Annotated in this window: 66 protein-coding genes (1 of these 66 running past the window's edge); 21 read left to right on the top strand and 45 right to left on the bottom strand. The window is 34.1% G+C overall.

The genetic code is table 11. The features are described from left to right. Positions 1-800: the 5' portion of an N-acetylglucosaminyldiphosphoundecaprenol N-acetyl-beta-D-mannosaminyltransferase TarA gene (gene tarA, locus HHH54_RS05910; protein ID WP_198617920.1), read on the bottom strand. The gene continues 25 nt to the left of window position 1, outside the view; the window shows 800 of its 825 coding nt (coding positions 1-800); it begins with the start codon at positions 798-800; its stop codon lies beyond the left edge, outside the window. A gap of 220 nt (positions 801-1,020) precedes the next feature. Between tarA and HHH54_RS05905 the strand changes: the two genes are divergently transcribed. Next, a complete protein-coding gene (locus tag HHH54_RS05905) occupies positions 1,021-1,755 on the top strand; it encodes a M50 family metallopeptidase (protein ID WP_232796265.1) in 735 nt (244 codons plus the stop codon). 98 nt (positions 1,756-1,853) lie between these two features. Here the strand turns inward: HHH54_RS05905 and HHH54_RS05900 are convergent, their stop codons facing one another. Continuing rightward, positions 1,854-2,501 (bottom strand): metal-dependent transcriptional regulator, encoded by a 648-nt coding sequence (locus HHH54_RS05900; protein WP_198617919.1) that lies wholly within the window; start codon positions 2,499-2,501, stop codon positions 1,854-1,856. Positions 2,502-2,620: 119 nt separating this feature from the next. On the opposite strand from HHH54_RS05900, the gene HHH54_RS05895 reads away from it, so the two are divergent. Genes HHH54_RS05895 through mntC form a run of 3 tightly spaced genes read left to right on the top strand, consistent with a single transcriptional unit; the run spans position 2,621 to position 5,124 of the window. Next, a complete protein-coding gene (locus tag HHH54_RS05895) occupies positions 2,621-3,394 on the top strand; it encodes a metal ABC transporter ATP-binding protein (protein ID WP_198617918.1) in 774 nt (257 codons plus the stop codon). Next, positions 3,366-4,211, top strand: coding sequence for a metal ABC transporter permease (locus HHH54_RS05890; protein WP_349771834.1), 846 nt, complete (start codon positions 3,366-3,368; stop codon positions 4,209-4,211). Before HHH54_RS05895 ends, HHH54_RS05890 begins: the two co-directional genes overlap by 29 nt. Beyond that, the gene (gene mntC, locus HHH54_RS05885; protein ID WP_198617916.1) at positions 4,204-5,124 is read left to right on the top strand and encodes a manganese ABC transporter substrate-binding lipoprotein MntC; all 921 of its coding nucleotides are present in this window, start codon (positions 4,204-4,206) and stop codon (positions 5,122-5,124) included. The genes HHH54_RS05890 and mntC overlap by 8 nt, the downstream gene beginning before the upstream one ends. Before the next feature lie 122 nt (positions 5,125-5,246). Here mntC and HHH54_RS05880 read toward each other — a convergent pair whose 3' ends face one another. The 8 genes from HHH54_RS05880 to HHH54_RS05845 are packed head-to-tail and all read right to left on the bottom strand — an operon-like array spanning position 5,247 to position 11,639. Further along, positions 5,247-5,687, bottom strand: a complete 441-nt coding sequence (locus HHH54_RS05880) for a Na+/H+ antiporter subunit G (RefSeq protein ID WP_198617915.1) — start codon at positions 5,685-5,687, stop codon at positions 5,247-5,249. Then, on the bottom strand, positions 5,671-5,964 hold the full coding sequence (locus HHH54_RS05875) for a monovalent cation/H+ antiporter complex subunit F (protein ID WP_198617914.1): 294 nt from the start codon (positions 5,962-5,964) through the stop codon (positions 5,671-5,673). The genes HHH54_RS05880 and HHH54_RS05875 overlap by 17 nt, the downstream gene beginning before the upstream one ends. Continuing rightward, complete coding sequence (locus HHH54_RS05870; protein WP_198617913.1) at positions 5,961-6,443, bottom strand: Na+/H+ antiporter subunit E; 483 nt, start codon at positions 6,441-6,443, stop codon at positions 5,961-5,963. The genes HHH54_RS05875 and HHH54_RS05870 overlap by 4 nt, the downstream gene beginning before the upstream one ends. Beyond that, positions 6,440-7,942, bottom strand: a complete 1,503-nt coding sequence (locus HHH54_RS05865) for a Na+/H+ antiporter subunit D (protein WP_198617912.1) — start codon at positions 7,940-7,942, stop codon at positions 6,440-6,442. Before HHH54_RS05865 ends, HHH54_RS05870 begins: the two co-directional genes overlap by 4 nt. After that, entirely contained in the window at positions 7,935-8,279 is a 345-nt protein-coding gene (gene mnhC2 / locus HHH54_RS05860) for a Na+/H+ antiporter Mnh2 subunit C (RefSeq protein WP_198617911.1), read from the bottom strand. The genes HHH54_RS05865 and mnhC2 overlap by 8 nt, the downstream gene beginning before the upstream one ends. Continuing rightward, positions 8,276-8,701: a monovalent cation/H+ antiporter subunit B gene (locus tag HHH54_RS05855; RefSeq protein ID WP_198617910.1), complete on the bottom strand. Its 426-nt coding sequence runs from the start codon at positions 8,699-8,701 to the stop codon at positions 8,276-8,278. The genes mnhC2 and HHH54_RS05855 overlap by 4 nt, the downstream gene beginning before the upstream one ends. Continuing rightward, a complete protein-coding gene (locus tag HHH54_RS05850) occupies positions 8,688-11,072 on the bottom strand; it encodes a DUF4040 family protein (protein ID WP_432813795.1) in 2,385 nt (794 codons plus the stop codon). Before HHH54_RS05850 ends, HHH54_RS05855 begins: the two co-directional genes overlap by 14 nt. Positions 11,073-11,087: 15 nt before the next feature. Further along, positions 11,088-11,639, bottom strand: coding sequence for a tyrosine-type recombinase/integrase (locus tag HHH54_RS05845; RefSeq protein WP_198617908.1), 552 nt, complete (start codon positions 11,637-11,639; stop codon positions 11,088-11,090). 139 nt (positions 11,640-11,778) lie between these two features. Between HHH54_RS05845 and sroA the strand changes: the two genes are divergently transcribed. From sroA to sarA, 5 genes are all read left to right on the top strand, one after another. Beyond that, positions 11,779-11,982, top strand: coding sequence for a sigS mRNA-stabilizing protein SroA (gene sroA / locus HHH54_RS05840; RefSeq protein WP_198617907.1), 204 nt, complete (start codon positions 11,779-11,781; stop codon positions 11,980-11,982). A gap of 16 nt (positions 11,983-11,998) precedes the next feature. Beyond that, positions 11,999-12,223, top strand: coding sequence for a DUF2922 domain-containing protein (locus HHH54_RS05835; RefSeq protein ID WP_198617906.1), 225 nt, complete (start codon positions 11,999-12,001; stop codon positions 12,221-12,223). A 254-nt stretch (positions 12,224-12,477) separates the two neighbouring features. Next, the gene (locus HHH54_RS05830; RefSeq protein WP_198617905.1) at positions 12,478-13,407 is read left to right on the top strand and encodes a DMT family transporter; all 930 of its coding nucleotides are present in this window, start codon (positions 12,478-12,480) and stop codon (positions 13,405-13,407) included. Positions 13,408-13,530: 123 nt separating this feature from the next. Further along, positions 13,531-14,418, top strand: a complete 888-nt coding sequence (locus HHH54_RS05825) for an efflux RND transporter periplasmic adaptor subunit (RefSeq protein ID WP_198617904.1) — start codon at positions 13,531-13,533, stop codon at positions 14,416-14,418. Between the two features lie 372 nt (positions 14,419-14,790). Then, positions 14,791-15,162, top strand: coding sequence for a global transcriptional regulator SarA (gene sarA, locus HHH54_RS05820; RefSeq protein ID WP_198617903.1), 372 nt, complete (start codon positions 14,791-14,793; stop codon positions 15,160-15,162). 81 nt (positions 15,163-15,243) lie between these two features. Here the strand turns inward: sarA and HHH54_RS05815 are convergent, their stop codons facing one another. The 17 genes from HHH54_RS05815 to hemQ all read right to left on the bottom strand — a co-directional run bounded on the left by HHH54_RS05815 (position 15,244) and on the right by hemQ (position 31,138). After that, positions 15,244-15,960, bottom strand: coding sequence for a hypothetical protein (locus HHH54_RS05815; RefSeq protein ID WP_198617902.1), 717 nt, complete (start codon positions 15,958-15,960; stop codon positions 15,244-15,246). Positions 15,961-16,104: 144 nt separating this feature from the next. Then, on the bottom strand, positions 16,105-16,608 hold the full coding sequence (locus tag HHH54_RS05810) for an SA0570 family protein (RefSeq protein WP_198617901.1): 504 nt from the start codon (positions 16,606-16,608) through the stop codon (positions 16,105-16,107). 89 nt (positions 16,609-16,697) lie between these two features. Then, entirely contained in the window at positions 16,698-17,498 is an 801-nt protein-coding gene (locus HHH54_RS05805; protein WP_198617900.1) for an alpha/beta fold hydrolase, read from the bottom strand. Further along, positions 17,498-18,202 carry an HAD family hydrolase gene (locus HHH54_RS05800; protein ID WP_198617899.1) on the bottom strand — a complete coding sequence of 235 codons (705 nt, stop codon included), beginning with the start codon at positions 18,200-18,202 and terminating at the stop codon, positions 17,498-17,500. The genes HHH54_RS05805 and HHH54_RS05800 overlap by 1 nt, the downstream gene beginning before the upstream one ends. 40 nt (positions 18,203-18,242) lie before the next feature. Next, positions 18,243-19,205, bottom strand: coding sequence for a FecCD family ABC transporter permease (locus HHH54_RS05795; protein ID WP_198617898.1), 963 nt, complete (start codon positions 19,203-19,205; stop codon positions 18,243-18,245). After that, positions 19,195-20,076, bottom strand: coding sequence for a helical backbone metal receptor (locus tag HHH54_RS05790; protein ID WP_198617897.1), 882 nt, complete (start codon positions 20,074-20,076; stop codon positions 19,195-19,197). The genes HHH54_RS05795 and HHH54_RS05790 overlap by 11 nt, the downstream gene beginning before the upstream one ends. 168 nt (positions 20,077-20,244) lie before the next feature. Further along, positions 20,245-21,903 carry an arginine--tRNA ligase gene (argS, locus tag HHH54_RS05785; RefSeq protein WP_198617896.1) on the bottom strand — a complete coding sequence of 553 codons (1,659 nt, stop codon included), beginning with the start codon at positions 21,901-21,903 and terminating at the stop codon, positions 20,245-20,247. 13 nt (positions 21,904-21,916) lie between these two features. Next, complete coding sequence (locus tag HHH54_RS05780; RefSeq protein ID WP_198617895.1) at positions 21,917-22,327, bottom strand: YwiB family protein; 411 nt, start codon at positions 22,325-22,327, stop codon at positions 21,917-21,919. Positions 22,328-22,602: 275 nt separating this feature from the next. Then, positions 22,603-23,118, bottom strand: a complete 516-nt coding sequence (locus HHH54_RS05775; RefSeq protein ID WP_198617894.1) for a YwhD family protein — start codon at positions 23,116-23,118, stop codon at positions 22,603-22,605. A gap of 34 nt (positions 23,119-23,152) precedes the next feature. Then, positions 23,153-24,451: an HD domain-containing protein gene (locus tag HHH54_RS05770; protein ID WP_198617893.1), complete on the bottom strand. Its 1,299-nt coding sequence runs from the start codon at positions 24,449-24,451 to the stop codon at positions 23,153-23,155. A gap of 25 nt (positions 24,452-24,476) precedes the next feature. Continuing rightward, positions 24,477-24,953 carry a GNAT family N-acetyltransferase gene (locus HHH54_RS05765; protein WP_198617892.1) on the bottom strand — a complete coding sequence of 159 codons (477 nt, stop codon included), beginning with the start codon at positions 24,951-24,953 and terminating at the stop codon, positions 24,477-24,479. A gap of 390 nt (positions 24,954-25,343) precedes the next feature. Continuing rightward, positions 25,344-25,676: a YuzB family protein gene (locus tag HHH54_RS05760; protein ID WP_198617891.1), complete on the bottom strand. Its 333-nt coding sequence runs from the start codon at positions 25,674-25,676 to the stop codon at positions 25,344-25,346. A gap of 119 nt (positions 25,677-25,795) precedes the next feature. Beyond that, a complete protein-coding gene (locus HHH54_RS05755; RefSeq protein WP_198617890.1) occupies positions 25,796-27,337 on the bottom strand; it encodes an SLC13 family permease in 1,542 nt (513 codons plus the stop codon). A 162-nt stretch (positions 27,338-27,499) separates the two neighbouring features. After that, entirely contained in the window at positions 27,500-27,967 is a 468-nt protein-coding gene (locus HHH54_RS05750; protein WP_198617889.1) for a threonine/serine exporter family protein, read from the bottom strand. 12 nt (positions 27,968-27,979) lie between these two features. Next, positions 27,980-28,735 (bottom strand): threonine/serine exporter family protein, encoded by a 756-nt coding sequence (locus tag HHH54_RS05745; protein ID WP_198617888.1) that lies wholly within the window; start codon positions 28,733-28,735, stop codon positions 27,980-27,982. A 21-nt stretch (positions 28,736-28,756) separates the two neighbouring features. Next, the gene (locus HHH54_RS05740; RefSeq protein ID WP_198617887.1) at positions 28,757-30,100 is read right to left on the bottom strand and encodes an APC family permease; all 1,344 of its coding nucleotides are present in this window, start codon (positions 30,098-30,100) and stop codon (positions 28,757-28,759) included. A 285-nt stretch (positions 30,101-30,385) separates the two neighbouring features. Further along, on the bottom strand, positions 30,386-31,138 hold the full coding sequence (gene hemQ / locus HHH54_RS05735; protein ID WP_198617886.1) for a hydrogen peroxide-dependent heme synthase: 753 nt from the start codon (positions 31,136-31,138) through the stop codon (positions 30,386-30,388). A gap of 191 nt (positions 31,139-31,329) precedes the next feature. On the opposite strand from hemQ, the gene pta reads away from it, so the two are divergent. Beyond that, positions 31,330-32,319: a phosphate acetyltransferase gene (gene pta / locus HHH54_RS05730; protein ID WP_198617885.1), complete on the top strand. Its 990-nt coding sequence runs from the start codon at positions 31,330-31,332 to the stop codon at positions 32,317-32,319. Next, on the top strand, positions 32,319-33,155 hold the full coding sequence (locus tag HHH54_RS05725; protein WP_198617884.1) for a lipoate--protein ligase family protein: 837 nt from the start codon (positions 32,319-32,321) through the stop codon (positions 33,153-33,155). Before pta ends, HHH54_RS05725 begins: the two co-directional genes overlap by 1 nt. 47 nt (positions 33,156-33,202) lie before the next feature. Here the strand turns inward: HHH54_RS05725 and HHH54_RS05720 are convergent, their stop codons facing one another. Then, on the bottom strand, positions 33,203-34,936 hold the full coding sequence (locus HHH54_RS05720) for a DHA2 family efflux MFS transporter permease subunit (RefSeq protein ID WP_198617883.1): 1,734 nt from the start codon (positions 34,934-34,936) through the stop codon (positions 33,203-33,205). 12 nt (positions 34,937-34,948) lie between these two features. Then, positions 34,949-35,596, bottom strand: coding sequence for an HlyD family secretion protein (locus HHH54_RS05715; protein WP_198617882.1), 648 nt, complete (start codon positions 35,594-35,596; stop codon positions 34,949-34,951). Positions 35,597-35,728: 132 nt separating this feature from the next. On the opposite strand from HHH54_RS05715, the gene HHH54_RS05710 reads away from it, so the two are divergent. After that, positions 35,729-36,286 carry a TetR/AcrR family transcriptional regulator gene (locus tag HHH54_RS05710; RefSeq protein WP_198617881.1) on the top strand — a complete coding sequence of 186 codons (558 nt, stop codon included), beginning with the start codon at positions 35,729-35,731 and terminating at the stop codon, positions 36,284-36,286. Between the two features lie 261 nt (positions 36,287-36,547). Here HHH54_RS05710 and HHH54_RS05705 read toward each other — a convergent pair whose 3' ends face one another. The 5 genes from HHH54_RS05705 to HHH54_RS05685 all read right to left on the bottom strand — a co-directional run bounded on the left by HHH54_RS05705 (position 36,548) and on the right by HHH54_RS05685 (position 40,205). Beyond that, positions 36,548-37,105 carry a GNAT family N-acetyltransferase gene (locus tag HHH54_RS05705; protein ID WP_198617880.1) on the bottom strand — a complete coding sequence of 186 codons (558 nt, stop codon included), beginning with the start codon at positions 37,103-37,105 and terminating at the stop codon, positions 36,548-36,550. 125 nt (positions 37,106-37,230) lie between these two features. Further along, positions 37,231-38,682 carry an APC family permease gene (locus tag HHH54_RS05700; protein ID WP_198617879.1) on the bottom strand — a complete coding sequence of 484 codons (1,452 nt, stop codon included), beginning with the start codon at positions 38,680-38,682 and terminating at the stop codon, positions 37,231-37,233. Between the two features lie 182 nt (positions 38,683-38,864). After that, positions 38,865-39,227 carry a DUF423 domain-containing protein gene (locus tag HHH54_RS05695; RefSeq protein ID WP_198617878.1) on the bottom strand — a complete coding sequence of 121 codons (363 nt, stop codon included), beginning with the start codon at positions 39,225-39,227 and terminating at the stop codon, positions 38,865-38,867. Between the two features lie 11 nt (positions 39,228-39,238). Continuing rightward, positions 39,239-39,544 (bottom strand): DUF5327 family protein, encoded by a 306-nt coding sequence (locus HHH54_RS05690; protein WP_198617877.1) that lies wholly within the window; start codon positions 39,542-39,544, stop codon positions 39,239-39,241. Beyond that, positions 39,537-40,205: a uracil-DNA glycosylase gene (locus HHH54_RS05685; RefSeq protein ID WP_198617876.1), complete on the bottom strand. Its 669-nt coding sequence runs from the start codon at positions 40,203-40,205 to the stop codon at positions 39,537-39,539. The genes HHH54_RS05690 and HHH54_RS05685 overlap by 8 nt, the downstream gene beginning before the upstream one ends. A 269-nt stretch (positions 40,206-40,474) precedes the next feature. Between HHH54_RS05685 and thiD the strand changes: the two genes are divergently transcribed. Continuing rightward, the gene (thiD, locus tag HHH54_RS05680) at positions 40,475-41,305 is read left to right on the top strand and encodes a bifunctional hydroxymethylpyrimidine kinase/phosphomethylpyrimidine kinase (RefSeq protein ID WP_198617875.1); all 831 of its coding nucleotides are present in this window, start codon (positions 40,475-40,477) and stop codon (positions 41,303-41,305) included. 158 nt (positions 41,306-41,463) lie between these two features. Then, positions 41,464-42,222 (top strand): TSUP family transporter, encoded by a 759-nt coding sequence (locus HHH54_RS05675; RefSeq protein WP_198617874.1) that lies wholly within the window; start codon positions 41,464-41,466, stop codon positions 42,220-42,222. Between the two features lie 86 nt (positions 42,223-42,308). On the opposite strand, the gene hxlB is transcribed toward HHH54_RS05675, so the two are convergent. From hxlB to HHH54_RS05655, 4 genes are all read right to left on the bottom strand, one after another. Continuing rightward, entirely contained in the window at positions 42,309-42,854 is a 546-nt protein-coding gene (hxlB, locus tag HHH54_RS05670) for a 6-phospho-3-hexuloisomerase (protein ID WP_198617873.1), read from the bottom strand. Position 42,855: 1 nt separating this feature from the next. Beyond that, positions 42,856-43,494, bottom strand: a complete 639-nt coding sequence (gene hxlA / locus HHH54_RS05665) for a 3-hexulose-6-phosphate synthase (RefSeq protein WP_198617872.1) — start codon at positions 43,492-43,494, stop codon at positions 42,856-42,858. A 69-nt stretch (positions 43,495-43,563) separates the two neighbouring features. Further along, entirely contained in the window at positions 43,564-44,313 is a 750-nt protein-coding gene (locus HHH54_RS05660; protein ID WP_198617871.1) for a glucosamine-6-phosphate deaminase, read from the bottom strand. Positions 44,314-44,319: 6 nt separating this feature from the next. Further along, on the bottom strand, positions 44,320-44,994 hold the full coding sequence (locus HHH54_RS05655; protein WP_198617870.1) for an N-acetylmannosamine-6-phosphate 2-epimerase: 675 nt from the start codon (positions 44,992-44,994) through the stop codon (positions 44,320-44,322). A 116-nt stretch (positions 44,995-45,110) separates the two neighbouring features. Here HHH54_RS05655 and HHH54_RS05650 point away from each other — a divergent pair, with 116 nt between their 5' ends. The 4 genes from HHH54_RS05650 to folE2 all read left to right on the top strand — a co-directional run bounded on the left by HHH54_RS05650 (position 45,111) and on the right by folE2 (position 48,019). Then, a complete protein-coding gene (locus tag HHH54_RS05650; protein WP_198617869.1) occupies positions 45,111-45,929 on the top strand; it encodes a MurR/RpiR family transcriptional regulator in 819 nt (272 codons plus the stop codon). Between the two features lie 104 nt (positions 45,930-46,033). Next, the gene (locus HHH54_RS05645) at positions 46,034-46,393 is read left to right on the top strand and encodes a YojF family protein (RefSeq protein ID WP_198617868.1); all 360 of its coding nucleotides are present in this window, start codon (positions 46,034-46,036) and stop codon (positions 46,391-46,393) included. Positions 46,394-46,411: 18 nt separating this feature from the next. Beyond that, positions 46,412-47,086, top strand: a complete 675-nt coding sequence (gene bshB2 / locus HHH54_RS05640; RefSeq protein ID WP_198617867.1) for a bacillithiol biosynthesis deacetylase BshB2 — start codon at positions 46,412-46,414, stop codon at positions 47,084-47,086. Between the two features lie 54 nt (positions 47,087-47,140). Next, positions 47,141-48,019 carry a GTP cyclohydrolase FolE2 gene (folE2, locus tag HHH54_RS05635; RefSeq protein WP_198617866.1) on the top strand — a complete coding sequence of 293 codons (879 nt, stop codon included), beginning with the start codon at positions 47,141-47,143 and terminating at the stop codon, positions 48,017-48,019. An 82-nt stretch (positions 48,020-48,101) separates the two neighbouring features. Here folE2 and HHH54_RS05630 read toward each other — a convergent pair whose 3' ends face one another. From HHH54_RS05630 to tadA, 3 genes are all read right to left on the bottom strand, one after another. Then, positions 48,102-48,668: an NADPH-dependent FMN reductase gene (locus HHH54_RS05630; RefSeq protein WP_198617865.1), complete on the bottom strand. Its 567-nt coding sequence runs from the start codon at positions 48,666-48,668 to the stop codon at positions 48,102-48,104. A gap of 16 nt (positions 48,669-48,684) precedes the next feature. Then, on the bottom strand, positions 48,685-49,554 hold the full coding sequence (locus HHH54_RS05625) for a Cof-type HAD-IIB family hydrolase (protein ID WP_198617864.1): 870 nt from the start codon (positions 49,552-49,554) through the stop codon (positions 48,685-48,687). Between the two features lie 123 nt (positions 49,555-49,677). Further along, positions 49,678-50,172 carry a tRNA adenosine(34) deaminase TadA gene (gene tadA / locus HHH54_RS05620; RefSeq protein WP_198617863.1) on the bottom strand — a complete coding sequence of 165 codons (495 nt, stop codon included), beginning with the start codon at positions 50,170-50,172 and terminating at the stop codon, positions 49,678-49,680. Positions 50,173-50,236: 64 nt separating this feature from the next. On the opposite strand from tadA, the gene HHH54_RS05615 reads away from it, so the two are divergent. Continuing rightward, the gene (locus tag HHH54_RS05615; RefSeq protein ID WP_198617862.1) at positions 50,237-50,854 is read left to right on the top strand and encodes a deoxynucleoside kinase; all 618 of its coding nucleotides are present in this window, start codon (positions 50,237-50,239) and stop codon (positions 50,852-50,854) included. Beyond that, positions 50,847-51,509, top strand: a complete 663-nt coding sequence (locus HHH54_RS05610) for a deoxynucleoside kinase (RefSeq protein ID WP_198617861.1) — start codon at positions 50,847-50,849, stop codon at positions 51,507-51,509. The genes HHH54_RS05615 and HHH54_RS05610 overlap by 8 nt, the downstream gene beginning before the upstream one ends. Before the next feature lie 76 nt (positions 51,510-51,585). Here the strand turns inward: HHH54_RS05610 and HHH54_RS05605 are convergent, their stop codons facing one another. The 4 genes from HHH54_RS05605 to HHH54_RS05590 form a co-directional block, all read right to left on the bottom strand. Beyond that, the gene (locus HHH54_RS05605) at positions 51,586-52,278 is read right to left on the bottom strand and encodes an HAD family hydrolase (protein WP_198617860.1); all 693 of its coding nucleotides are present in this window, start codon (positions 52,276-52,278) and stop codon (positions 51,586-51,588) included. Between the two features lie 92 nt (positions 52,279-52,370). Next, positions 52,371-53,447 (bottom strand): branched-chain amino acid aminotransferase, encoded by a 1,077-nt coding sequence (locus HHH54_RS05600; RefSeq protein WP_198617859.1) that lies wholly within the window; start codon positions 53,445-53,447, stop codon positions 52,371-52,373. 272 nt (positions 53,448-53,719) lie between these two features. Next, positions 53,720-54,673 carry an NAD-dependent epimerase/dehydratase family protein gene (locus HHH54_RS05595; RefSeq protein ID WP_198617858.1) on the bottom strand — a complete coding sequence of 318 codons (954 nt, stop codon included), beginning with the start codon at positions 54,671-54,673 and terminating at the stop codon, positions 53,720-53,722. Between the two features lie 265 nt (positions 54,674-54,938). Next, positions 54,939-56,126 carry a glycine C-acetyltransferase gene (locus HHH54_RS05590; protein ID WP_198617857.1) on the bottom strand — a complete coding sequence of 396 codons (1,188 nt, stop codon included), beginning with the start codon at positions 56,124-56,126 and terminating at the stop codon, positions 54,939-54,941. A 106-nt stretch (positions 56,127-56,232) separates the two neighbouring features. On the opposite strand from HHH54_RS05590, the gene HHH54_RS05585 reads away from it, so the two are divergent. Beyond that, the gene (locus HHH54_RS05585) at positions 56,233-57,402 is read left to right on the top strand and encodes an amidohydrolase (RefSeq protein ID WP_198617856.1); all 1,170 of its coding nucleotides are present in this window, start codon (positions 56,233-56,235) and stop codon (positions 57,400-57,402) included. Positions 57,403-57,671 lie beyond the last annotated feature (269 nt).

The following is a 57,671-nucleotide window of genomic DNA, read 5'->3' as shown; positions in this document are numbered from 1 at the left end:
TAAACTTCCCATAAAAACAATGGAATACGTTTAATGCGATGGATACGCTTTACGTCCTTAATACAACGATAAGCCCACTCTAAATTCAACGCTCGGTAAACATACGGTGCACGCTTTACCTCTCCACTGAAAACATCTATTGAACCGCCAACGCCCATCATTAAAGTATGATCAAAATGATGGCGATGATGTTGAATCCATTGTTCTTGTTTTGGATACCCCATACCTACAAAAATAAAATCAGGATTAAACGCTCTAATTTGTTCTGTAATATTTGTATCACTGATGTCTATAAATCCATGATGTGTCTTAATATCTAATCGTGGATATTTTTTCTTAATTTTACGCGCTGCCTTTTCTACTATAGGTGAAGTCGCTCCTAGTAAAAACACTTTTTTTTCTTTCATATTCGCGAGTTCTAGACATGTTTCCATTAATTCTATACCAGGCAAACGCTTTCTCAGAGGCTTTCCTAATATCCGAGATGCTTTTATAATACCGGCTCCGTCTGGAATAATATAATCTGCTTTTTGAATAATCTTATGATATTGAGGATTTTCAAATGCATAATGAACGATCTCAGGATTTGCTGTTGCGATAAATAAATTGTGCTTTGTTTCAGTATAAAGATATTTTTCAATATTATAGTACATATCCTTCATTGTCACATCATCAAATAAAATATCTAGTACATTAACCTGTGCCTTATCTCTCAACACTTTATATTCAAAATCATTTTGCACAGCATCTTGATTTACTAATACATGTTCATGATTTAAACTAGGCATCATTTTAGCCATAGTCTCACCTTCGTTCTCTTCCACTGTTATTATCTTTACAATTAATTTACATTGTATTTATGTAACTTTAACACATTACTATCAATATTCAAGTCAAACTCTTTGATTTAATACAAAAGTATGAATAATGTGCACTTTGTAATTCAGACTCGAGTCTGTATTTTTTTATTTTTATAACCGTTACAATACAAATACATCAATATAGAAAGGTGCATTAATAATGATTCACGATTGGTTTACATCGCCGCTTCCAATTTCAATCACTCTACTATGTAGTATTACTCTACTTTATATATTATGTCACTACTATCGTGATCGCTTTCCATTTTCAATATTAGACATCGCGCTCAACTATATTCCTGTATTAACACATGAATTTGGACACGTTTTTTTCAATCGACTTAGTAGAGGACGTACCATCGACTTAGTCGTTGTAGCGACACCTAAAAAACGCCGTAACACGGGTCAACAAGGATATGCTATTACTCAAAGTAAAATGCAATCAAGCCTAGTTATAACAACGCTAGGTGGATATATCTCACCACCCCTTATGTTAATCATCGGTATTCTGTTACAACGTTATGGTTTAGGTGCATTGTTTATCGGTTTATACCTATTTATATTTTTATATTTCACTTTGAAAACATCTCGTAAAGGAGTTCCACTCTTAATCATTCTACTATTAGCTTGGACTATTACACTCGGAATACAATCTGAAAATATGAGTCAGTATTCCTTAATTTATATGTTTATTTATCATCTATTATTAGGAACACTTTTAGGAGAAGTTCTACAATCTAGTTATACAATTATAAAGTTAACTTTTTCATCTTTACACCCTCAATGGGATGGGTCATCGCTAAGTGAGATAACCCGTTTACCAACTATACTCTTTTCAACATTTTGGATTTCCATCAATATAGTATGCTTATATTATGTTGTGCATTTGCTGTAGCCTGAACTATAGTAACAACAATAAAATTAAAAGCATAACGTAAATCATGAGTTATTGTACTTCAGATTTACGTTATGCTTAATATGATAAGAATCTAGCTATACAGCTTCCGCAAAAATATAACTTGCATTTTGATAACTTAAAATAATCGTACCTGCATCATTTTTCAATTCAATCATCTGATTAATATCATCTTTTTTTGAAATAATAACGTCATTGCCAATTTTAATAGATTTACTTGATAGATAGACTAGCAATTCAGTTTTATCACGAACACGACGAATTGTAACACGATTACCCGCTTCGAATTCTAATAAAGGTGTTTGATAAATCTCTTCATATTCATTGTTACGTGGAATGACTCCACCATGAGGACATGTTTCAGGATACTTTAATAACTCATCTAGACGTTCAACAAAGCGATCAGAAACGCGGTGTTCTAATACTTCTGCTTCTTCATGCACCTCTTCCCACGTATAATTTAACACCTCAATTAAAAACAGTTCAATTAAACGATGACGTTTAATAATATCTAATGTATGTGTGAAGCCCCTTTCAGATAATTTAACACCTTTATAAGGTTTCGTTTCTACATATCCTTCTTTTTCTAATCTTCCTAACATTTCACTTACAGAAGGCGGCTTTATATTTAAAAATTGAGAAATCGTCTTATTAGAAACATAACTATGATTTCCATTATGGCTTAATATGGTTTTGAGATAATCTTCTTTTTCCTCAGTTAGCATAAGTTCACCTCTCCTATATATTCACTTCATTTTATCATGAATAAGCTTGACATTAATAGTTTTCAAGTTATAATAATATTTAGTTAGGTTGACCTAAAAATAAAAGAAGGTGATTTTAAATGTTAATTATAGATAAGTTGAATTTATTCTTAGGTCACAAGCATATACTTAAAAATATTTCATTAAAACTCCCTATAAAGGGAGAAATCATAGGAATTATGGGTCCGAATGGTAGTGGGAAATCGTCCTTAATTAAATCAATTGTAGGTGAACACCCAACCAATGGAACACTTACCCTAAACGATCAACCGATTCATCATGTATTAACTGACATTACGTACATTCCTCAAAAATCTACTTTAGATCTAGATTTTCCGATTAATGTCGAAGATTTAGTGCTTTCAGGAAGTTATCAAGATACAGGTTGGTTTAAACCGATATCTAAATCGGTAAAAACTCAGCGAAACCAATTGTTAAAAGAGCTTAAATTATATGATTTGCGTAAACGACAGCTTAATACGCTTAGTGGTGGTCAATTGCAACGTGTCTTCATTGCACGTGCACTCATGTCTGATAGTCAAGTGTATTTACTTGACGAACCTTTTGTAGGTATTGACTTCACAAGTGAACAAATTATCTTTCAAAAGTTACAGGAACTTAAAAATTCAGGTAAACTCATTCTCATTGTACATCACGACCTTTCAACAGCAAGAGATTACTTTAGTCGTATTATCTTACTCAATCAGTCTATTATGTTTTTTGGAGACGCAAATGAAGCTCTACAACCTGAACATATTGAGCATGTTTTCTTAAATCGTTTAGCGGACAATTCAAACACTACACATGGTAGAAAGGAGCATCAACATCATGTCGTTCATTCAACATCTACTTGAATATCAGTTTCTATCTAGAGCACTCTTTACTGCTATATTAGTAGGTATTGTGTGTGGGATTATGGGGTGTTTAATCATTTTAAGAGGATTGTCTCTAATGGGAGATGCGATGAGTCATGCCGTTTTACCTGGAGTAGCTATTTCCTTTCTTTTTAATATCCCTATGTTTATTGGTGCGCTAATGACTGGAATGTTAAGCAGTACAATTATAGGATATATCTCAGATAGTTCAAAAACGAAAAAGGATGCTGCTATAGGTATTACATTTACTACATTTTTAGCAATGGGTATTATTCTCATTAGCTTAATACATTCAGCCACCGATTTATACCACATCTTGTTCGGCAATATTTTAGCAATTACAACTTCCGCTTTTCTTCAAACTCTCGTAGTCAGTATTATTGTTGTTGTACTTGTTTTAGTATTGTATCGCCCTTTAAAAATCTCCACATTTGACCCTGTGTTTAGTCGCATGAGTGGTTTAAATACGACGCTTATTCACTATTTTGTCATGCTTCTATTAGCCCTTGTTATTGTAGCAAGTGTACAAACAGTGGGTGTTATTCTAGTTGTTGCACTTTTAATCACACCTGCATCAACAGCATTTTTAATTACGCATAGACTCTCTACAATGATGCTTGTGTCGTGTGTATTGAGTGTTTTAAGTTCTACACTAGGAATTTATATTAGTTTTAAATTTAATTTACCAAGTGGTGCGGTTATTGTACTCATTGCAGCAATTTTTTATGCCGTGACACTATTAATAACCCAAGTTCAATCTAAATTTAATAAAGGAGCATTATTACATCATGGTTAAACGGATTATAGCTATTATATCAATCTTATTTATTCTAGCAGGATGCGGGGTTCAATCGAATCACTCAAATGCTAAAGATATTAAAATTGTCACAACAAATTCCATATTATATGACATGGCTCGAAATATTGCAGGAGATCATGCTGATATTCATAGTATTGTCCCAATTGGTCAAGACCCTCATGAATATGAGATTAAACCAAAAGATATTCAAGCACTTACTGATGCTGACCTGATTATCTATAATGGATTTAATTTAGAAACAGGAAATGGTTGGTTTAACAAAGCACTCGAACAAGCTGGAAAGTCTTTAGATGATGATACTGTGATTCAAGCTTCAAAAGGCGTTACACCTATTTATTTAAATGAAGGCCAAAAATCAGAAAAAAATATTGATCCCCATGCTTGGTTAAGTTTAGACAACGGCATTCAATATGTAAAAAATATTCAAAGTGCCATTGAATCAACAGATCAAGAACACCAAAAAGACTATCAAAACCATGGAGAAGCGTATCTATCAAAGCTAGAAAATTTAAATAAAGACAGTCATAATAAATTTCAAGATATTCCAAAACCACAACGTGTCATGATTACAAGTGAAGGTGCGTTTAAATATTTTGCGAAACAATATGATGTTTTACCAGGTTACATTTGGGAGATTAATACCGAAAATCAAGGTACACCTGAACAAATGAAACAAGCTATTGATTTTGTAAATGACCACCATATTAAAAACCTTTTACTTGAGACAAGTGTAAGTGATAAAAGTATGAAAAGTTTAGGTGAAGAAACAGGTGCTTCAATATATGGACAAGTCTACACCGATTCTATAGGTCCTAAAAACAGTGATGGTCATTCATATTATGATATGATGAAATCCAATATTGATACGATTCACAGTAGTATGAAGTAAACAATTCAAACAAGAATATAATTAAAACTCTAAAAAGAGGTCGAGTATTACAACATAGAGCTATAGCACCATAACACAGATGCTTTTGCTTTATGCTTAACTCGACCTCTTTTACAACACAATTAATCTTTATCCAAACGTGAATATACTTTTTTACGTCTTTTTGTCCTCTTTTCAATTCTCAATTTTCTCTTAGTTTCTTCATCTGCAGAGGATTGGATTAAATCTACATTTTCAGAATTAGGATATTTTTGATACATATACGCACCTGTTCGATAAGCTGCTCTTGATATTAAGTGACCACCTACTGGCGCTGTGATATTGATAAACACTAATGCAAGCAATGTCCGAACACTTACATATCCTTGATTAACGATTAAATAGATAAATACACCTACTAATGTTAATAGTACTGCTGCCGTAGATGACTTTGTCGCTGCATGAATTCGCAAAAATACATCTTTAAACCGTACTACACCTATCGCACTAATTAAAGAAATAACGCTACCGATAAAAACGAATAGAGCCGCAATTAACATCAGAACCTCAGTCATCATTTTCATAGAATACACGGCCCCCCTCAATAAATCGCGAAATCGTTACAGAGCTTAAAAATGAAATGATTGCAATTAATAACACAGAATCTAAGAATGAGAAAGTTTCAAAAACAAGACTTAATCCCCCTACTGTTGACATTAATATAGCACTCATCGCATCAAATGCAACAACGCGGTCTGCAGTTGTTGGTCCTTTTATTAAACGTACTAATACAACAACTAATGAAATCGCAAATATAATTAATGCTGCTGATAATAAATACTGTGTGATTATTGTAATCATTTTGTCACCTCCATGATGAGCGCTTCATACTGTTTAATACTCTTGAGTAAACTCTTTTTCTCTTTTTCTGTAACATCTATAGCATGTATTAAAAACAAATTAGGATTACGATTAACATGAATAACTGTAGATCCTGGTGTGATAATGATTAAAATAGTTAAAAACGTCACTTGCCAATCGGTATTAAGTTTTGTTTCATACCGTACTAAACCTGGATTCATCGTTGTAGCTTTAAATAATACATAATTTATAATAGAAAACGTTGCAGTTAATAACTGATAAAGATAAACCATTAAAAATTTAAATGAAACCCAAACTTTCCGTGGATAAAATTCTTGATCGAAAAATTTGTGCAATACGTAAATAATTACTATACCTATCAGATAGCCAATAATAAATGTATGAAAATGGAAGGCCTCCTCATCTTGAAAAAGGACCCATAAAATCGCAATCATAATATTTAAGGCGACTTGTCTCATTTATGACCCTCCTCTAAATCTGGATTTACAGCTTTAACATAACTTTCAACATCTAAATTTTCAGATGTTGCTGAAGTTGTGACTTTCATAACTAACGGTGCACATAATCCAATGATAAGCACAATACCTGTCATGAATCCTACTACACGTTTTCGAATCCTTTTTATAGGTTTATAATCAGACTCTTGATTGACCTCTTGTTGACCTGCATACATGTAAAAGAATACCCGAAATAAACTGTACATTCCGACTAAACTCGTAACAATCATTAATATAAGTCCCACATAATGTTGTGATTCAAGAGCGCCTAGAAAAATTAATAATTTCCCGGGAAAACCACTTAAAGGTGGCACTCCACCTATAGCTAATGTTACTACAATAAAAGCAACACCTAACCATGGTTCACGTTGTGCTAAACCTTTTAAATGACGGTATTGACGATATCCAGTTGTATATACAATGGTCCCCATAACAAAAAAGAGTAATGCTTTTACTACAATATCGTTAAACAAATAGAATATTGCACCATTGATACCATTTAACGTATGAGTACTCAATCCCAGTACTACAAAACCAATGGATAAAATGACATGATAAGCCGCAATTTTTTTGATATCTTTATAAGCAATGGTTCCTGTTGCACCAATTAACATTGTTATGCTTGCCATGACCACGAGCAAAGGATCTACTACACGGTCGCTTTGATTAAAAATTAAAGTCACAAAACGAATTAATGCATAAGCTCCAACTTTAGTCATAAGAGAAGCAAATAAAGCCGCAAGCTCTGTATTTAATACCGCATAAGCTTTTGGTAACCACATAAATAACACCAATGCTGCTTTAGCACCAAATGCAACGATAAATGACATCGCAATCAAATGGACCGCATTGGGATCATCCATTTCGTGAATTCGCATCGCAACATGAGTAAAATTCAAACTTCCGATTCTACGATAAAGTAAAGCAATACCGACAAGAAAAACCCATGAACCAATAATATTAAGAACGACATAAATAATACTCGCTCTTAACTGTTCAACAGATTGACCTAGTGTGACAAGGACGAATGATGCCAGTAACATAATTTCAAACATAACATATAGGTTAAAAATATCAGCCGTCAAAAACGCGCCGACAACTCCAGTTGTTAGAAATAAAATAAACGATAAGAGATAGTAACGACTTGCTCTTTTTTCACCACGACCAAAACCAAAAAGAACAATCATAAATACTACAAAGTATGTTGTTGTTACAAGTAAAAGACTTAAACTATCGCCCACATATTGAATACCAAATGGAGCTTCCCATCCTCCAAAGTCAAGAACAATTGGCTTATGAGTAGTAACGTAAATTAACATCACCAAACTACTTATAAAAGAAACCATCAAAACAAATAGTGCGATATTTCGAGATAATCTTACTTGCTTATTTAACATAACCAGTATTAATGCGCCGATTAACGGTACTAATAATGGTATCGCTAATACATTACTATTCATCTTGATCATCTCCTGTTAACATGTCAATTTCGTCTTCCTTCGTTACCTTAAATGTACGATAAACAAGAACAAGTAAAAAAGCTGTAATGGCGAATCCAATGACAATCGCTGTTAATACAATGGCTTGAAGCAACGGGTCCACGAAATCTTCATGACCGTTAACAATTAAAGGCTCTGTTTTATGAGATGCATAGTTACCCATACTCATAATCACGAGGTTACCTGCATGCGTATAAATTGCAATGCCAATGACAATTCGTATTAAGTTTTTAGATAAAATCATATAGGTTCCTATAAAAACTAAAAATCCTATTGCAATTAATAAAATAATATTCATGTGCGACCACCACTTAATGATAAAATTGTAGTCACAACTACTCCCACAACAGTGATCATAATACCGGCCTCAAATAATGTAATCGTCGAAAAGTGAACCTCGCCGAAATAAGGAATTTTGGTATGCAGATCAAATTGATATAACAAGTTTTTGCCTAATAAAGCAGGTAATATTGCAGTGAATAGTGAAATTAAAGCGCCAGTAATCATCATTTTTCGAAAATCAATTGGTAATGCCTCCAATACTTTAACCACATCGAATGCTAAAAACATCAGTATAAAAGCGGAACTTAAAATAAGACCTGCAATAAAACCGCCTCCTGGATTATGATGACCAGCGAAAAAGAGGTAGAAACCAAATGTTAAAATAATAAATATAACAACACGTGTTACCGTTTTAAGGACTAAATCACTCTCTTTCATCTTGACCTCTCCTATCTCTATAATTTAGTAGCGTATATATTCCTAAACCAGCAATAATTAAAACAACACCTTCAGAAAGCGTATCTAAAGCACGGAAATCTCCTAATATTGCATTAACAATATTTTTACCCCCGGATTTTTCATAAGCATCATGGTAAAATATCGAAATACTTTCATAACTATTCGTTTGTTGAATCATAAACACAAAACTTACTACTGTAAACGCCATTACTAAGGCAATCCCAATTTTTGTAAGTTCTACTTTGGCTTTAAATCGACCTCTCGGTATATTTGGTAATCTTGAAAAACTGACAATAAACAAGACCGTTGTAATTGTTTCTGTCACAAGTTGTGTTAATGCTAAGTCAGGTGCACGCATCAAAATATAAAATAATGCAACAGTATAGCCAATGCCTCCAGTTAAAATAACCATGGTTAATCTTTGACGTATAAAAATCAATGCGATTCCAATAATGACAACTGTTAAGAGTAAGATAATATGAAAAATATGATATTCGTAAATATCAATTTGGTATAACTCTGGCACACCTACAACAGTGAGACCATATAGATTAAGTGCAACATAAACAATTAATGTAATCATTAAATATGAATTTAAACGATTATGCATAATGGCTTTTAATACAAAACTTGTCGATGTTTCACACATGCGATATCCACGTTCAAGCAACGTATGTAAAGCCCATTTCTCTTTCCCTGATGTTAGCCATTTCTTCCAGTCAATAAGAAACACGCATGTGGCTCCTATTACAATTACTATCATACTCATCATAAACGCTGTATTGATGCCATGCCATTGCTTTAACGTAGGTGCAAAATGCATAAAGTGATGAGCACCTGTTACATTAAGGAAAGCTGGTTCAATGATATAATGCCCTACTTGTTCTGGAAAAATAAAAATAGTAGGCAACAATATAGCCATAATCGTCGCTGGCATTATAAATAATTTCGGTTCATGGATTTTTTCAGATGATGGTATTTTTCCTAAAAAAGTCACTTTAATCATATTTAATGCATAAATAAATGTAAAAAGACTAGCAACAAAGCCTGTTATCACTACTAAACTAGCACCTATAATATTGAATGTTCCAAATTCATATACATGCAATAACCCTTCAAAAAACATTTCTTTACTGATGAAACCATTTAAAAATGGTACCCCAGCCATAGATAATGCAGCTAAAGTCATAACAATCATTGTTATAGGTAAAAAGCGTTTCAAACCACCTAGTGCCCTTATGTCACGCGTCCCCATTTCGTGATCAATGAGTCCAACGCCCATAAATAACGCTCCTTTAAATAAGGCATGATTCAATAGATGGAACATACCCCCAAATAAAATTGCAGCATAAAGTTCTGCCATCATACTATCTTCTGCCTTAACAATACCGCTTCCTAGTCCAATCATTGTCATAATCATACCTAATTGACTAATTGTGGAGTATGCTAAAATACCTTTTAAATCGTATTGCCTAATAGCTGTGAACGATCCATAAATCATAGTGATTAAACCAATCGCTGTCACACTATACATATACAAGTCACTATGACCAAGAATTGGCGTATAACGTAATAATAAAAAGATACCCGCTTTAACCATGGTCGCTGAATGTAAATAGGCACTCACAGGTGTTGGTGCAGCCATTGCTTTTGGTAGCCAAAAATGAAATGGCCATTGTGCTGATTTTGTAAACGCGCCGAGTAAAATAAGCAAAACAATAGGTATAAATAGTGGACTAGCTATGATTTTGTCATACTGTGCAATTTGGGCGGTAATGGTATTCGTACCAGTTACAACATAAAGTAATAAAAACCCTACTAACATTGCTAAACCACCGAAAACCGTTATCATAAAAGAAGTTATTGCACCATTTTGACTATCTTTATTGTCATACCAATAGCTAATTAATAAAAATGAAGATACACTCGTCAATTCCCAGAAGATATACATCAATATCGTATTATTAGATGTCACTATACCTAACATGCTCATCATAAATAAAACAAAATAGCTATAAAATCTTGGTAATGCTTCTTTTTTAGGCGATAAATATTGTGTTGCATAAAAGAATACTGCAACACCTATAAGAGAGATTAATAAAGCAAAAAATAAACCTAATCCATCTAAACGAAAGCTAAGATTAACATCATAAGTGGGTAACCATTCTAAGTTTTCAACAACATATTGTCCTTTTAAAACTTTAGGAATCTGCGTTATAAACATAATCGCAGCAGTTATAGGTGCTAGTATAGCAATCCATCCCGACAAACGTTGTATTTTTAGTCTTATCAGCATGGTGAGCACAAATAAAATACCTAACAGTACAGCAAATAAACTAACTAACATCAAATCACTCCTTTTGTGCTATAAATTTAACGTTATTGTCGTATATACTTCTTGTTTAGTCATACCTATAAACTTTAAAGTTTCTTGTGCTGATTGGTGACCAAGATACTTTTGAATAATTGATATCGAAATGCCTGATTGATACGAATGATACGCAAAAGTCTTCCTTAATGTCGTTAACCCGACGTGATTTATATTTAAACGGGTGGCAGCCTGATTTATAATGCGATACGCTTGTTGACGACTTAAAGCTTTTCGAGTACGACTAGACTGAAATAGTAATTCATGAGGACCTAGATGCTCATTCTGAATATAATCTTTGATCTCTTGACGCAAAACTTCAGAAAGCTTTACGCGTATATTGTCATCTGATGACTCCATCCACCAATGAATGACTTCTCCCGAATCATCTAAAATATCTTTAACAAGAAGCGTTAATAAACGATTAAGCTTGATACCTGTATGTATCGCAAATTTAAAAAAGATATAGTCTCTTGTTGAATATTCTGATAAGTAGCAATACATATTGTGAATATCTTCGGTACGACGTATGGGTTCAACGTGATTCACAATCCCACCCCTTTTATGTTTCATATACACTATTATAATATACTTAAGTTACATTGATAAATATTTTTAAATCTTCCATACCAAATGTGCCCTTTTTCAAAAGTTTTTTCGATATATAAGGTGAAAGGAGGTCAGAGCTATGACACTAACAAATTTATCTCTTATTCTGACGCAAACAACACTGACACCTGAAGGAAAAAAGACCAAAAAGGCGCGTCGATTCAATCGACTTAACCCAACTGCTTCTAACGAGTCTTTATTAAGATTTGCAAAAGCCATTGAAAGTTTGACTGGTGAACAATTTGATACTATTGAAGTCGTTAAAACAGAATTAATCGGTTAACTAGGAGGTCACCACTATGAATACTAAAAGTTTAGAAATTATTTTTGAAACTGCATCTCAAAAAACATTAAAGCTCACAGTCCCTAATCTTGCAATGACTATTACAAAAGAAATTTTAGCCACACAAATCCAACATATTATCAACTCAAATGTATTAAACATGCCAAACGACCCAATCAAACAAGCAAAGTCTGCCAAACTCATTGACAAAGCCGTTACACTCTTAGAAATAAACGAATAATATTTATGTAATATGAAATAAATAGAGATCATTATATTCGATTCACCTAAAGTCAAACTTACTTTATGACTTTAGGTGAATTTTTTATCAATTTTAATCGAGAGGATTTTATAAACTATGATTGTGATATCTTAAGCTCTGACTTATTAAAGTTGCTTAACTGAGATATGCTCAATCTTTCATATGCATACTACTTCCCCTAAACTTATAAATTTATGTATAATTATCCCATATTAATTAAGGAGTGTTGACTTGTGCTATTATTATATTTTGCCTTAGGTTTATGTGCAGGTTTTGCAGTACCCGTTCAAACCTCTATTAACTCAAGATTAAGTCTTTATACACAATCGTCGATATACGCCTCTGCGATTTCTTTTAGCACAGGAACATTCTGTCTAATATTAGTAAATTTGATACTCAATCCCGGACTCTTCGCGCCATCGTACATCACACAAGTTCAATTCAATTATACATGGTTCTTAGGTGGGCTTTTAGGCGTTATCTTTTTATCTGGAAATCTCATTCTTTTACCACGAATCGGAGCATCTTTAACAGTTATCACTACCATTTCAGGTCAAATTGCAATGGGTGTCATCATTGATACATTTGGCTTATTCAATGCACCTATACAACCTTTCTCATTTATCAAAGGGATCGGTCTTTTAGTGTTACTCCTAGGCATTCTAATGATGAATATGAATCGACATACACTTTCACAACAACATTCGAATGGTACATCTTTTTGGTTAATACTTGGTATAATTATGGGGTTTGCCCCACCTATACAAACGGCAATTAATACACAGCTAAGTCATACGGTCCACTCGCCATTTTTCGCGTCATTTATCTCATTCTTTGTCGGAACGATTATTCTCTTCATTTTAACTGCTACAATTCATAAAAAATTCAAAATTCATAAAAATCATGAAATACGTGGCCCGATACAGTGGTGGTATTTTATAGGTGGACTGCTAGGCGTTATATTTGTAACAACAAATATCATTCTCGCGCCTCTCATTGGTGTAACATATACGATCATTATTATCATGATCGGACAGATTTTGATGGGACTATTGATTGATCAATTTGGTCTTTTAGGTATTCCTCCTCGAAAAATAAGTAAGCAACGTATTATTGGATTTATACTTGTTATACTGGCCATTGTAATGATTCAACTCAACTAATCCATAGTTCAAGTATCAAGAGAGATTGATTATTTAAACGATCAATCCCTTTTGATATTAGAGTTGGCATAGATTAATAAATCGCTTATAATGATAACAATTCATGTTTAAGGAGTTTAATCCATGTTCAAAAAATCCACTCTACTTTTCCCACTTCTTTTCTTCTTAGTACTGTGTTGTTTGGCTTCCTATTATTTTATACGAAACAATACCCCACACTATGATACAATTCAAGCACAGCTTAGCAAACCGAAAACAATAAAAGGATTGGTACAAGCCGATCAACACTACATGTTATCGCTAGATTCCAATTCTCGCCTAAACTTCAAAATCCACGTGGAAGATACCACTTCTGTTAAAAAAGGGACACCTCTTATTAGTTACTATGATCCTAATATTTTTCATCAAATGACTAGACTGAAGCGTTTGGCTAAAAGTAACCTCCCACCTGAACAATCATTCCAGCTTGCATTAAAGTTAATCGAACTCCGATCTCAATTGTATACAACAATTAAGTCACCCTTTTCAGGCATCGTGCATTTGCATAAAAATTATGCAATACAAAATGATAAACCAATACTAGATGTTCTTTCAAAAACACAACATATTACAACACGATTGCCCGAGCATTTACACTCATATTTTTCAAAAAATAAAAAAGTTATAATGAAAAATAAATCAACAAATCAATTTGTTGAAGGCACAGTGCATAGTATAGATATTCTCCCCATCACACCATATTCCCCTACTAAAATATCTACTTATATCATGACCATTAAAACCCCAAAATCATACACTTTAGGAACACATTTTGATATTGAAATTGAACCTGCTCAAATCATTCTTCCAAAAGATGTACTCCTAGATAAATATACCGTTGTTTTATATAAAAAGCATAAATACATCAAACGTAGGGTAAACTATGATAAATTAAATGATAAAATCATTATTAAAAAAGGTATATTTGTAGGAGAAAGTGTTGTTCGAAACCCAAATGTTAATATGTTTTAAAGAATTATAGTAGTGATTTGACTTGTTAATTTTTACATTATTATTGATTTTCTTAGTTATATAAATTATTCTTTAGGTATATTTAATAGCTAAAACACTATTGTTCTAGTATGCTATTTCTCACAATTCATTTTTTAATACAAACATTTACCAATAGTGCAGTACTAAACTTCAAAAAATTACATTTGAGATATAACAAATAGATACAATTAGTCAAGTTTTAGTTATCAAGTCTCTAACTATATGTTTTTATAGTATAAAGTATTAACTTTTTGATATAATACTAGCTATAAATGAATATCTTATAAAACGTATTCATTTACAGTAGACTTTAAGAGTTTATTTGGGTAATTACAATGGGAGGTTAAGAGAATGGCTGTAACACGTGTGAAAGATTGTTTTGAATTATTATCTATGGTGACTTATGCAGATAAGTTAAAAAATGTGATTAAAAAGGAATTTAAAATCAGTTTTGAAGAATTCGCTGTTTTAACTCATTTAAGCTATAAAATTGAGGATGAATATTACTTAAAAGATATTATTAACAACTTAAATTATAAGCAACCACAAGTTGTTAAAGCAGTTAAAAACCTATCTCAAGAAGGTTATTTTGACAAACGTCGTAACGAACAAGATGAGCGTACAGTTTTAATTTTAATTAATGATGAACAACGTAAGAAAATCGATGAATTATTATCTCGTGTTAACGATACAATTAAATCAACTGATATCAAGCCTCAATAAATATTCAAGCATGATTATCGTTTAATTTTAACTCCCTTTTAAAGGAGCCTCATTATTAATATCCTTTAAAAGGGAGTTTGATTAACTTTGTTTTCTGGAAGAGAGTTCAATCGTATAAAAAATAATAAAAATTAATATCATTATCCAAATTGATATCGATATTAATTGCGCAATTTGATTATTCCAAATCACAGCGTCTACTGTTTTTTGTGAAAATAATAACCCCATTCCTGTATATTCTAACCGTTTATGGTAAAGACCTAATAACGCGAGACTAACGCCAATAACAAATACTAGAATATGTGCATATAGTGTCACAATATATATTCCTAAATCCACGTTAAACGCATTTAATAATATAACGATAATCGCAACAATCGCTAATACAATCCCCGTATAGCTTTCCATCTTATTACGATATAAATAATTCTTTTTCATAATTCGTGAATAAATTAAAATTGAAACCGGTAAAATGATTACCATATAGACGATTGATAATCCTGTCGCAGCACCAAACGGTACAAGTTGTTTATCATATAAATATGATAATAAGATAAAGTTAATAATAAAAAATACTACTGGATTGAATTGTAATGTAAATAAATTCTTTTGAATGGTTAATATGATTTCGGCTGGGGACTTTTGTCTATACTCGATATAATCTATATTCTCTGCTTCTGATTTTTGGATATCTTTACGTAAACTTTCTTTGACATCATCGATTAGACTTGGTGAAACCCCTTTATAAGTCAAATAATCTTCCACATTATCTAATAATACGCGGTCATTAGTTCTCATATAATGCTCCATTCTTTAATTATTCTCTGTCATTATAAATATCATAAAATATATTGATTTAACCTATAACATACCCTTAATATAAAACCTAGTATTGAGTCATAACGTTCTAGCCTTCTCAATACTAGGTTCTTAATGATACTTTTACGCTTCAATATCAATACGGTACAGTTTCAGTACTTGATCTTCTGGTGCTTCACTTGTAAATTGGTATGATACTTTACCATCTTGAATATAGCCATGATTTCCTGTAATACGATTATAATGTTCTCGCATTATCGCTTGGCGGCTTACAGTTGATTTAACTTGTTCATATGTTGCGCCATCAAGTTCTTTGTAACTCATTGCGATATGTGTCACCTTCGCTTCTGGTTGATCGCCATTTGTTGTTACAACAAGCACCCCTTGAGGTAAGTAGTATTCATGATAATGTTCGTTACTATATGCTGCTTGGCTTTGTATACCTTTACCATATTGCTTTTCTACTTGATGCAATGTGTTACCAATTGTAACATGCTCTATACTTCTAGCGCCTTCTTGAAACGCTTCAACCGCTTCAATGTCATTGCCATCATACGCTTGAACACCTGCATTCAAACTGAAAAACATCATACCTGTTATTAAACATGCACTTGCGAGTTTTTTCATGGTTATGACACTCCTTTGAGTTATAACTAGCGTATTCAATTGAATTATACCCTAAGTTGCAAATAAATAACAATATGATTACATAAAGATTACAAATCCATATTTTGAGTTGTTTTGTGCATAAAAGCTTTCACGGATTTTAAAAACTTTTCCGTTTCTTCTACAAATGGATAAACTCCAGATTTTTCAAATAGTTGGTATTCAGCATTCGCTAAATGTTCAGCAACATATTCTGACTCAGTTGGTGATACACGTTCATTTGCCTTACCTCCAATAACAAGTGTTCGCACTGTAATATCAGGTAAGAATGATTTAATATTTGTATTTAAAAACGATTGATTAACTGCATTCTTTTCATAATCTGTTAATAATCCTTCTGAGTCGTTAACGCTTTTTAAAAATTTGCGTACTTTATGATTAGAATAATATAAATGTTTTTCTAAGAATTTTTCTTGATCACTATCATCCCAAGTTCTAATTTTTTCTGCATATTTTCTGAATAAACGATCTTCAGGTAATAAGTCGTCCATAGCTGTCGGATTGATTAAAATCAACTCTGATACTTTTTGTGGGAATCGTAAACTTAAGTCTAGTGCGATAGAACTACCTAATTCGTTTGCGATAAATGTCGCTCTGTCAATGTATAAGAAGTCAAGGAGTTCATTTACATCTTGTGCATATTGATGAAAATCTATATTTAGCGGTTTATCAGAATAACCGTGTCCTCTCATATCAATTAATATCACTTGAAAATATCGTGCTAAACGTTTCGCAATCTTTTCAAACACAGTATGGTTCATATGAATTGAATGAAGCATCACAATTGGATAGCCTCTCCCCATTGAACGATAATTCAAAGCTGTTCCATCAGTAGTACGGAATAATTGCATTACTCTTCTTCCTCCTTTGAAATATTTAAAATATCCAGTAACTCTTCTAAAGTTTGTATTTCGAAATCCATTTCTGAATCACAAGGTCTTAATTCTTCATCTTGATTATCATGACGATACCATACACTCACCATTCCCATTGCGCGCGCAGGTGCTACATCATTTAAAGGATCATCGCCAACATAAATCACTTCTTCTGGCTTAACATCAAGTTTTTCAAGAATATCCTCATAAATTCGAGGATGTGGCTTACGAAAGCCAACAGTTTCTGAAGTTGAGATGTGATTAACATAATGTTCTATCCCTAACGCATAGATACGATACTGCTTAATTTTAGTTTTACCATTCGCAATAACTCCGATTTTGTAACCTGCTTTATTTAACAATTTAAGCGTATAGTTTGTATCATAAAATGGAAAGACATAACGATAAAAATGCATTTCAAAATCATAAAATAAATCTTTCCAACTCAATCGATCAATATTAAATTGCTTAATAATCTCTTTATACACATCAGGTTTATCGTGGTCCTCATCATCATCTAAATCAATAAACTTTTTCTTAAAATCTGTTGCTTGAACGCGGACTAAATAATCGTGAAACCTTTCATACTGTTCTTCAATAAATTTCTCACGTGATTTTTGACGATCTAATAAAGTACCCTCTAAATCAAAAATAATCGCTTTAATTTGTGTTAAGTCCATTGTCATAACCTCATTATATTCTTTTCAGTTTAATATTATATTAGTCAATCGTTTTGCGATGTTCAACTATCATTAAATAAAACATGAGCGGGATACCAATCAGTGCTAAAATAATGCTTGCTGGTATCTGTTTAGGTGCTAGAATTTGCGCTCCTATTGTATCAGATAGTACCATAACAGCACCGCCTATGACCATATTTAATAACATTTTATAGATTAAAGTACTTTGCATAATCCTTTGTACAAATTGAGGAATAACGATACCGATAAAACCAATTACACCCGTAAAACCCGTAATTACTGTAGCAAGTAATGTCGATAGTATTAACACGATTATAGAAAGCTTCTCTACATTCAAACCTAAACTCGCACTAGAATATGTATCTAATTGTAATAACTTAATTTTAGATGCTAGTAGAAACAAAGCACTCACAACTAAAATAAGCGTGATCGCTATAACCCATACTTCTGTATACTCAGCTGATGAGACGCCTCCAAACATGTAATTTAATATACTTTGTAGCCGCCTTGGTTGTGATTGAATAATCAAATACAATATCGCATTTAATAAAGCACCTATCATAATACCAGATAAAATTAAAGATTTTGAAAAAGCATTTCTCGCAATCAATTTAGTAATACCTATTACTAAAAATAATGTCACTAAACCTATGAACATCGCAAACGGTGGAATCCAGATAAATGATAATCCTAAAAATGTTGCAAGCGCTGCTCCTACTGTCGCTCCGCTTGCAAGACCCAATGTAAAGCTATCAGCCATGGAATTATTTAAAATGATTTGAAACATTTGTCCTGCTAATGTTAGCCCCATACCAACTAATAAAGCAAGCAAAACCCTTGGCATTCTAACCCCAATAATCAATGTTCGCACAAGAGGAGTGGACCAATCAATATTGCTAAACAAGCTATACGCAATACATATGACTAAAAGAAGACTCCATAGCGAAATTGTTATGAAGTCTTTTTTACGATTATTGCGCATAAATAGCATCTCTCAACTTTTTCAAACCATCATCTAATCGAGGACCTGGTCTTGATAACAAATCATCATTTAAGGCGATAATACGATTGTTTTTTACAGCGTTGATTACTTCAAAGCCACTTCTTTGTTGGACCTCTTTTTGATACGCTTTGGTAGAGTCACCAGAAATCGTTATCATCACATCAGGATTTCTTTGAATAATTTGTTCTTTACTTACTTTTGGCCAACCTTCTATATCTGAAAAAACATTTTTTGCGCCGAGTTGTTTCAACATATCATTTAGAAACGTATCACGGCCAACAGTATATGTTTCTGGTTGTGAAGAAACTTCGATAAATACAGACGGCTGTTTATCAGTTTTAGGTATACTGTTCTTAATCTTTTTAATATTATTTTGAGTATCTTTAATTAATTGCTTTGCCGCTTCTGATTTTCCTGTGAGTTGCCCTATTTCCTCAAATGTTCCATACATCTCTTCGATAGACTGAGCATCCTTGATATACTCTACATGAACGCCACTATCTTTGAGACTTTTTAAAATTTTACCTTGAGCAGCTTTTTGTGATTCATGTGCTAAAATTAGGTCAGGTTGCGCTTTAATGAGGTCTTCTTTATCTAAATTCATCGCGTCAAATTGTTCTTTGTTTTTTACATCAGACGGATAATCATCTACTGTAGAGACACCTACAACCTTATCCCCTTCACCTAATGCATATAAAATCTCAGTATTACTAGGCATTAAAGATATACTACGTTGCGGATCTTTTTCAGAAGATGTTTTCTCACTGCCAGGTTGATCTCCTTTGAAATTACATCCAGCTAATATTAACAATGTTGCAACAAACAAAAAGGTTAATAATTTTCCTCTCATGATGATGCTCCCTTGTGTTTTAATCATTCAAATTATGTACATACAAAAATAAAGTCAAGACATTAATACGTATCGTTTTCCATATATAATAGCGTCATTTGAGCTCACTTACTCATAAATCATACATACTTTGTCTCAACTTTATTTTGTCATATTTACACGTTGATATTACATTGATTCAGGTGCAGTGACACCCACTAAGTGTAAAGCATTTCTCAAAGTAATTCGTGTCGCTTCAATTAAAGCTAAATGTGCTTGGGTCTTTTCTTCTTGTTCAGTTAGTACCTTCTCCGCATTATAAAATTTGTGGAAGTGTGCTGCTAAATCTTGAATGTAATTTGTCATACGGTGAGGTGCACGCGCTTCTGCCGCACTTTCGATAGTCGCTTCAAATTCTGCAACTTTTTTCAATAGTTCAATCGCTTTTTCATTTGTGATTAAATCATATTGACCACCTGATTTAACTTCATATCCTTTTTCTTTAGCTTGGCGAAGAATTGAACTAATACGTGCATGAGCATATTGTGCATAATATACAGGGTTATCTTGTGATTGTGATTTAGCAAGTTCCATATCAAAGTCGAAATGTGTATCCGGGCTACGCATTGTTAAGAAATAACGTGCTGCATCTACGCCAACTTCGTCCATAATTTCACGTAATGTAATCGCGTTACCTGTTCTCTTGCTCATTTTAACTTCTTCACCATTTTGCATGAGTCGAACCATTTGCATAATTTGAATTTCTAAACGCTTACTATCAACACCAAATGTTTCCATAGAGGCTTTAAGTCGATTAATGTATCCATGGTGATCTGCACCAAATAAATTAATCAATTGGTCATTACCACGTTGAATTTTATCATAGTGGTATGCGATGTCTGGAAGAAAGTACGTATAAGTTCCGTCTTTTTTGATAAGTACACGGTCTTTATCATCACTAAAATCTGTTGTACGTAACCAAGTAGCCCCATCTTTTTCATAAGTGAATCCGAGTTCTTTCATTTTTTTAAGAACTGCCTGAATCTCATGATTTTCATATAAAGAAGTTTCACTAAACCAATTATCGAAGTGTGTATTAAAGTCTGCAAGGTCTTGTTTTAACTTCTTCATTTCATAATCGACACCTAACTGTCTAAATGCTTTTAAGCGTGCTTCATCAGACATTTCTTTTAAATCTGGACGTTTTTCTGCAAGATCTTGGCCAATATTTTTTATATCTTGACCATGATAACCATCTTTTGGCATATCGGCATCTTGCCCTAAACTTTGAAGGTAACGTGCTTCGATTGATAAGGCTAAATTCGAGATTTGATTCCCTGCGTCATTAATATAATATTCACGTGTTACATCATACCCTGCAGCATCAAGAATATTACTTAGTGTATCACCTACTGCTGCATTACGTGCATGCCCAATGTGTAAATCACCTGTCGGGTTAGCTGATACATATTCTAATAAAATCTTAGAGTCTTTTGGTGTTTCAACACGACCAAACTGTGAACCTTTTTGAAGTGCATCATCAATGACATCATATAAATAACTTGAATTGAGATAGAAATTAATAAAACCAGGGCCTGCAATGTCAATAGATTCCACATGAGCCGCATCTTGATCAAAATGGTCGACGATGAGCTGTGCAATTTCACGAGGGTTTCGCTTAGCAATCTTAGTGAGTACCATCGCAATGTTTGTAGAGTAATCACCATTTTTAGTATCTTTTGGAATCTCAATTTTAATATTTGGCACTTCATCAGTAAGTTGTGCTTTTTGAATACTTTGTTTGATTTCTTGCACTAGTGTTTGTTTAACTTGTTCGACAATATTCATCTCGTCGCTCCTTTCACGATTCTTTATAAGTCATTTCGTATTGATAGACACCCATCTTCTCATCATCTTGATATAATTCATAGTGCACTTTAAGTTTACCACCTTCATCAGTGACAAAATGAAGAATACTTAAAGTATGTACAGTGAAGACCATTTTCCCTTCAGGAATATGGTAATACGTCACAGTATCATGTCCTTCTACAAAATGCAGTGTCATGTTAATATCGCCTTTACGAATAATTTTAACACCGTTATCAACAAATTTGATAGTAACATTCACATGAGTATCTTCAACCTGTTCTTCAAAACGAATATATTCAGATTTTTTCTTCATCCAAATGCCTTGGGTTTGATGAATAAACTTCTCTTTTTGTTCATTTTGTTTTACGATTTGTCGTGTCTTAATATCAACATGTCTCTCCACAGGCTTAATCACCTTACTTCTTAAAATAATACACACCATTATAACATAGATATGAAACGACCGTTAAGATAGTAATAAGTGATTGGATGGAGTCATGGAGATGAGAATTTTTTAATCTAACGAAAAATAGGGGTGATGATCTTATTACTTTAATGACTAATCACCACAATAATAAGGAAGTCACTTGAAAGAACCACCTTACTGTGTTAGATGCATATCATGCACAGGTATGAGTGGTTCTTTTTAACAGTTTTATAATAAGTAGATTACAATCACTAACTATTTTTTGTTAAAGCATCACGTAATTCATCACTTGAATTTTGCCACATTTCTTCATTGTGATTAATTAAAAAGTCAGCGAGTACTTTACGATTGTCGGCACCAATCTGATCAGTGATCACTTTGTGTTTCAACGACTTATCCATCATATTGACATGTTCTGGCATACTTTTATAGCCGCGTTTGATGGATTTATTGACAAGTAAATAAGCAGCTGTTAATCCCGCATAGTAAGGACCATTTTTACCGCGTTCAGTTGTAACCCAGCACAGCCAGTACGCTTTAGCACCTTCTACATCTACTGTATCTTTATCAGTAATCCATTTTACACCACGTTCAACTTCTGCACGTGCATGCATAGCACCAATATCAATAAATGCTTCTTGCGCTTCAATATCAATAAAAACAGGTGCAATATTATCTAGACTAATTGAGCCAATATTGGTACCTTTATGTCCATCTAATGGATCTTTCTTGATGATATTAAAATTAAACCCTTTCTTTTGAGCCATTTAAAAGTCCTCCTCTATTTACAATGCTTTGTATCTAATTTAGTTCATTTAATAAATTGATAATAGCTCCTTTTGTCTCAGGATCCTCAATACTTAAAATCAACTCTTTAGGATAATATAACTTGTAATCCTCACGTTTTATCCCAGTAATACTAGATATAATAAGTGATTGACTACTAATTTCTCTAATATCTCCTTGTCTTTGTAAAAGATGAATAGGCTGACGATTTGAGCCTGGTCGATCATAATCATAAGGCAAATCAGAGAACGAATCACTCACAAAATAGTACTCAGGATCGATATTAGCTTTTCTAAATAAATCCTCTAATTCTGTAATGGTAATAATGGAACCATCAAATGGTAAGTGCTTAAATAGATCTCGATTTATAAAACGACGTGATAAATCGCTTAATATCTCATCTTCTTCATTCATCCATTCTTTAATATAAAATGTCACATCCGCTTCATCTAACTTAATATAAGATTCAATGGTTGTGCGTTGCTCGAAAAAAGGTACAAAATCACGTGGTGCGACTTTAAATTCATATCCAGCTTCATATAAATGCTTGGCACGTTTAAAACAGTTGTTCAGTAAAACTTCTCCACCACGACTTACAGGATGAAAATAGATTTGCCAGTACATCTGATAACGACTCATAATGAAGTTTTCAACGGCATGCATCCCACTATCTTTAATGAGTACCTCATCTTTCGAAGGTCGCATTAATCGCAAAATCCGCTCCATATCAAACATTCCATACGAAACACCCGTAAAATAAGCGTCACGTTGTAAATAATCCATTCGATCTGCATCAATTTGAGACGATATCATTGAAATCACAAGTTTGTTGGGATGGGATTTATTAATCACTGAAGCTACTTGTTCTGGGAATTCAACACTTACACGCTTTAACACTGCATTCACTTCAGTGTCACCTGTAATAATTGCTTGCGTATATGCCTCATGATCCGTACCAAATATTTTTTCAAAACTGTGCGAAAAAGGACCATGTCCTAAATCATGTAGCAACGCTGCACACATCGCTAATGGTCGATCTTTAGGATCCCATGCATCATGTCCTTTAAACGCTTCGTCAATCATACGTCTTACGATTTCATACACTCCTAAAGAATGGCCAAAACGACTATGTTCTGCGGTATGGAAAGCTAAATTCAAAGTACCCAATTGCTTAATTCTACGTAATCGTTGAAACTCTTTAGTTTTAATTAAATCCCATATTAATCGATCCTGAACATGAATATATCGATGTATTGGATCTTTGAATACTTTTTCTTCTGATAACTTGCAATCAACATAAGCTGGATCTGACAATTCTAAAATCCTCCTTACCTTCACATTATCTTAATTGCTTTTTCATCAAAGCAAGGTGCATAGATTCACCGTACATCACATGTTCATACGTCCGTACAATCTCAAATCCTTGGTTTTCATAGAAAGAAATAGCTTTCTTATTATTTTTATCCACTTCAAGATAAAGATCCTCATAATCGTCTAGATACGCTAATCCTTTTTCTAACAAAATGCGACCATATCCTTTATTTTGTGAATATGGTCTAACATAATGCGCTGCTAAAAACACACCTTCACCTTTAATGAAGTTCGCAAATCCTACAACTTCTTCATCTTCAATCGCGACTAGAAATAATTGTTCTTTTAAACGTTTTAACAAATGCTCTTCATTATAGGATGCCGCAAGAAGTTCATTAACTGTTGTTGCTGCGTAAATATTCAAATATGTGTTATACCATGCTTTAGTCGCTACATCTCGAATCCCTTTTACATCATCTGGTGTAGCAATTCTTACTTCATACATTTAAAATCGCTCCTTATTGACTTATAACAGGACAAAATTATACTTTTGAGAGCTACTGATCACTTTAAAATGGATAGTATGTGTTTTCCTATATATGTCTTCTACTTTATTTTCCTATGTCAATCGTAGTTGATTTGATAGGTGGAATAACCTTTATTATACCACAAAGCCAAGTTGGATTATTACCTTCTTATATGCTACCTCAGCCTTCTTTAGTTATTCCCACTATCACTACAATCATACATGAATCTATCAACTAAAAAATAAGCAGCCCCATGAATCTATCATGAAACTGCCTATATCTCTTACATTTATATATTCAAGATATTACATGCAAATCAGTGATGTAACTGTCAGTAATATCCCCACTTCGTCAAGTAGCTAATATCATTATTTACGTTTGGAAAGCTTTTCTTTAAGTTTACGATCTTGTTCTTCTTTACGGCGTTTACGTTCTTCATTACGTTTTCTAAGACGCTCTTCTTCTTCAGGATCACGCGGCTTTTGAAGTTGCTTTTCAACTTTTTCCATCAATTCTTCTTCAGTAAGTGCTGCAAGTGGACGATTATTTACAAATGCAAACGTTTTACGTCGTCCCGGTCCACAGTAAGATTGACAACCTACTTCAATTTCTGCATCTGGATCTAACTTTTTTAATTTTTGCATGACACTCTTCACATTAACCGCCTGGCAATCATCGCAAACCATAAATTTATTCTTCACCTAACTTCCCACCTCTCATCAAATTTAACTCTACTTATTTTACTCTTTTTTATCAGTTTTTCAAGTTGGGCAGTTTAATTAAGTGATTATTTTTCTATTTCAGAACATCAACTTTATCATTAATGTTTGATTGGTATACTTTGAGTCATATCAATTCCTAATACTAATGGCATTACAAAGTATACAATTAAAATAATAACAATGACGCTCATAACGTTCATCGCAAACCCTTTCATAGCCATTTCTTTAATTTGAATTTTACCCGTTCCAAATACAATCGCATTTGGTGGTGTTCCTACTGGCAACATATATGCACAGTTAGCTGCCATTGCTGCTGGTGCCATTAGCAATAAAGGATGGACATTAATGGCAACCGATAAAGTGGCAAGTATTGGTAAAATCATTGTAGCAGTCGCTGTATTGGATGTAATTTCCGTTAAAAATAGGATAAACACTGTAATGACAATCACAATAATCAATGGACTTACACCATTGAGTGATGTCAGTTGCTCACCTAACCATGCGGCAAGACCACTTTCTTGAATTCCTTTTGCTAAAGCGAGACCACCGCCGAATAAAATCAACACACCCCAAGGTAACTCTTTCGCAACAGACCAGTCAAGAATGCGTTTATACTGATGTTTGGCTGGAATTAAAAATAATAGAATGGCTACAAACATGGCGATCGTCCCGTCAGCCACAAGCTCTGTATAATGCCATTTTGATAAAAGAAATTCTCTTGAAATCCATAAAAAACTTGCGATTAAAAATACAATAAAAACAACTTTCTCTTCATATTTCACTTTACCGAGTGATGTTAATTTATCTTCAATGACTTGACGACCACCTGGTAAAGTTTTCATATCGTGACGAAAAGCAATGTATTTAAAGTAGAGCCACGCTAATATAATAAGTAAAAATACTGTAGGTATCCCAATAACCATCCATTTTGCAAAACTCAACTCAGCACCAAAATGTGATTCATATTGTCCTTTTAAAATAATAAGTGGTGGTGTTCCAATAAGTGTACCAAGGCCTCCCATAGTACCTGCATAGCCAATACCCAATACAAGTGCACGCTCAAATTTGCTTAATGACGCATCATTTGAATGATCACTTTTTAATTCGTGTGCTTCTTTAATAATCGCTATCCCGATTGGAATCATAATCATTACTGCAGCTGTATTTGACACGAACATGGATAACCCTGCAGTAGCAAGCATAAAGCCAAGTAATATTCGTCCAGTACTTGTCCCGATAGCTTTAATAATATTTAAAGCGATACGGGTATGTAAATCCCATCTTTCCATTGCAACAGCAAGAATAAATCCCCCTAAAAATAAATAAATGATGTCATTCCCGTACTGCGCTGAAACTGTTGCGCTATCCATTACATGGCCCAATGGCAATAAGACAAGCGGTAGTAAACTTGTAGCTGGAATAGGAATCGCTTCTGTAATCCACCATAGCGCAATCCACACTGCAATTCCTAACACATAAACCCCTTCAAATGATAATCCATCAGGCCTCACCCATAATACGATGCCTAAAAATAGTAAAGGTCCTAAAATTAAACCGATCAACTGGCTAATCGAATACGACGGATCCTTTTTAGGTTGATTGTAAAATGTTAATACTCTTGATTCTTTCGGATGCGACATGCGTATCCTCCCCCTTTTACCCCTTTATATGTGAAGTTTTGATAGCTATATTATATCATATTCAACATGTTATATTTCTTAATATTCACACATATTTAAATTAAAAAAATCCCCAATAGATCATATTTAAAATCTGACTATTGAGGACACGTCAATTTAATATTAATGTGATTTATTTATATTCTTTTTGAACATCGCTGTTGGCTTTTTAATATAGGATTTCGCGATTTGGTTTGAAAATAATAACCCTACCGCAATCGCACCTGCAATCAATGTGGCACGTACGAAGATATCATTCGCTTCGTTAAAGTCTAATGTTAATAACTTTTGCGCACCTTTAAAAAAGATACTCCCAGGTACTAATGGTATGATACCAGGTACCATAAATATAATGACAGGTGCCTTACAGACTCTAGCCATAATGTGACTCATTAAACCTAATATGAAACTGCCACAAAGACTTGCATAAATACTGTCAATTTGAAAAGTATGATTTGTAATGTAAAAAACGATGTAGCCAAGACCTCCACAAAGACCAGCTGGTACAAACAATCGTCTTGGCGCATCATAAATAAATGCAAAACCAAATGCAGTTAAAAAGCTAGATATAAACGTTAAAATAAGCGTCATGCATTCACCTTCTTACAAAAGAATAAATGCTGTTGTAATCCCAGCACCAATACCAAATGAGGTCACAATGGCTTCTAAAAATTTTGCGGTAAACATCAACATATGTCGCTCAAATAAATCTTGAATAGCCGTTGTAATTAAGACCCCCGGCACAATAGGCATTACTGCAGCTGTGATTGTTGCAGCCAAGTTAGGATTACCTAACCAACGATTCAACAAAATTGCTACAATACCTATCACGATTGCTCCCAACATATCTGGAATAAATAATGTTAAATGTTTTTCTTTCATCCACTCTGTTACAAAATAACCGAGCGCACCTGCTGATACAGCTGGGAATAAATCTATCCAACTCGCATCTTGTAAGTATAAAAACCCCATAGAAATCATGCCTGCAAATAACATTTTATGCCACAACTTATAACGATCTGATTGACGATCGATACGCTTGAGCATTTGATACGCGTCTTGATATGTCAACTGTTGCTTAGAAATTTGACGCGAAATTTCATTTACTAAAAACACATTACGCAAATTGGTATCATTTTTGTTAATTTTAACCATACGTGTATCGTGGTCAGGTGAAAGCGAAAAATTGATAAATATATTAAGCGCATAGCCTTGTGTATCAAAATAACCATAACTCGCAGCAATTCGCTTCATTGTATCTTCTACGCGAGAAGCTTCAGCACCACACTCTAATAATATTCGACCAGCTAAAATGGCAATATTCGTGACCTCGATATCTGTAAGCTGTGTTTCAGTCATATTTTTCACCTACTTTTAAATTTATTGATGTGTTTTCAACCAATAAATAGGTACACCTACGAGTAGGCCTATAAGCGCAATTCCTGTACCCATTGGATCCGACACTAATGTATTAATAATAATAAACAATCCACCCATCATCGCCAAAATAGGTAAAATGGGATATAACGGTACAGAATAAGAACGTTTTATTCCTTTATTTCTACGTCTTAATATAAATAAGCCTACAAAAGAAGCTACATAGAAGAAATAAATGATGAATATTGTAATTTCAGATAAATAATCAGCATCAAAAATATCCGGAAATGCCACACTTAAAGTTAAAATAATGAGTGTTAACGCCGTCATAACTAAATGAGCCCCAATTGGCGTTTCGAATCGTCTACTAATATGTTGTACATATTTGGATCCTGGCAATAAATGGTCTTGCGCCATAGCAAATGGAATACGTGGAAATGTGATAAGTTTTCCGTTAAGTGTTCCAATAATTGAAACGATCAATCCAATATTTACAATTTTCGCGCCTAAACTACCAAAAATTACAGTTGCCGCTTCAACACTTACACTATTACCTAATAAGTAAACGTCTGGTGCCGGTAGTATTTTAAATATCGCAACATTAATTAAGATATAAACAAGTGTAACGATAAGTATGCCAATTAACATAGCAAGCGGCAAATCTTTTTGTGGTCGCTTCATTTCACCAGACATTGTCGTCAACATAATCCAACCATCGTATGCAAATAATGTAGCAAGTACCGCACGACCAAAGTTAACTGTACCATCATGTTTTAAAATTACATCTGTAACGTCATAACCAAAAACACCTTCATTACCTAAAATCAAACCAAAAATCACAATAGCAAAGATTGGAATTAATTTAGCAAGCGTCGTGATATTTTGAACACTATTCGCATAATGCGAATCGACGATATTAACTACAAGCAAAAACAGAAAAATACCTGTTCCTATTGGCACAGTCCATATTCCGTCCATACCAAAAAAATTAGTAATCAGTATGCCTAGAAATAGAATTAACGATACGATAATTGCAGGACCATATAATACCGTTAATGCATAACCAGTTAAATACCCCCAAAATGAACCATATATATCTTTTATGTAAGCATATAAGCCACCTGTACGTGTAATTTGTGCACCCACCTCAGCAATTGTAAGGCCAGATGCTAAAGTAAGAACTCCACCAATAAGCCATGCCCACAATGCCATATTGTTCGTACCCGCGTACTCCAGTACAGAACTCGGCTTAACGAAAACCCCCGATCCAATAATTGTTCCAACAACTATTGTAATTGCTGTGAACAATCCAATCGTCGGTTTTAATTTTTGTTGCTCCGAATTCATATATGACTCCCCTTCTCTTTATTAATATAATGATAATACTATAACATGAGTACACGACTGAAATCTGTTTTTTTATAAAATTTTTGTATGATTTAACGCTTTAAAGTGCTTAAAAGACGGTATTATATGATTCTTAAACCAATAATATAACATTTATATAGTGTATCGCTTAAGAAATATATTATTTTGATGTACTATACTTAAATCATTCGATTGAAAAAGACGAGACTTAAAAGGTCATGCAATATACTCACATTCCTATTTAAGCCTCGTCAATGTATTCAATTATTTGGAATTAATATCAAATAAAGCTGGAAGATCTGTAATTTGATGTCCAACAAAGAAGCTTCCAAACTCTCCATAACGTGCTGTTGTTTCATCAAATCTCATTTCATACACGATTTTTTTGAATTGAAGCACATCATCTGCAAATAATGTAACGCCCCATTCATAGTCGTCAAATCCAACAGAACCAGTGATAAATTGTTTGATTTTACCGGCATATTTACGTCCAATCATACCATGATCATACATCAGTTTTTTACGTTCTTCCATAGAAAGCATGTACCAGTTGTATGTCTCATTACGACGTTTATTCATAGGGTAGAAACAAATATAAGGTCTATCTGGTAATTCTGGATAAAGTCGTGCTCTCACATGAGGATTCTCATAAGGATCTTCATTTGAATCTCCTGCTAAGTAATTACTTAATTCAACAACTGAGACATAAGAGTAAGTTGGAATAAAATGATCTGCAATTGGCAGTTTGTTTATTGCTGTTTCAATCTCAGTTAAATCTTTCATTTCAGGGCGTAAGAACCATAATAAAAGATCAGCTTTTTGACCTGTAATATTATAAAGTACATGGTCTCCTTTACCATTATCTTTTTCGGCTTTCAAACGTCTTAATAAAGCTTCAAATTCCTCCACCATTTCATGACGATCCGCTTCAGGTACCAATCGCCATGTGGCCCAATCTATTGCATAAAATAAGTGTAAACTATACCATCCATCTAAAGTCTCTGCTGCATGACTCATGAATCAACACTCCTTAAATTCTTAATATTAATGTCATTATCCATATTAACATATATTTTATTTTTAAAGTGCCGAAACCTTTTATCGCTTTACACGGAATCGTAATAAATCTGTCCATGGAAATTAAGGCTCAAATAGCGTATAATAATACGTGGCATTTTATTGTTTAAGGAAAGTAAAGGAGGACCATTATGTCTAGTTTATTAGATGTATTAAAAAACAAACTTTCAGGTAAAAATGTACGTATTGTACTACCAGAAGGTGAAGATGAACGTGTATTAACAGCAGCTGTTGATTTACAAGCTTCTGACTATGTAACTCCAGTTGTTTTAGGTAACGAAGCAAATATTCAATCATTAGCTTCAGAAAAAGGCTTAAATATTGAAGGTATTGAAATCATCCAACCTGATAAAAGTGACTTAAAAGCGGAATTAGTTGCACAATTTGTTGAACGTCGTAAAGGCAAAGCAACTGAAGAACAAGCACAAGAATTATTAAATAACGTGAACTACTTTGGCACAATGCTTGTATATGCTGGCCACGCAGAAGGTTTAGTAAGTGGTGCTGCACATTCAACTGCAGACACAGTAAGACCTGCTTTACAAATTATTAAAACAAAACCTGGTGTATCTAAAACTTCAGGTATCTTCTTTATGATTAAAGATGACAAACAATATATCTTTGGTGATTGTGCTATCAATCCAGAACTTGCTGCACAAGATTTAGCTGAGATTGCAGTTGAAAGTGCAAAAACAGCTCAAAGTTTTGGTCTTGACCCTCGTGTTGCAATGCTTAGCTTCTCAACTAAAGGTTCTGCCAAATCAGACGACACTGAAAAAGTAGCTGAAGCAGTTAAACTTGCTCAAGATAAAATTGAAGCTGATAACTTATCTAACGTTGTAATTGACGGTGAATTCCAATTTGATGCTGCTATCGTTCCTGAAGTAGCACAAAAGAAAGCACCTGGCGCTAAAATCCAAGGTGATGCAAATGTCTTTATTTTCCCTAGCTTAGAAGCGGGTAATATCGGTTATAAAATTGCACAACGTTTAGGTGGTTTTGATGCAGTTGGTCCTGTTTTACAAGGATTAAACTCACCAGTGAATGACTTATCACGTGGTTCCTCAATCGAAGACGTATATAATTTATCTATTATTACAGCTGCACAAAGCTTACAATAATGGATTTAGCATCAAAATATTTTAACGATGTCGCATGGCGCTATGTCGATCACTCATCTGGTCTAGAGCCCATGCAATCGTTTGCTTTTGACGATACGTTTTCAGAACGCGTTGGTGGAGATATGTCTCCAAATGTCGTTCGTACGTGGGTACATCAACATACAGTCATTCTAGGTATTCATGATGCGCGATTACCTTTTTTAAAAGATGGTATTCAATATTTAACAAATCAACGTGGGTATAACGCCATAGTTCGTAATTCTGGTGGTTTAGGTGTTGTACTCGATCAAGGTATATTGAATATTTCTCTAATATTTAAAGGTAAAACAGAAGTATCAATAGATGAAGCATTTACAGTGATGTATTTGCTTATTTCAAAAATGTTCGAAGATGAAGATGTGGATATTCACACCCATGAAATTGTCCACTCTTATTGTCCCGGAAAATACGATTTGAGTATATTCAACCAAAAATTTGCTGGTATTTCCCAACGTCGTGTACGTGGAGGAATAGCTGTTCAAATTTATCTTTGTGTTGAAGGATCTGGCAGTGAACGTGCTGCTTTAATGCGTGAGTTTTATCAGCATGCTTTAAAAGGCACTACAACGAAGTTTCATTATCCAGATATCCATCCAGATAGTATGGCTTCCTTAGAAACATTATTAGGACGCCCTATCACTGTACAAGACGTCATGTTTAAATTACTATATGCCATTAAAGACCTAGGTGGACGTTTGAACATGGATCCTATTTCAGATGATGAAATGGTGCTTTATGATAAGTATTATGATCGTATTATTGAGCGTAATGCAAAAATGAATGCCCAAATTGAATAAGCACGCAAAAAAGCGGCTAGTGATTTTATGTCACTAGTCGCTTTTTATTAATGATTGGACATATAATGTGACTTCCCTTTTAAGAAGAAGCTCATTAGCAATGCTAGACCACTTAAAGCAGTCGCTACCCAAAATGCACTGTTTACACCATCTACTGATGCAAGTACATTCATATATTTAATAATTGTACTCATCGCTTGTGATTCGCCCCCCATTTGTTGGGCCATCATCTGTAATTGGTCTTTTAAAAATGGCTGAGTACGATCTAAATCTTGCTGAAATGTTGCGAGATGGGAATCCGTTTGTTGTGTCATCACTGTTACTAAAATAGCCGTTCCAATAGAACCTGCTAATTGACGCATCGTATTCACTAACGCATTACCATGTGAAATGAGGCGAGATGGTAATGCGTTCATACCTGCTGTGATAATCGGCATCATAATAAAACTCATACCAAATGAACGAATGATATATATCATTAGGATACTAGAGTATGGTGTATCCATAGTGAGTTTTGTAAGTTCCCATGTACCATATGTCGTAATCGCTAAACCAACGATCGCTAGTGGTTTAATGCCAATTGTATCGAGAAGTTTCCCAGCAATCGGACCCATAACACCCATGATTAGAGCACCAGGAAGTAGGAGCAGTCCTGAATCTAAGGCTGAAAAACCTCTTAAATTTTGTAGATATAATGGTAAAAGTATCATTCCTCCGAATAAACTCATTGTAACAATCATGTTAATAATTGCAGTTAATGTATATCCAGAGTACTTTAATACTTCGAAGTTTAACATCGGTACTTTCATCATCATTTCACGAATAACAAATGCTGTAGTAAAAATGACACCTATGATGAACATAATAATAATTTCAGTTGACGTCCATCCTTTATTTCCCGCTTCACTAAAGCCATATAGCAAAGCGCCAAATCCAATTGTACTGAAAATAATTCCTGGGATATCTGCTTTGGGATTTGTAGTTTTTTGATAGATGCCAAACCAAACATAGGATAACACTAATGAAAATAGTCCTACAAAAAACATGCCGACAAACATTGTGTGCCAATCATAATTTTCCACAATATAACCAGATAATGTCGGTCCAATTGCTGGCGCTAAAATCATCGCAATCCCAAGTATTCCCATAGCCATCCCTCTTTTTTCAGGAGGGAAAATGGTCATAAATACATTTGTACCGAGTGGCATTAATATACCTGCACCTATTGCTTGAAATACACGCCCTGTCATCATCACAGGAAAATTCCATGCAAATCCACAGATTAATGAACCTATTGTAAAAATAATCATCGCAAATAAAAACAAATGACGATAAGAATATTTGTTAAATAAGAATGCACTAATTGGGATTAAAATCCCATTCACTAACATGAACCCTGTCATCAACCATTGACCTGTTGACGCACTAATATTAAAATCTGTGTTAATTTTAGGAAGCGCTGTATTTAACAATGTTTGGTTTAAAATAGAAATAAACATCCCAAACACCATTGCAAGTAAAATCTTATTTCGTGTGACTCCCTTTCTGAATACGTAATCTTGCGCTGCGTCTTTAACCTGAGCTTGTACACTTGAGTGCTTTTCTGTATGATCATCAAATGTTTCATACACTTCATCATCGTTTTCTTCGTAAGCCGTCGGGTCATGACTATCATAAGTATCATGTCGCATTGCTTTGCGTCGACGATTCTGTCTGAATAAAAGAAGATTCAACAATACAATTACACTAAGGGCTATCACACTATAGATCACTATGAACATATGCGTTCCTCCTTAGTTTTTATGAATACTCACTTCTGCGTTCATGCCTGGAACAACTTGATTAGAAGGCTTACTGTCTAATTTAATTTTAACCGGGATGACTTGTGTCACTTTTGTATAATTTCCATCACTATTTGAGGATGGCATTAATGAAAAGCTTGAAGCTGTTGCTTTACCAATACTATCAACTTCTCCTTTTGCTTTCGCATCTTGTCCATCAATTTTAACATCAACATTTTGACCTACTTTAATGTCTTTCATAGCTGTTTCATCAATATTTGCTGTAATGTATAAATCATCCATATTATATGCATACGCTAAAGGTTGACCTGCTTGTGCAACACCATCTTCTTGCGCATCTAACTTAGCAACCGTACCTTTAGTAGGCATTTTCACAGTCATAGATTGAGGTTCCCCTCCTCCAGATTGAGCGAGTACTTCAGCGACTGTATCTCCTTTACTTAACGTGTCACCTTCTTTAATATTTAATTTTGAAATCTGCCCTGATGCAGGACTTGCAATTTTAATTTGATTACTATCCACTTGAGCGTTATCTGTTTTAATATAATTCACAGATTGATTGTAAAAATAAAAACCAACTATTCCTATAACAATTAACATCACAATAGTTATGATATTAATCATAATCAACTTTTTCATCTTATCTTCCCTTTCTAATAAATGTAAAATCGAATCTTTATTATTATAAAACAGTTAGAGGATAAAAATGTACAAACAATCTTTATAAATGTGTCGGATTTTAATTTGTATTATAATAAAATAGGTGATGCTATGAACACAGCAAAAGCAAGAATTAAAATATTTAAATCAATGATTAAACTGTTGGAAACTGAAACATTCGAAGCCATTACAATTAAGCAAATTTGTGCAGAAAGTGGTATTCATCGCTCTACATTTTATGCACATTTTGAAGATAAGTATTATCTTTTTAATACGATGAAATCCTTTCATATGGCAAAATATCATAGACTGATGCGAGGATTAACGCAAGTTGTTCAAACTTCAGATCTTGAAATGATAAAATCAAAATTACTTAAAGCTTTCAAATTGATATTTCGTTATATTAAGCGATATCAAGCTTTTTTCTCTGCTGTTATGGTTGCCCAACCTCAAGTCGATCTCATCCGAGATTACGTGTCAGCGACGAAAACAACATATCAAGCCATGCTAGAACATTTACCCAACTTGCGTAATACAGATTATTTCATTCACTATACCATTGGTGGACAACTGTCTATTATTTATACTTGGTTATCTCGTGGTTGTGTAGAATCCGTATCGGAAATGGCACATATACTTTACACTAATATTTTAAAAGTAGATCGTTAATGAAGATACGCGGAAAAGATGAACTTCGGAGCGCAAATAGGCCTATATCATCCTTATAGTCGCTACGCTATAAAAATGATTAGGCCCTTTATTGGAGAACTTTTTGAAAATGAAAAACACAAAATAATATGTATCTACTCAACATATCTTTTGCTTAATTCTAATGTATCATGTTTTATGACATTTTGGGATAGTAATATTGAATTTTTGTTGATTTTTTATTAAAAATTAATCACACGTTATCTTTTCGTCACATTTTGTTCACATTTTTTCAAATTCCTCTTTTAATAATTCGTACTGTTTGATATCTACAAAGGTATCTAGACTCGGTCGATATACTTCTTTTTTAAGAATCCCTACTTGTCGAAATCCGCTTCTAAGTGCGACTTGTTGACTCGCGTAGTTATTCACTTCAGCTCTTAACAATAACTTATTTAACTTCAAATCTTGAAATGCGATACGACACAATTGTCTAACTGCTTTTGTCATAATACCTCGTCCTGTACAATTTGCCACTAACCAATATCCTACACTTGCATTTTGATCTACTCTATTAATATTTTGTAAATCAATTGTCCCTATTAATTGTTCACCTTGATACAGTAAATATAATTTCAGCTCCCCTTGAGCTTGTTTTATTAAACTTTCTTTTAAAAATCGATATTCATCTTCAATAGTTTGCATATGATCGACCCAATCTAGATACAATTTTAAATGGTCTCTATTTTGATCAATAGCTTTAAAAATTTCTGGTGCATGTTCAAGTGTAGGTGCAACTAAACTGACATCATCAAAAAGTGTCAACTTGAAATGATACATGCGCTCACCCCTTATCTTAAATTTCAGATTATTCTATACAATATAAAGATAACTGTCAATAGCCTATAATAAAAAGGCGATGCTCGTATTTACTCTACAAACATCGCCTTAATAACGTATTATCTTTATTCTTCAATCATGCGATCGACATCTTTTTTATTCGCATCTAATATTAATTGTGTGAGTTCTTCTTTATCCATATTTTTTAATTTTGGTAAACGGATAAAGAAAAAGACAAGACCTAATAACGTCCATCCACCAAGTGCAATATGAGAAGGTAATGACAATGATGCTGGAGAACTTGGTAGTAACAATAATACTAAAAAGATAAACGCAATAATTGCCCCAATAATCGCAAACACCTTATACACAGGGCCATATGTTTTACTACTTTTATCAAAACTAAATAGCTTGGCAGCTGCTAAACATGTCACAAAGTACGCAATTGATACACCTGTAGATGACATATCAACAATCCAAGTTAACGCTGTACGTCCTAACCATGGTGCAATGAGTGTTAGCATTACTAAAAATATAATCGCAACGTAAGGCGTTTTATATTTTGGATGTAACTTACTAAATACTGTCGGCATGATACCTGAACGCCCCATTGAAAATAATAAACGACTTGAGCTTAGTAGAAAGCCATTGAGCCCTGTAAAAATCCCCATGATAATCGCAATCGCAAGTACACCTAAACCAATAGAACCAAACGCTTCACGAGTGACTGAACCTGTTAACCATAAATCACTATCTCCACTGCTTAACCATCCTGTATATAAAATCATCAAGACGTAAGTGAGTCCAGCAGCTACTAAACTATAGACGATTAACTTAAATGTTTTACTTGGTTCAAAATTAAACTCTTCAGCCGTTTGCGGAATATTATCGAATCCAACATAAGCCCACGGTGCAACTGCAACAATCATGATAATTGCTTGGAACCAACCGTATTCTTTACCGTTATAAGGTTTAAGATTCTCAAAATCAAAATTTGAGCCAAAGAATGAGCCAATAAACATTAACACAACAACAATAACCATAGCGATACAGAAGTAATATTGTAAAGTTCCTGAAACACTTGCTCCTCTAATCGTAATCCACATAAAAAGTAATAATAGTACTGAAGCAATTAGAATTTCTGTAATATAAACATCCCAACCTGCAATTGTATAGAGTTTACCAAATTCTATGACATCTGGAAGTAAAAACTTTATTAACAAACTAAACGCTGTCGCATTTAATGCCACAACACATATGTAACCAAACGTTAAAAACCATGATGAGAAAAAGCTGACATAACGTCCAAATCCTAAGAAACTAAACGCAAATCCGCCGCCTGATACTGGAAATTTTTCAACCAGTGCGCCATAACTAACAGCAATAATAATCATCAATAACGCTCCGATAAAAATACCAATCGACGCTGCGATAGGGCCAGACGATTTAATCCAATCCCCCGGTAAAATAAAAGACCCCCATCCGATACATGACCCATATGCGATGGCCCAAACAAACTTTTCAGATAAGTTTTGTTTCAAGTCACCACGATCTGGTTTATTTTTTTCTTTTTGCATTATTATTTCACCTCTAAATGTTTATATACCCGAATTTGTAATACGATTAACTATTTATCCCTTCTCTTTATTTTAATCTAACAGAAATATAAATATTATTTAAAATAGCCCAATATGTCAACAACTAAATCACTTTAATTTTAAAAAAAGCGAGTCCTATTAATAGACCCGCTTATCACCTATTATATTTTAAACGCTGCTATTGCAAGCATTAACCATCCGACAATAAATAGCACCCCACCAATTGGTGTAATGGCACCTAAAACACTAACTTGAGTAAGAGATAGTACGTAGAGAGAACCACTAAAAAAGATAATGCCTAAGAACATGAGCCATCCTGCCCAACCAACATTCACATGTAGTGCGCCCCCAATGATGCCAATTAATATTAAACCTAAACCGTGATACATTTGATACATCGTTGCTTTTTCCCAAACTGACATATAATGTTCAGATAATTTACCATCTAATGCATGCGCTCCAAATGCACCTGTACCTACTGCCATTAACGCATTAAGCGCACCTAGTATAATAAATATTTTCATGTTATATCCTCCTAAAAATCAAAAATTGATTCGCCATTTCCAATTTCATCATCCGTAACCATACGTTGTGATTGAGTAGATTCAGTTTTTTTAGGTTGTTCAACCTTACCACCCATACGTCGAATTTCATCTGCTGTTACAGTAGATGAAGATACGCTAGTTCTCTTTACAGGTTGCGAACGCTCGTTAGCATCCGTATAAAGTGCTGCTAACTTGTAAATGGCATAAATGTGTTTTTCAAATTCTGTATCCGTTTGAGATTCATCTGCTTGTACAAGTTCTTCTTCTAATAGTTGAAGTAATTTTTCTTTATTCATCCACGCTTTCCTTCCCTTCACACCATTGAATCGGTGTTTTACCTTGCTCTATTAAATATTGATTCGCTTTAGAATAAGGTTTTGATCCAAAAAAACCACGAAATGCTGATAATGGGCTAGGATGTGGTGATTTGAGAATCAAATGTTTAGATTGATCGATGAGTTTTATTTTTTCTTGAGCAGGCTTACCCCATAATATAAAAACGACGCCCTCTTTATAAGTAGACACTGCTTGAATAATTTCATTAGTAAATACTTCCCAACCAATACCACGATGGGAATGTGCTTCCCCTTTTCGTACTGTTAATACGGTATTTAGTAACAATACTCCTTCTCTAGCCCAATCTTGTAAATGTGGAGATTGACGCTCACATCCAATATCATCTGCTAACTCTTTGTACATATTTCTTAAAGACGGTGGAAATTTCGCATTGGGTTGTACAGAAAAAGCTAGACCGTGAGCTTGATTCGGTCCATGATAAGGATCTTGTCCTAAAATAACAACCTTGATATCTTCAAAAGAAGTTAAATCAAAAGCTTGATAAATATTAGCTTTGTCTGGATATACAGTCTCTGTAGTATACTCACGCTCTAAAAAATCATGCATCGCTTTGAAATCATGTTTTTCTTTAATTTCATGAAAAATTGACGACCATTCCATCCGATTCACCTCAGCTCATATTTTAACATATCTTACAAACATGAACCGTAAAATTAAACATTTTCTATATCTTCCCTGTCGTGATATGATAGATACCAAATAATAGTTAATAAGGTCATCTTTGTACAATATTATATACAAATATAAAGTAGTTAAGAATTCATATTTTAACATTTAAAGGTGAGTTAACTGCTCGCTTTAATCTAGATTAAATTGAACATTTAAAAACTATTAATATTGTACGTAAAGTGATAAAGGAGTGTTACATGATGGGATTAAAAAAAGTATTAACAATTGCCGGCTCTGATACAAGTGCTGGTGCAGGGATGCAAGCTGACTTAAAAACGTTTCAAGAGCTTGACACATATGGTATGGTCGCTTTAGCAGCGATTGTAACAATGGATAAGGAAACATGGTCACATGATGTGACACCTATTCCTTTCGATGTATTCAATAAACAACTAGAAACTGCTATGAGTGTAGGTCCTGATGCAGTGAAAACAGGCATGTTAGGAACACAAGAAGTCATCAAACGTGCTGGTGAAGCTTTTGATGAATCTGGTGCTAAAGACTTTGTTGTGGACCCAGTCATGGTGTGTAAGGGTGAAAATGAAGTGTTGAACCCTGGAAACACAGATGCAATGATTAAATATTTATTACCTAAAGCAACTGTTGTCACACCAAACTTATTCGAAGCAGGTCAACTTTCTGGTTTAGGTACTTTAAAATCTATAGATGATATGAAAAAAGCGGCTAAAATCATTCATGACCAAGGTGCACAACATGTTGTGATTAAAGGTGGTAAAGCTTTAGATCAAGATAAATCCTATGACTTATATTATGATGGCGAACATTTTTATCAATTAACAACAGATATGTTCCAACAAAGTTACAATCATGGTGCAGGTTGTACATTTGCTGCAGCAACAACAGCTAATCTTGCTAACGGCCAAACGCCTAAAGATGCTGTCGTTAATGCTAAAGCATTTGTAGCCTCTGCAATTAAAAATGGTTGGAAAATGAATGATTTTGTTGGTCCAGTTGACCATGGTGCAGCAAATCGCGTTGAAAAAATTGAAGTAGAGATTAAAGAAGTTTAAAAGTTACTCACAAATTAATATATGACTACAACAACCATTAGGTACAGTCGGGGTATGCACAGACTCTACCTAATGGTTTTTTAATCAAGCATTATTTTCTGACTATTGCCGCTTTTTAACAATATATGCTATACTTTTATCGCTTAAGGAGGGCTATCATGGACTTCATCACAATGCTTATCATTAGTGTTTTAGGATTTATTGCTGCTTTTATCGATGCCGTTGTTGGCGGCGGCGGTCTTATTTCTATCCCGGCTTTAATGGCAGTAGGTTTGCCTCCTGCTACAGCTTTAGGAACAAATAAATTAGCCAGTGCATTCGGAGCACTTACCGCTTCAATTTCATTCATTCGCGCTCGAAAAGTCAATCGACAATTAATCTATATGTTATTTCCTTTAGTGTTTATCTCGTCTATTTGTGGTGCATTTATTGCTACAACGATACCTACACAATACTTTAAACCTCTCGCTATCGTCATGTTATTTATTGTACTTTTGTATACTTTATTAAAAAAAGATTGGAGTAAACAAAAGCCAATACATTCAATATCAAAAGTTGGTTTAAGCCTAGCTTTTTTTATACTGATTATGATTGGTTTTTATGATGGCTTTTTAGGTGGTGGAACTGGGAGCTTCTTAATGTTTGTCTTACTTCTTATTGGGTTTGACTTTTTAAAAGCGGCTGGAAATGCTAAAGTATTAAACTTCGGAAGTAATTTAGGTGCTTTATTGTTATTTATGTTTTTAGGTCGTGTTGATTATAGTTTAGGCATTGTTATGGCACTTTCGATGATTATAGGGAGTTATATGGGGAGTAAATTTGCTATTAAAAAAGGTATTTCGTATGTTCGATTACTCTTTATTGCAGTCACATTAATTTTACTACTTAAAAACGTATATGATTACATATGGACATAGGAGCCTAACAACCTTACATATAAAAAGCGGTCGTATACTCTTGGATAAAATGCTTAATCAAGGGTATACAACCGCTTCTTTAATATCTATTCTAAATTCGCATGATTACGTTGCATCGTTGTTTCATCAACATTTAAGGCATCTTGAAGATTTAATACAAGACTATCTAACATAATCAATGCACTTTGTTCAAATAAGCTTCCTAAAGGTTGTTCAGAACCTTCTGCATCATACTTTGTACCTGCTGGTAATTCAATGCTTTGTGTCGCTAAACTTCCAATAGGTGAATCTGGTTTTGTAGTAATCAAATAGACGTCTGCATGCGCCTCTTTCGCCTTTTCGGCTAGTAACTTTAGGTGTGCTGTCGATCCTGAACCAGAAATAATGACAAATACGTCACCTTCCTCGATTGACGGTGTCGTTGATTCTCCAACAACATACGCGCGCTTTCCAAGTTGGTTTAAACGCATCGCAAAACTATTCGCAACAAATCCTGAACGACCTTTTCCAGAAACAAATACTGCTTTCGCATTGTGAATCGCATCTTGAAACGTGCGAACTTCGTCATCTTGAATATGACTAAGCGTTTGTTTCAGTTCATCTAAAATAAGTTGATAGTTCAATACCGTCATATTATTTACCTTCAATCGCTTCACGACATAATCGTGCTGCTTCACGAGGGTCATCAGCGTTTGCGATACCGCCACCAACAATGACAAGGTCTGGATTTTCAGCAACAACTTCTTTAATTGTATCTGGTTTAATACCACCAGCAACTGCAACTTTAGAGTTTTTAATTACAGCTTTTACTTTTTTCAAGCTTTCTAATGGTGATTGACCTTGAGCTTGAAGATCATATCCTGTGTGCACTGCAATATAATCAGCACCCATTTCGTCTAATTCTTTTGCGCGTTTTTCGATATCTTGAACCGCAATTAAGTCTACAAGTAATTCTTTGCCATGTTTATGTGCTTCTTCAACTGCTGCTTGAATTGATGCATCTTCTGCTGCCCCTAAAATTGTTACCACATCAGCACCGAATTTAACTGCTTGGCTTACTTCATAGTCTGATGCATCCATGATTTTTAAGTCAGCTAAAACTTTAACATCATCATCTTTAACATTGTCTTTTAAATGCTGAACTGCTGCTAAACCTTCATTAATCACGATAGGTGTACCAATTTCAACAATATCAACATAATCTGTTACTTGTTTTGCTAATTTAGCTGCGTCTTCTTTATTTAATAAATCAATTGCTAATTGTAGTTCCATCTTCAAATCAATCCTCCGAGAAATTTATCTATTTACATCCACTTGAATGTATACCCGTGATTGAAAATATCAAACGCGCGACGATTCATTAATGTAGTCTGGCATTGCTTCGTCATCTACATAAACATCAACATTAGGATGTTCCCTTAAAATTGTAGCAGGGACATCTGTCGAAATTGTGCCATTGACTAATTTTGTAATAGCATCCTTTTTATGTTTACCAAACGCTAACAAAATAATGCGTTTTGCTCTCATGATAGAAGAAAGTCCCATTGAGATAGCCTGTCTTGGTACATCATTTTTATTATTAAAAAAGCGACTATTCGCTTCAATAGTACTCTCTGTTAGATCCACACAATGTGTAACACTGTCGAATGGCGTACCCGGTTCGTTAAACCCAATATGGCCATTCTCTCCAATACCTAAAATTTGAATATCTATAGGCCCTCTATCCGCTAACAATTGTTCATAACGCTCAGACTCTGCCGTCACATCTTGTGCCATACCATTTGGTAAATGTAGGTTCGCTTCATTAAAGTATGGGTATCTGTCAAACAAAATTTGATGCATATAGTAGTTATAACTTGCAGAATGCTCCGGCGCTAGACCTTTATACTCATCTAAATTAAATGTTTCGATATGTGTGACGTCTAATTTATTCTTCGTTAATAAATCAACTAAATAACCGTACATTCCTACCATTGTGCCACCTGTCGCTAATCCAAGTCGACTTTGTGGATGATTTAATATTTGATGATACAGTTCACAAGCGACATAAAAGGAAGCTTTATCACTCGATCCTATATTTGTAATTCTCATCGCATATCAATTCTCCTTTATCATATTTACGAAACGTTTTGTAATATCACGTGGACGTGTAATGGCGCCACCCACAACAGCTGCATAAACACCTTTATCAAATACTGTTTTCAACATTTCAGGTGTGATTACATTGCCTTCCGCAATTACTTTACGATCCACCTCACGTAATACGTCATCTAAAAAAGCAAAGTCATTATCATATAACACTTGCCCTTTAGTTTCTTCTGTATAGCCGTGTAATGTTGTACCGATATAGTCAAATCCTAATTCATCCGCATTTTTTGCTTCTTCAATTGTTGCAATATCCGCCATAATTTCAACAGAAGGTGCCTGTTCACGTATATAGGCCACAAGCGTTGCCAAATCCTCTGCCGGTCGCTTACGTAACGTTGCATCAAGTGCTATAACTTCACAACCACTTTCAAGTAGTTCGTCTACTTCTTTTTGTGTCGCTGTAATAAATACTGAAGAATCCGAATAATCACGTTTTACTATTCCTATCACTGGTAAATCAACTTCTGATTTAATCGCTAAAATATCTTCTTTCGTATTTGCTCGTATACCAACGGCGCCACCTTCTTTAGCGGCTAAAGCCATTTTACTCATAATAAAAGATGAGTGTAACGGCTCATCTGGTAACGCCTGACACGATACAATTAATCCTTGAGGTAATGTCATCCAATCGCTCCTTTTATATCATTCACTTTCAATATACCATTTTGAAAAGAAACGTCAATATTATCTCTTGTTTTGAAATTTATTTTCAAATATACTCATTTTAAAGGAGAAATGCTATGAAATTTGAAAATCGTATCCAACGCGCTAAGCATCAATTTACTAAAACTGACCACAAAATCACTCGTTACCTTTTAAATTTAGAATCTGATACACATTTAGGTACCATTCAAAATCTTTCAGAAGCGATTCATGTCTCTCCTTCTAGCCTTTCACGTTTTATACACAAGCTAGGATATGAGAGCTTTCAATCATTTCGCTTTTCGGTACAACAAGAACTCCAAACACAACATATCGACAATAGCCCTTCAATACAAGTAATGTATCGTCATTACATGTCAATCTTAAATCATACGAGTGAATTTATTGTAGAAGCAGATTTAATTTGTCTAGTTGATGCAATTCGTAAAAGTAATAAAGTCATATTCGTAGGTATTGGCAGTTCAGGCTTAAGTGCACAAGAGTTGTATTATCGAACTTCACGCATGGGATTAAATACACTCGCAATCACAGATGCGCATCAAATGATGGTGATTGGTCATATGTGTGACTCCAAAACAACCGTTATTGTTTTAACAAATAGTGGAGAAACTCGTGAAATCTTACAAAGCATTGCACATGGTCATAAAAGTGGGGCTGAGGTCATTGCGATATCTCATTTCCGTACGCCACAACTTGAGCGCTATTGTAGCCGAATTATTATGACCGTTGACAACAAGCGAACGCACGATACACAGTTTGTCAATTCTCAACTTTCTACGCATTTTATTATCGACCTGATTAGTTATCATCTCCTTCAAGACCCGACATTATCTATGCATTATCAAAAAAGTAGTGAGGCTTTGATTGCGTTACGTGATACTGACGCACACTTTTAATTTTATTCATTTGATACCTCATAAATATTGAGCATAGGAATATGATTTTTTTCATTTTTCTAGTAGAATAGATAGATAATCATATCAGGAAGGCAGTGATTTTTTTGCAACCAATTACTAATGATGCGGTGCAATCATTACTTGACCAATATGCAAATGAACCTGTCTATATTCACGTTGAAACAACAAACGGTGCGTATGCTAGCCATTTTGATCAACGTGTTTTTAATGCAGGCACATTTTTAAGAAATATTCAAATTACCTATACACATGCCCAACTTAAAGGTGGCGTCAAAGATCCTTTTAGAGTTGGACTAAAACTTCAAAACAATGGTTGGGTTTACGTTCAAGGTCTTACACACTATGAAGTCAATGAAAATGACGAACTTCTATTAGCCGGCTTTAATTATGAAGGTCAACTTGCTGCTGCACTTGAAATCAGCCGCAAACCTTTTCAAGCATAGAAAGGAGTTAGAATCTTTATGACACAAGAAACACATGTACTTGTTATTTTTCCACATCCTGATGATGAAACATTTTCTTCAGCAGGCACTCTTGCACAACTTAGTGATGCAGGTGTACCGATTACCTATGCTTGCTTAACACTTGGCCAGATGGGACGTAATTTAGGAAATCCTCCAATTGCTACACGTGAGTCATTACCGCTCATAAGAGAAAAAGAACTTGAACAAGCAGTCAAAGCTATTGGTATTTCTGATTTACGTAAAATGGGCTTACGTGATAAGACCGTTGAATTTGAACCACACGATGAAATGGATAAAATGGTTCAAACGTTAATCGATGAGACAAACCCATCAACAATTATTTCTTTTTACCCTGGATATGCTGTCCATCCTGATCACGAAGCGACGGCGGAAGCTGTGGTTCGAACAGTCGGACGATTAAAACCCGAAGATAGACCACGCTTACAACTTGTTGCGTTTAGCAATGATGCTATTGAATCACTTGGAGAACCAGACATTGTGAACGATATTACTGCGTATAAAACGCGTAAATATAATGCATTCAAAGCGCATCAATCACAAACTGGCCCATTTTTAGAACAACTTGCGAACCCAAATGCACATGCATCTGGTGCACCTAAAGAAGCTGAATCATTCTTAACTACAGAAACATTTTGGACGTATCAATTCTAACGACATCATCGCATAATGATATGCCCGTGATAATTATAGTGGAGGAAGTATAAAATGACTGAATTTGATTTATCAACACGCGAAGGTCGTTGGAAGCATTTCGGTTCAGTAGATCCTATTAAAGGAACAAAACCTACAACAAAATCTGAAATGCCAGACCTTCAAAGTACACATAAAAACTTTTTATTTGAAATTGAAGAAGTGGGAATTAAAAACTTAACGTATCCAGTGTTAATTGATCAATATCAAACTGCTGGTACTTTTAGTTTTTCGACAAGTTTAAATCAAGACGAAAAAGGCATTAATATGAGTCGTATTTTAGAATCAGTAGAAGCTGAATACGATAATGGCATTCGTTTAGAATTCGATGCTTTGACAAAATTATTAAATCGTCTCAAAAGTAATATGGAACAACACAGTGCTGGCGTAGATGTCTCTGGAAAATGGTTTTTTGATCGTGTAAGTCCTGTAACGAACATTAAAGCACTTGGATCAGCTGATGTCACTTATGGACTTTCAGTTAATGAGGATGATGTTACGCGTAAAGAGTTAACGATTGAAGCGGCAGTCACTACATTGTGTCCATGTTCAAAAGAAATCAGTGAGTATTCTGCGCACAATCAACGTGGTATGATTACAGTTAAGAGTTACTTGAATCCTGAAGCAAACTTACCTGAAGATTATAAAGAAATATTACTAGATGCCATGGAAGCAAATGCAAGCTCTATTTTATATCCGATTTTAAAACGTCCAGACGAAAAACGTGTAACAGAACGTGCCTATGAAAACCCACGTTTTGTAGAAGACTTAATTCGTCTAATTGCTGCAGATTTAGTTGAAATAGATTGGTTAGATGGCTTTGATATTGAATGTCGTAATGAAGAGTCTATTCATCAACATGATGCATTTGCAAAATTAAGATACCGAAAATAAATAACCAAAAGAGGTTGAAACATTATGATAAACGTCTGATTTCAAAATCGTTTATCTTTCGATGTTCAACCTCTTTTTTGAATTATTTTAAATGTTCATATGGGCTACTCTCTGCAAAAGAAAGAATTTGATCTACAAATAAACGCGCACGTAATTGAAACTCATCATTAGCAAGGTAGTATGAACCGTCCTCTAACGCTTCATAATCTGAATCATGAGTCGCTATTTGTGTTGGCACAGCAATCCCTAACAGTGAACGTACAATTAAACGTAGGTGCGATAACGGTTCTGCGCTAACAATCCCCCCACTATTGTTCACTAATCCTACAGGTTTCATTTTAAATTGATCCATCGTTAAATGGTCGAGTGCATTTTTTAAAATACCTGAATATGAGCCGTGATAATTTGGCGTTCCTAAAATCATAAAATCCGCTTCATCTGCAAGTTGTTTTAGCGTTTCAGCATTTTTCGTATACTCATCTACGACTGGATTTTGTCCTGTAAAATCAAGCATATGCAACGGACGTTCTGCTAAATCAAAAATATGAACTTCATGATCTTTCTCTTCAATTTGACCTTTTAAGTATTGTGAAAGAGCATTAGTATGAGAGTTTCTTTTTGCACTTCCTACAATAATTAAACCTTTCATTGATTGATTCACCTCTTTATTTATTTTGTGATTCTAATGCTTTGTAAATGGCTTTAGCAACACCGCTGTTTTCATTAGTATCAGTAACATAACGAGCACTTTCTTTAATTTCAGGTATTGCATTTTCCATTGCAACTGAATAACCAACACGGTCAAGCATAGACTTATCATTTAAGTTATCACCTATCGCCATTGTCTCATCTAAAGTAATACCTAACTGCTCTGCAATAGAAGCCACAGCAGTCCCTTTTTTAGCATCTGCATGTGTAATTTCGATATTTCCTCTTGATGAAGATGATACCTCTAAATTGCTTTTTTCAGAAAGTCTTGCTTTCACACGGTCAATTTTTTCAAGGTCTGTATCAAACGCTAACACTTTCATAATCAATTCACCAGGAATATCTTCTATATGGTCATAATTTTCCACCACTTTTAAACTACCGATATCTAAACGATGTTGAATATGATTTTTAATTTTTTCAACGTCTGCTTTTTGACCGGAACGCTCAGCAATATCAATATAAATCGCTAAATCTCTATTAGGGTCTTCAGTGTATATCCCCATATTTGTATAAACTTGATAGTAAATATCGTTTTGATCTAACTCTTGACGGATACGCTGATATAATTCATGATTTAAACTCGATGTAGATATAATATCAAAACTTTCATCACGTACTTCAGCACCATTTAAACAAATGTATGGTACTTTAAGTCCAGTTGGCGCAATCGGATCTTGTGCCTCATAAAATGCGCGTCCAGTCGCAATAACGACTGTGATACCTAAAGATTGTGCGTATTGAATTGCTTTTATATTCTCTTCAGATACTTCGTGTGCCGCATTAAGTAATGTACCATCCATATCAGTTGCTATTAATTTTATCATGTTCAATTCCTCGCTTTTTATTGATCTCAGTTTCAATGTGTCATATTGATACATCCTAAGATAGCTTCATTTTAACAAAGTCATCTTAAAAAGTATTATGTTTTGTTTATAACAATAGGCGTTCTAAGATGATATATTCTCTTGGGATTTACCTTTTTGTTTACGTTTTAATCGTAGTTGTTGAAAAAACTGTTTCAGAAGTTGTGCACATGAGTATTCTAACACTCCCGTCATTAATTTTGCGCGATGGTTCATTCTACTATCTTGAATTAAATTCATTAAACTACCACTACACCCTCCTTTAGGATCACTTGTGCCATACACAACAGTACTAACGCGGCTCATGACAATCGTGCCTGAACACATCACACATGGTTCAAGTGTGACATATAATGTACACCCCTCTAATCGCCAAGTTCCAAGTTTTTGTGCTGCTTGTTCTATAGCGATATGCTCAGCGTGAGCAGTAGGCATTTGCGCAGTTTCTCTAAGATTATGCGCACGTGCAATAATTTCATTGTCTTTAACAATAATTGCTCCAATAGGAACTTCACCGCTTTTTGCAGCTTTTCTCGCTTCATCTAGAGCGATTGACATATAATATTGATGAATACTCATTCAGAAACAGCCTCACTTATGTTAAAATTTGTAATGTTAATTTAAATAATTGGAGAGAACAATAATGAACAAACCTTTTATCGCAATAGAAGGTCCGATTGGTGTAGGGAAGTCCTCGTTAACACATATGCTAAGCCAATCGTACCATTATTATGAAGCAAAAGAAATTGTTGATGAAAATCCTTTTTTATCAGATTTTTATGATGATATTTCAAAATGGAGTTTCCAGACAGAAATGTTTTTTCTTTGTAACCGATATAAAGCATATCAAGACTTAGCTCAAATTGATGATGGTATTGTTAGTGATTATCATATTTATAAAAATAAAATATTTGCTCAAAATACACTGAATACTACTGAGTTTAATAAATTTTCAAGAATATACGACATCTTAACAGAAGACTTAATATCACCTGACTTTATTATATTTTTAGATGCTGATTTAGAAGTTTTAAAGCGCAGAATTGAAAAAAGAGATCGTAGTTTTGAAGCACAAATTGAAGATGATTATTTATTAAAACTAAAAAAAGATTATGCAGATTATTATGATTCACTATCACGTACCCATAATAATATTTTGTGGATTGATACGACTGAGATTGATTTTGTAAATAATCCGGATGATTATGATTTAATTTTAAAAAAAATTAATGAACTAGTTGGAGGCACAATACATGAATAACTATGGTATTCCTAATAATGCGATTATTACTATAGCTGGTACAGTCGGTGTAGGAAAATCGTCCTTAACCAAAGCACTAGCTGAAAAACTTAACTTTAAGACTTCTTATGAGAATGTTGATCATAACCCATACCTTGATAAATTTTATGATGATTTTAAGCGTTGGAGCTTTCATTTACAAATTTACTTTTTAGCGGAGCGCTTTAAAGAACAAAAACGTATGTTTGAGTACGGTGGTGGCTTTGTACAGGACCGTTCAATTTATGAAGACGTGGAGATTTTTGCTAAAATGCATGAAATGGATGGCACCATGACTCAAGATGACTTTAAAACTTATTCAGATTTATTTGAGGCAATGGTCATGACGCCTTATTTTCCAAAACCAGATGTACTTATTTATCTAGAATCAGATTATGAAGATGTTATTCAACGCATTCAAGCGCGTGGACGCCAAATGGAAATAGATACAGATCCAATCTATTGGAAAAAGCTATTTAAACAATATGAAAACTGGATTAATCATTTTAACGCTTGTCCTGTCGTACGTGTGAATATTAATGACTATGACTTATATGAAAACCCTGAATCTATAGAACCCATTCTCCAAAAAGTAGGCCATATCATACAGAAACATAGAGAAACAGATACAAGATGAATAACTAAAGAAATAAAGTTGGGACACTGAAAAGATATATATGAAATCGATTTCGGTGTCCCAACTTTATATTGTATTACAACCTTGTCAATACTTCGGGTAATTCATTGACTGAACTCATAATAATATCTGCATCTTTGTATAAGGCATCTTGTCCTAAACCTGTTCGTACACCTATAGATGCAAGTAATTGCGCGTTTTTACCTGTAAGCATATCGTTATCAGTATCTCCAACAATGACAACTTCAGAAGGTTTAACCCCTCTTTCCCAAAGTGGCGTTAAAATGCGTTTATCAGGTTTTTCGTAACCATTTTCTTCAGTTGTAATCACACAGTCAAAAAGGGATTGCAACTGTGTCTGTTCCATAAAGTACGATATTCCAGTCGAATTATCGCTCGTTACAATTCCAAGGTGATAACCTTGTTGCTGAAGTAATTTTAATGTTGTTTTCACGCCCTTGTATAACACATTTTCAGGGATGCGTTGTCGAATTAGACTTTGGCTTTTTTGTTTGACCCATTGTGATGTATCTTGCTCGGCAAATGAATTGAATACTTCAATCATCTCTTCAAGTGTTCCAGAAGCCATGATACTACCAGGTTTAAATTGTCGTTTCACTACACCAAGTTGTTCATAAACTTCCTCCAACTGCTTGATTTGAAAATGCTCACAAACATCATCAATTAATTGTATACCTATCTTAACCCAACTTTGATCAAATTGAATTAAAGTACCATCTTTATCAAACATAATCCATGACACTGCCATTGATAATCTCCTTTATATAAATATATTAAAATTTTCAACTCTATTATCTTTTATTAGAGATTATACACTAAACGTTCTGCTTACAGATATCATTAATATCTTGGTACTTCGACTCTCCAACCATGTGGGTCATCTAATTTACCACTTTGAATACCCGTATAATGGTCATATAGCTCTTGAGTCACTTTACCTGTTTCATTATTATTAATTACAATTTTTTCATCTTTAAGTTGTAGCTCACCAACAGGAGAAATAACAGCTGCTGTTCCTGTTCCGAAGACTTCTTCAAGTTCTCCACTATGATACAATTCGAAGACTTCATCAATTGAAATACGACGTTCTTCTACTTCATAGTTTAAAGATTTAGCAAGCTCAATTACTGTTTTACGTGTAATACCAGGTAAAATACTTCCGTTAAGTTTTGGTGTGACTACTTTGCCATTGATTACAAAGAAGATATTCATGCTACCTACTTCTTCAACGTACTTTTGTTCAACACCATCTAACCATAATACTTGATCAAATCCTAATCCATTCGCATTTGCTTGAGCGAGTAAACTTGCAGCATAGTTCCCTGCTACTTTCGCAAAACCTACACCACCTCGTACAGCTCTTACGTATTCATCTTCAACATAAATTTTAGTTGGTTTTAATGCATCGCCACCATAGTAAGATCCTGATGGTGATAAAATAATAAGTAATTTATAGTTGTGTGATGGATGAACACCTAACACACCTTGTGTAGCAAATACTATAGGACGTATGTATAAAGATTGTCCTTCCCCATCAGGTACCCAATCTCGTTCGACATCAACAAGTTGCTTTAATCCTTCTAACATTAACTCTTCATCAAGTTGTGGCATCTTTAAACGCTCTAAAGATTGATTAATACGTTTAAAGTTTTCCTCTGGTCTAAATAAAACAACTTCACCGTCATGTTTGTATGCCTTTAACCCTTCAAAAACTGATTGGCCATAATGGATACTTTGTGCTGCGGGAGATAATTCGATTGGACCATAAGGAATAATCTTTAAATCGTGCCATCCTTTTTCTTGTGAATATTCGAAGCTTAACATATAATCTGTGAATACCTCGCCAAATGTAAGTGATGCTTGATCTGGCTTTTCTTGTAGTACTTGACGTTTTTCAACTTTAATAAGTTCTGACATGATTATTCCTCCTATGTAATTAATATAAGCATTATATCAGTAATATGTACGCAATTCAATAAAGATTCGGAAAATTTAAATAATATTATTTAAATTTATGATCTATACATTGTTTAGATGATACTAACTAAGTACATCCTAACTAGTTGTTATACACTTTGGACTCCCTATAATACTAATCCAAACACCTTAAATGTATTCTCTTTAAATAAATTAGTGGTGAATACGTCTAGAATATAGACGTTTTCACCACTGTTCAGTATTTATTTCTATTATTTACCTTCTTTTTGACGAATCCCTTCAAGCATACGTTTAGTCATACCTTCTAAATCGTATTTAGGGTTGAAGCCCCATTCACCACGTGCAGCGCTAGTATCAATACTATCTGGCCAGCTTTCTGCAATACCTTGGCGTACTGGGTCTACATCATAATCTAAAGTAAATTCTGGAATATGCTCTTGAATAGCAGCTTTAACCATTTCTGGTTCAATACTCATTGCACTTAAGTTATAAGCGTTTCGGTTAATCAATTTGCCACCATCAGCTTCCATTAACTTAATTATTGCATCAATAGCATCATCCATAAACATCATGTCCATATAAGTTCCCTTATCGATATAACTAGTATATTGACCTTTACGAACAGCTTGGAAGTAAATATCAACTGCGTAATCCGTTGTACCGCCACCTGGTTCTTTAATATATGAAATTAAACCAGGGAAACGTACACTGCGAGTATCTACATTAAATTTTGTGAAGTAGTAATCACATAGTAACTCACCTGAAACTTTATTAACGCCATACATTGTAGTTGGACGTTGAATTGTTACTTGTGGTGTATTCTTTTTAGGGGTATTTGGTCCAAATGCACCAATTGAACTTGGTGTGAAAAATTGTAAATCATGTTTACGAGCTGTTTCTAATGCATTAACTAAACCGCCCATATTAAGATCCCAAGCTAATAATGGTTTTTCTTCAGCTGTTGCAGATAATAACGCTGCCATGTGCATCATTGTATCTGGCTTAAATTGTTCAACGAGTTTTTCCATGCGTTCAGCATCAGTTACGTCTAAAATTTCAAATGGTCCTTCAGCAACGATTGAGTCCTTTTCTGGTTCACGAATATCCGTTGCTAAAACATTTTCATTACCATAAATTTCACGACATTTTGCAACTAACTCTGTCCCAATTTGACCTAGTGCACCGGTAATTATTATCTTTTTCATAACTTATCCTTCTCCAATCTGTTTTTTCCACAAAGACATATGTCTTTTTTTATTTATATAATTACTAGGTTTACAGCTTTATTATAACAATAAAGCGCTTTCTTGTACATTGAACATGTACATTTAACAAAACTAAATAATTATATACAATCTATGATTTTAAGATTTTAAATATAAATATTATGTATTTATAAAGTTGTTACTATAAACAATACAAATATAAAAAGCGGAGTGCCCCTAGGAGCATTCCGCTATAGTATCTAAATTAGATAACACCTAATTCTTTTCCTACTCGCTCATATACTTCTAACGCTTCATCTAACATTTCTTTAGTGTGTGCAGCTGTTGGCATATTACGTACACGCCCTGTACCACGTGGTACTGTTGGGAATACGATAGATTTAACATAAATACCTTCATCCATTAAACGTTTACTGAATTCTTGAGTTTTCTTTTCATCACCAATAATAACTGGTGTAATTGGTGTTTCAGATTCACCTGTATCGAATCCTAAACGTGCTAATCCTTCTTTAAGATATTTTGCATTATCCCATAATTGATCATGTAATTCAGTTGATGACATTAACTTTTTCACAGCTTCTGTAATTGCTTTTGTATCCCCAGGAGCAAGTGAAGTTGAGAATAAGAATGGTCTTGATTGAACTTTTAACCAATCAATTAATTTTTGAGAGCCCGCAACATAGCCACCTACAACACCGATTGCTTTAGATAAAGTACCGATTTGGAAATCTACTTTGTCTTGTAATCCAAAGTGTTTTACAGTTCCAGCACCTTTACCCATTACACCTGAACCGTGAGCATCGTCAACATAAACCATGATGCCTAACTCTTCACAGATTTCAACGATTTCAGGTAATTTAGCAACGTCTCCATCCATGCTGAATACGCCATCAGTAATATACATTACTTTATTATATTGACCTGATTCAACAGCTTCTTTTGCTTTTTGACGTAAATCATCCATATCTGAGTGATTTACACGAATAATTTTTGCTTTTGATAAACGACAACCATCAATGATTGATGCATGGTTTAATTCATCAGAAAGAATAGCATCATTTTTATTCATAACAGCTGAAATTGCTGCCATATTACAGTTAAATCCAGATTGATATGCAATCGCTGCTTCAGTACCTTTAAATTCAGCAAGTGTTTTTTCAAGCTCATCATGTACGTCTAACGTACCATTAATTGTACGAACAGCACCTGCACCTACACCGTGTGTATCAATTGCATTTTTAGCAGCATTTTTTAAATCTTCGTTGGTTGCTAGACCTAAGTAGTTATTTGAAGAAAGGTTAATATATTTCTTTCCTTTAATTTGAATTACTGGACCGTTTGCGCCTTCAATTGTATCAATTTCGTTATATAAACCATTGTCTTTCAAATAACTTATATTTTCTTCAAGAAAATCGCTTAATTTTTGTACCACAATAATTCTCCTTTCAATTTAACACTCAACCTTATCATAACTCATTTTGCTCAAACTTCAAAGCAAGTGTATAATAATTCTATTATACGATAAGGAGAGGTTGCATTTGACAGATTGGTTTCAAAAAGCTTTTGAAAAAGAAGCATCCATGATTAAGATACGTCGCTATTTACATCAATACCCAGAATTATCTTTTCAAGAACATCATACCCATCGTTATATCGTACAATATCTTGAACGCTTGAACTTTGAAATTAATGATCAAGTTGGAGAAAACGGAATTGTCGCTAAGATAACTGGTGCTAAAAAAGGGCCTACTATCGCATTTCGTGCTGACTTTGATGCATTACCTATTGAAGATTTAAAAGAAGTCTCTTATAAATCTAAGATACCTGGAATTATGCATGCTTGTGGTCATGATGGACATACAGCTATATTACTTGCTGTTGCCGAGTTACTTCATGAACACCAAGATCGATTAGAGGGAAATGTGGTACTCATATTTCAATATGGAGAAGAAGCCACACCTGGAGGCGCACAAGGGATGATTGCAGATAATGCACTTGTAGGTGTTGATAGAATATATGGTAATCATTTATGGAGTGGATATCCAACTGGTACGATTCATACGCGTAAAGGTCCAATGATGGCACAACCTGATGAATTTAATATCACAATTCATGGTAAAGGTGGACATGGTGCAAAGCCTCATGAAACGATTGACCCTATAGTGATTTTGGCAGAGTTTATCATGAGTACACAAAAAATTGTTTCACGTACCATTGATCCAATTAAACAAGCTGTGATTTCGTTTGGGAAAATTGAAGCTGGAGAAGCTGATAGTATCATTCCTGACACGGCATTTTGTAGAGGAACGGTTCGAACATTTGAACCTGAAGTACAAGCTCATATTCAATCTAAAATGGATAAGTTATTACAAGGATTAGCATTAGCAAATGATATTACTTATGATTTTGAATATATTAAAGGATATTTGCCTGTTTATAACCATGATATCCCAGTAGAGCACATCAAAAATGCTGCAAATGCATTAAATTTTAGATTCAATGACGCAGATTTAATGATGGTTGGAGAGGATTTTTCGTTTTATCTCAAAGCACGTCCTGGCGCATTTTTCATAACTGGCAGTGGAAATCATGAAAAAAATAGTGATTGGCCTCATCATAGTCCTTATTTTGATATTGATGAATCTGCAATGAAATATGCGGTGAGCACGTTTATGAAAATCCTTGAATTTGAAAATGTTATAAAATAGCAAAAAAAGGGCTCTATACTTTTAACGGTTGGTGAAATATTCACTAGCCGTTATTTTTTGGCTTTTAATATAAAAACGGCACAAATATCTCTATAATTGTAAGTACCAACAAACTAATTAAGGAGAGATATTTATGCCTATAAACTATGATATAACAGAATGCTTTGGAATTGAAGGAGAAAGTTTAAAAATAACAGGTTATTTAGGGTTAAAGGACATTAAAGGGATAACATCTTTAGTTTTTACTGGCTATGTTAGCTACGAACCTA

Origin of the sequence: Staphylococcus canis (assembly GCF_016238445.1) — a bacterium.
Taxonomy (GTDB): domain Bacteria; phylum Bacillota; class Bacilli; order Staphylococcales; family Staphylococcaceae; genus Staphylococcus; species Staphylococcus canis.
This window is presented reverse-complemented; position numbering and strand designations above follow the sequence as displayed.

Bases quoted from the DNA above. Each gene is read 5' to 3' on its own strand.
- HHH54_RS05905 (WP_232796265.1), top strand. From the start codon at position 1,021: ATGATTCACGATTGGTTTACATCGCCGCTTCCAATTTCAATCACTCTA.
- HHH54_RS05900 (WP_198617919.1), bottom strand. From the start codon at position 2,501: ATGCTAACTGAGGAAAAAGAAGATTATCTCAAAACCATATTAAGCCAT.
- HHH54_RS05895 (WP_198617918.1), top strand. From the start codon at position 2,621: ATGTTAATTATAGATAAGTTGAATTTATTCTTAGGTCACAAGCATATA.
- mntC (WP_198617916.1), top strand. From the start codon at position 4,204: ATGGTTAAACGGATTATAGCTATTATATCAATCTTATTTATTCTAGCA.
- HHH54_RS05880 (WP_198617915.1), bottom strand. From the start codon at position 5,687: ATGAAAATGATGACTGAGGTTCTGATGTTAATTGCGGCTCTATTCGTT.
- HHH54_RS05875 (WP_198617914.1), bottom strand. From the start codon at position 5,964: ATGATTACAATAATCACACAGTATTTATTATCAGCAGCATTAATTATA.
- HHH54_RS05870 (WP_198617913.1), bottom strand. From the start codon at position 6,443: ATGAGACAAGTCGCCTTAAATATTATGATTGCGATTTTATGGGTCCTT.
- HHH54_RS05865 (WP_198617912.1), bottom strand. From the start codon at position 7,942: ATGAATAGTAATGTATTAGCGATACCATTATTAGTACCGTTAATCGGC.
- mnhC2 (WP_198617911.1), bottom strand. From the start codon at position 8,279: ATGAATATTATTTTATTAATTGCAATAGGATTTTTAGTTTTTATAGGA.
- HHH54_RS05855 (WP_198617910.1), bottom strand. From the start codon at position 8,701: ATGAAAGAGAGTGATTTAGTCCTTAAAACGGTAACACGTGTTGTTATA.
- sroA (WP_198617907.1), top strand. From the start codon at position 11,779: ATGACACTAACAAATTTATCTCTTATTCTGACGCAAACAACACTGACA.
- HHH54_RS05835 (WP_198617906.1), top strand. From the start codon at position 11,999: ATGAATACTAAAAGTTTAGAAATTATTTTTGAAACTGCATCTCAAAAA.
- HHH54_RS05825 (WP_198617904.1), top strand. From the start codon at position 13,531: ATGTTCAAAAAATCCACTCTACTTTTCCCACTTCTTTTCTTCTTAGTA.
- sarA (WP_198617903.1), top strand. From the start codon at position 14,791: ATGGCTGTAACACGTGTGAAAGATTGTTTTGAATTATTATCTATGGTG.
- HHH54_RS05815 (WP_198617902.1), bottom strand. From the start codon at position 15,960: ATGAGAACTAATGACCGCGTATTATTAGATAATGTGGAAGATTATTTG.
- HHH54_RS05810 (WP_198617901.1), bottom strand. From the start codon at position 16,608: ATGAAAAAACTCGCAAGTGCATGTTTAATAACAGGTATGATGTTTTTC.
- HHH54_RS05805 (WP_198617900.1), bottom strand. From the start codon at position 17,498: ATGCAATTATTCCGTACTACTGATGGAACAGCTTTGAATTATCGTTCA.
- HHH54_RS05800 (WP_198617899.1), bottom strand. From the start codon at position 18,202: ATGGACTTAACACAAATTAAAGCGATTATTTTTGATTTAGAGGGTACT.
- HHH54_RS05795 (WP_198617898.1), bottom strand. From the start codon at position 19,205: ATGCGCAATAATCGTAAAAAAGACTTCATAACAATTTCGCTATGGAGT.
- HHH54_RS05790 (WP_198617897.1), bottom strand. From the start codon at position 20,076: ATGAGAGGAAAATTATTAACCTTTTTGTTTGTTGCAACATTGTTAATA.
- argS (WP_198617896.1), bottom strand. From the start codon at position 21,903: ATGAATATTGTCGAACAAGTTAAACAAACACTAGTGCAAGAAATCAAA.
- HHH54_RS05775 (WP_198617894.1), bottom strand. From the start codon at position 23,118: ATGGCTCAAAAGAAAGGGTTTAATTTTAATATCATCAAGAAAGATCCA.
- HHH54_RS05765 (WP_198617892.1), bottom strand. From the start codon at position 24,953: ATGTATGAAGTAAGAATTGCTACACCAGATGATGTAAAAGGGATTCGA.
- HHH54_RS05755 (WP_198617890.1), bottom strand. From the start codon at position 27,337: ATGTCGCATCCGAAAGAATCAAGAGTATTAACATTTTACAATCAACCT.
- HHH54_RS05750 (WP_198617889.1), bottom strand. From the start codon at position 27,967: ATGACGCTTATTTTAACGTTTATATCTAGCTTTTTAACTGCATTTGGT.
- HHH54_RS05745 (WP_198617888.1), bottom strand. From the start codon at position 28,735: ATGACTGAAACACAGCTTACAGATATCGAGGTCACGAATATTGCCATT.
- HHH54_RS05740 (WP_198617887.1), bottom strand. From the start codon at position 30,100: ATGAATTCGGAGCAACAAAAATTAAAACCGACGATTGGATTGTTCACA.
- hemQ (WP_198617886.1), bottom strand. From the start codon at position 31,138: ATGAGTCATGCAGCAGAGACTTTAGATGGATGGTATAGTTTACACTTA.
- pta (WP_198617885.1), top strand. From the start codon at position 31,330: ATGTCTAGTTTATTAGATGTATTAAAAAACAAACTTTCAGGTAAAAAT.
- HHH54_RS05725 (WP_198617884.1), top strand. From the start codon at position 32,319: ATGGATTTAGCATCAAAATATTTTAACGATGTCGCATGGCGCTATGTC.
- HHH54_RS05720 (WP_198617883.1), bottom strand. From the start codon at position 34,936: ATGTTCATAGTGATCTATAGTGTGATAGCCCTTAGTGTAATTGTATTG.
- HHH54_RS05715 (WP_198617882.1), bottom strand. From the start codon at position 35,596: ATGAAAAAGTTGATTATGATTAATATCATAACTATTGTGATGTTAATT.
- HHH54_RS05710 (WP_198617881.1), top strand. From the start codon at position 35,729: ATGAACACAGCAAAAGCAAGAATTAAAATATTTAAATCAATGATTAAA.
- HHH54_RS05705 (WP_198617880.1), bottom strand. From the start codon at position 37,105: ATGTATCATTTCAAGTTGACACTTTTTGATGATGTCAGTTTAGTTGCA.
- HHH54_RS05700 (WP_198617879.1), bottom strand. From the start codon at position 38,682: ATGCAAAAAGAAAAAAATAAACCAGATCGTGGTGACTTGAAACAAAAC.
- HHH54_RS05695 (WP_198617878.1), bottom strand. From the start codon at position 39,227: ATGAAAATATTTATTATACTAGGTGCGCTTAATGCGTTAATGGCAGTA.
- HHH54_RS05690 (WP_198617877.1), bottom strand. From the start codon at position 39,544: ATGAATAAAGAAAAATTACTTCAACTATTAGAAGAAGAACTTGTACAA.
- HHH54_RS05685 (WP_198617876.1), bottom strand. From the start codon at position 40,205: ATGGAATGGTCGTCAATTTTTCATGAAATTAAAGAAAAACATGATTTC.
- thiD (WP_198617875.1), top strand. From the start codon at position 40,475: ATGGGATTAAAAAAAGTATTAACAATTGCCGGCTCTGATACAAGTGCT.
- HHH54_RS05675 (WP_198617874.1), top strand. From the start codon at position 41,464: ATGGACTTCATCACAATGCTTATCATTAGTGTTTTAGGATTTATTGCT.
- hxlB (WP_198617873.1), bottom strand. From the start codon at position 42,854: ATGACGGTATTGAACTATCAACTTATTTTAGATGAACTGAAACAAACG.
- hxlA (WP_198617872.1), bottom strand. From the start codon at position 43,494: ATGGAACTACAATTAGCAATTGATTTATTAAATAAAGAAGACGCAGCT.
- HHH54_RS05660 (WP_198617871.1), bottom strand. From the start codon at position 44,313: ATGAGAATTACAAATATAGGATCGAGTGATAAAGCTTCCTTTTATGTC.
- HHH54_RS05655 (WP_198617870.1), bottom strand. From the start codon at position 44,994: ATGACATTACCTCAAGGATTAATTGTATCGTGTCAGGCGTTACCAGAT.
- HHH54_RS05650 (WP_198617869.1), top strand. From the start codon at position 45,111: ATGAAATTTGAAAATCGTATCCAACGCGCTAAGCATCAATTTACTAAA.
- bshB2 (WP_198617867.1), top strand. From the start codon at position 46,412: ATGACACAAGAAACACATGTACTTGTTATTTTTCCACATCCTGATGAT.
- folE2 (WP_198617866.1), top strand. From the start codon at position 47,141: ATGACTGAATTTGATTTATCAACACGCGAAGGTCGTTGGAAGCATTTC.
- HHH54_RS05630 (WP_198617865.1), bottom strand. From the start codon at position 48,668: ATGAAAGGTTTAATTATTGTAGGAAGTGCAAAAAGAAACTCTCATACT.
- HHH54_RS05625 (WP_198617864.1), bottom strand. From the start codon at position 49,554: ATGATAAAATTAATAGCAACTGATATGGATGGTACATTACTTAATGCG.
- tadA (WP_198617863.1), bottom strand. From the start codon at position 50,172: ATGAGTATTCATCAATATTATATGTCAATCGCTCTAGATGAAGCGAGA.
- HHH54_RS05615 (WP_198617862.1), top strand. From the start codon at position 50,237: ATGAACAAACCTTTTATCGCAATAGAAGGTCCGATTGGTGTAGGGAAG.
- HHH54_RS05610 (WP_198617861.1), top strand. From the start codon at position 50,847: ATGAATAACTATGGTATTCCTAATAATGCGATTATTACTATAGCTGGT.
- HHH54_RS05605 (WP_198617860.1), bottom strand. From the start codon at position 52,278: ATGGCAGTGTCATGGATTATGTTTGATAAAGATGGTACTTTAATTCAA.
- HHH54_RS05600 (WP_198617859.1), bottom strand. From the start codon at position 53,447: ATGTCAGAACTTATTAAAGTTGAAAAACGTCAAGTACTACAAGAAAAG.
- HHH54_RS05595 (WP_198617858.1), bottom strand. From the start codon at position 54,673: ATGAAAAAGATAATAATTACCGGTGCACTAGGTCAAATTGGGACAGAG.